At 65.9% G+C, this 57,005-nt stretch carries 41 protein-coding genes (1 of these 41 only partly in view); 21 read left to right on the forward strand and 20 right to left on the reverse strand.

Going from position 1 to position 57,005, the window contains the following annotated elements; all coding sequences use genetic code 11:
• From ABDB81_RS18330 to ABDB81_RS18345, 4 genes are all read left to right on the forward strand, one after another.
• Window positions 1-325 carry the 3' portion of an efflux RND transporter periplasmic adaptor subunit gene (locus ABDB81_RS18330; protein ID WP_160474026.1) on the forward strand. 833 nt of this gene lie to the left of the window's left edge, so 325 of the gene's 1,158 nt are visible here — the last part of the coding sequence; the start codon falls outside the window, past its left edge; the stop codon is at window positions 323-325.
• Between the two features lie 6 nt (window positions 326-331).
• Complete coding sequence (locus ABDB81_RS18335) at window positions 332-3,448, forward strand: efflux RND transporter permease subunit (protein WP_137926754.1); 3,117 nt, start codon at window positions 332-334, stop codon at window positions 3,446-3,448.
• Between the two features lie 99 nt (window positions 3,449-3,547).
• A complete protein-coding gene (locus ABDB81_RS18340) occupies window positions 3,548-3,937 on the forward strand; it encodes a DUF2880 domain-containing protein (RefSeq protein ID WP_346812724.1) in 390 nt (129 codons plus the stop codon).
• Between the two features lie 117 nt (window positions 3,938-4,054).
• A complete protein-coding gene (locus tag ABDB81_RS18345) occupies window positions 4,055-4,552 on the forward strand; it encodes a DUF1579 domain-containing protein (RefSeq protein WP_137926752.1) in 498 nt (165 codons plus the stop codon).
• A gap of 38 nt (window positions 4,553-4,590) precedes the next feature.
• Here the strand turns inward: ABDB81_RS18345 and ABDB81_RS18350 are convergent, their stop codons facing one another.
• Window positions 4,591-4,914, reverse strand: coding sequence for a hypothetical protein (locus tag ABDB81_RS18350; protein WP_160474024.1), 324 nt, complete (start codon window positions 4,912-4,914; stop codon window positions 4,591-4,593).
• A gap of 193 nt (window positions 4,915-5,107) precedes the next feature.
• Between ABDB81_RS18350 and imuA the strand changes: the two genes are divergently transcribed.
• The 3 genes from imuA to ABDB81_RS18365 are packed head-to-tail and all read left to right on the forward strand — an operon-like array spanning window position 5,108 to window position 10,964.
• Window positions 5,108-5,989, forward strand: coding sequence for a translesion DNA synthesis-associated protein ImuA (gene imuA, locus ABDB81_RS18355; protein WP_160474023.1), 882 nt, complete (start codon window positions 5,108-5,110; stop codon window positions 5,987-5,989).
• Window positions 5,922-7,517 carry a DNA polymerase Y family protein gene (locus ABDB81_RS18360; RefSeq protein ID WP_346812728.1) on the forward strand — a complete coding sequence of 532 codons (1,596 nt, stop codon included), beginning with the start codon at window positions 5,922-5,924 and terminating at the stop codon, window positions 7,515-7,517. The genes imuA and ABDB81_RS18360 overlap by 68 nt, the downstream gene beginning before the upstream one ends.
• Window positions 7,518-7,535: 18 nt before the next feature.
• Window positions 7,536-10,964, forward strand: a complete 3,429-nt coding sequence (locus tag ABDB81_RS18365; protein WP_346812730.1) for an error-prone DNA polymerase — start codon at window positions 7,536-7,538, stop codon at window positions 10,962-10,964.
• Here ABDB81_RS18365 and ABDB81_RS18370 read toward each other — a convergent pair.
• The 7 genes from ABDB81_RS18370 to ABDB81_RS18400 all read right to left on the reverse strand — a co-directional run bounded on the left by ABDB81_RS18370 (window position 10,961) and on the right by ABDB81_RS18400 (window position 18,800).
• Window positions 10,961-11,827 (reverse strand): citryl-CoA lyase, encoded by an 867-nt coding sequence (locus ABDB81_RS18370; protein ID WP_346812733.1) that lies wholly within the window; start codon window positions 11,825-11,827, stop codon window positions 10,961-10,963. The genes ABDB81_RS18365 and ABDB81_RS18370 overlap by 4 nt on opposite strands.
• Window positions 11,824-13,023: a CaiB/BaiF CoA-transferase family protein gene (locus tag ABDB81_RS18375; RefSeq protein WP_346812735.1), complete on the reverse strand. Its 1,200-nt coding sequence runs from the start codon at window positions 13,021-13,023 to the stop codon at window positions 11,824-11,826. Before ABDB81_RS18375 ends, ABDB81_RS18370 begins: the two co-directional genes overlap by 4 nt.
• Window positions 13,024-13,043: 20 nt before the next feature.
• Window positions 13,044-14,036: a tripartite tricarboxylate transporter substrate binding protein gene (locus ABDB81_RS18380; protein ID WP_346812738.1), complete on the reverse strand. Its 993-nt coding sequence runs from the start codon at window positions 14,034-14,036 to the stop codon at window positions 13,044-13,046.
• 561 nt (window positions 14,037-14,597) lie between these two features.
• On the reverse strand, window positions 14,598-15,284 hold the full coding sequence (locus ABDB81_RS18385; RefSeq protein ID WP_346812741.1) for a phosphorylase: 687 nt from the start codon (window positions 15,282-15,284) through the stop codon (window positions 14,598-14,600).
• A 5-nt stretch (window positions 15,285-15,289) separates the two neighbouring features.
• Window positions 15,290-17,299: a squalene--hopene cyclase gene (gene shc, locus ABDB81_RS18390; RefSeq protein WP_137927854.1), complete on the reverse strand. Its 2,010-nt coding sequence runs from the start codon at window positions 17,297-17,299 to the stop codon at window positions 15,290-15,292.
• A gap of 70 nt (window positions 17,300-17,369) precedes the next feature.
• The gene (gene hpnD, locus ABDB81_RS18395) at window positions 17,370-18,203 is read right to left on the reverse strand and encodes a presqualene diphosphate synthase HpnD (RefSeq protein ID WP_137927853.1); all 834 of its coding nucleotides are present in this window, start codon (window positions 18,201-18,203) and stop codon (window positions 17,370-17,372) included.
• Window positions 18,204-18,596: 393 nt separating this feature from the next.
• On the reverse strand, window positions 18,597-18,800 hold the full coding sequence (locus ABDB81_RS18400) for a cold-shock protein (RefSeq protein WP_039009350.1): 204 nt from the start codon (window positions 18,798-18,800) through the stop codon (window positions 18,597-18,599).
• Window positions 18,801-19,738: 938 nt separating this feature from the next.
• Here ABDB81_RS18400 and ABDB81_RS18405 point away from each other — a divergent pair.
• From ABDB81_RS18405 to ABDB81_RS18445, 9 genes are all read left to right on the forward strand, one after another.
• Entirely contained in the window at window positions 19,739-22,606 is a 2,868-nt protein-coding gene (locus ABDB81_RS18405; RefSeq protein WP_346812784.1) for a bifunctional glycoside hydrolase 114/ polysaccharide deacetylase family protein, read from the forward strand.
• Window positions 22,569-26,741: a tetratricopeptide repeat protein gene (locus ABDB81_RS18410; RefSeq protein WP_346812746.1), complete on the forward strand. Its 4,173-nt coding sequence runs from the start codon at window positions 22,569-22,571 to the stop codon at window positions 26,739-26,741. The genes ABDB81_RS18405 and ABDB81_RS18410 overlap by 38 nt, the downstream gene beginning before the upstream one ends.
• A gap of 69 nt (window positions 26,742-26,810) precedes the next feature.
• The gene (locus tag ABDB81_RS18415) at window positions 26,811-27,359 is read left to right on the forward strand and encodes a penicillin-binding protein activator LpoB (protein WP_137927851.1); all 549 of its coding nucleotides are present in this window, start codon (window positions 26,811-26,813) and stop codon (window positions 27,357-27,359) included.
• Window positions 27,360-27,379: 20 nt separating this feature from the next.
• Window positions 27,380-28,861: a PelD GGDEF domain-containing protein gene (locus ABDB81_RS18420; RefSeq protein ID WP_346812747.1), complete on the forward strand. Its 1,482-nt coding sequence runs from the start codon at window positions 27,380-27,382 to the stop codon at window positions 28,859-28,861.
• Between the two features lie 14 nt (window positions 28,862-28,875).
• Entirely contained in the window at window positions 28,876-29,862 is a 987-nt protein-coding gene (locus ABDB81_RS18425) for a lipopolysaccharide N-acetylglucosaminyl transferase (RefSeq protein WP_160474015.1), read from the forward strand.
• Window positions 29,859-31,475, forward strand: a complete 1,617-nt coding sequence (pelF, locus tag ABDB81_RS18430) for a GT4 family glycosyltransferase PelF (protein WP_137927848.1) — start codon at window positions 29,859-29,861, stop codon at window positions 31,473-31,475. Before ABDB81_RS18425 ends, pelF begins: the two co-directional genes overlap by 4 nt.
• A 1-nt stretch (window position 31,476) precedes the next feature.
• Entirely contained in the window at window positions 31,477-32,847 is a 1,371-nt protein-coding gene (gene pelG, locus ABDB81_RS18435; RefSeq protein WP_137927847.1) for an exopolysaccharide Pel transporter PelG, read from the forward strand.
• A 248-nt stretch (window positions 32,848-33,095) separates the two neighbouring features.
• Window positions 33,096-33,797, forward strand: coding sequence for a response regulator transcription factor (locus ABDB81_RS18440; protein ID WP_160474013.1), 702 nt, complete (start codon window positions 33,096-33,098; stop codon window positions 33,795-33,797).
• A gap of 56 nt (window positions 33,798-33,853) precedes the next feature.
• The gene (locus tag ABDB81_RS18445; protein ID WP_249359693.1) at window positions 33,854-35,608 is read left to right on the forward strand and encodes a HAMP domain-containing sensor histidine kinase; all 1,755 of its coding nucleotides are present in this window, start codon (window positions 33,854-33,856) and stop codon (window positions 35,606-35,608) included.
• A gap of 286 nt (window positions 35,609-35,894) precedes the next feature.
• Here ABDB81_RS18445 and ABDB81_RS18450 read toward each other — a convergent pair whose 3' ends face one another.
• Both ABDB81_RS18450 and ABDB81_RS18455 read right to left on the reverse strand, forming a co-directional pair.
• Entirely contained in the window at window positions 35,895-36,689 is a 795-nt protein-coding gene (locus tag ABDB81_RS18450; protein WP_137927845.1) for a VacJ family lipoprotein, read from the reverse strand.
• 85 nt (window positions 36,690-36,774) lie between these two features.
• Window positions 36,775-39,498, reverse strand: a complete 2,724-nt coding sequence (locus tag ABDB81_RS18455; protein WP_346812753.1) for an MMPL family transporter — start codon at window positions 39,496-39,498, stop codon at window positions 36,775-36,777.
• A 208-nt stretch (window positions 39,499-39,706) separates the two neighbouring features.
• On the opposite strand from ABDB81_RS18455, the gene ABDB81_RS18460 reads away from it, so the two are divergent.
• Window positions 39,707-40,336 (forward strand): ABC transporter substrate-binding protein, encoded by a 630-nt coding sequence (locus tag ABDB81_RS18460; RefSeq protein ID WP_137927843.1) that lies wholly within the window; start codon window positions 39,707-39,709, stop codon window positions 40,334-40,336.
• 137 nt (window positions 40,337-40,473) lie between these two features.
• On the opposite strand, the gene hpnH is transcribed toward ABDB81_RS18460, so the two are convergent.
• Window positions 40,474-41,640, reverse strand: coding sequence for an adenosyl-hopene transferase HpnH (gene hpnH, locus ABDB81_RS18465; protein WP_137928598.1), 1,167 nt, complete (start codon window positions 41,638-41,640; stop codon window positions 40,474-40,476).
• A 34-nt stretch (window positions 41,641-41,674) separates the two neighbouring features.
• Complete coding sequence (ispH, locus tag ABDB81_RS18470) at window positions 41,675-42,673, reverse strand: 4-hydroxy-3-methylbut-2-enyl diphosphate reductase (RefSeq protein WP_137928599.1); 999 nt, start codon at window positions 42,671-42,673, stop codon at window positions 41,675-41,677.
• A gap of 228 nt (window positions 42,674-42,901) precedes the next feature.
• Here ispH and hpnA point away from each other — a divergent pair, with 228 nt between their 5' ends.
• Window positions 42,902-43,894, forward strand: a complete 993-nt coding sequence (gene hpnA, locus ABDB81_RS18475) for a hopanoid-associated sugar epimerase (protein ID WP_346812786.1) — start codon at window positions 42,902-42,904, stop codon at window positions 43,892-43,894.
• Here the strand turns inward: hpnA and ABDB81_RS18480 are convergent, their stop codons facing one another.
• From ABDB81_RS18480 to ABDB81_RS18495, 4 genes are all read right to left on the reverse strand, one after another.
• On the reverse strand, window positions 43,895-45,040 hold the full coding sequence (locus tag ABDB81_RS18480; protein ID WP_202126851.1) for a glycosyltransferase: 1,146 nt from the start codon (window positions 45,038-45,040) through the stop codon (window positions 43,895-43,897). It lies immediately after the preceding gene.
• Between the two features lie 7 nt (window positions 45,041-45,047).
• Window positions 45,048-45,956: a ferritin-like domain-containing protein gene (locus ABDB81_RS18485; protein ID WP_160474705.1), complete on the reverse strand. Its 909-nt coding sequence runs from the start codon at window positions 45,954-45,956 to the stop codon at window positions 45,048-45,050.
• A gap of 253 nt (window positions 45,957-46,209) precedes the next feature.
• Window positions 46,210-46,491 (reverse strand): hypothetical protein, encoded by a 282-nt coding sequence (locus ABDB81_RS18490; protein WP_137928629.1) that lies wholly within the window; start codon window positions 46,489-46,491, stop codon window positions 46,210-46,212.
• Between the two features lie 151 nt (window positions 46,492-46,642).
• Window positions 46,643-46,885 carry a hypothetical protein gene (locus ABDB81_RS18495; RefSeq protein ID WP_137928628.1) on the reverse strand — a complete coding sequence of 81 codons (243 nt, stop codon included), beginning with the start codon at window positions 46,883-46,885 and terminating at the stop codon, window positions 46,643-46,645.
• Between the two features lie 184 nt (window positions 46,886-47,069).
• On the opposite strand from ABDB81_RS18495, the gene ABDB81_RS18500 reads away from it, so the two are divergent.
• Entirely contained in the window at window positions 47,070-48,215 is a 1,146-nt protein-coding gene (locus tag ABDB81_RS18500; RefSeq protein WP_346812765.1) for an AGE family epimerase/isomerase, read from the forward strand.
• Between the two features lie 139 nt (window positions 48,216-48,354).
• On the opposite strand, the gene ABDB81_RS18505 is transcribed toward ABDB81_RS18500, so the two are convergent.
• Window positions 48,355-49,212, reverse strand: a complete 858-nt coding sequence (locus tag ABDB81_RS18505) for a LysR family transcriptional regulator (RefSeq protein WP_346812767.1) — start codon at window positions 49,210-49,212, stop codon at window positions 48,355-48,357.
• Window positions 49,213-49,341: 129 nt separating this feature from the next.
• Between ABDB81_RS18505 and mdtD the strand changes: the two genes are divergently transcribed.
• On the forward strand, window positions 49,342-50,760 hold the full coding sequence (gene mdtD, locus ABDB81_RS18510) for a multidrug transporter subunit MdtD (RefSeq protein ID WP_137925437.1): 1,419 nt from the start codon (window positions 49,342-49,344) through the stop codon (window positions 50,758-50,760).
• A 138-nt stretch (window positions 50,761-50,898) separates the two neighbouring features.
• On the opposite strand, the gene ABDB81_RS18515 is transcribed toward mdtD, so the two are convergent.
• From ABDB81_RS18515 to ABDB81_RS18525, 3 genes are all read right to left on the reverse strand, one after another.
• Window positions 50,899-51,276 carry a hypothetical protein gene (locus ABDB81_RS18515; RefSeq protein WP_160474009.1) on the reverse strand — a complete coding sequence of 126 codons (378 nt, stop codon included), beginning with the start codon at window positions 51,274-51,276 and terminating at the stop codon, window positions 50,899-50,901.
• On the reverse strand, window positions 51,273-51,944 hold the full coding sequence (locus tag ABDB81_RS18520; RefSeq protein ID WP_137925435.1) for an alpha/beta hydrolase: 672 nt from the start codon (window positions 51,942-51,944) through the stop codon (window positions 51,273-51,275). Before ABDB81_RS18520 ends, ABDB81_RS18515 begins: the two co-directional genes overlap by 4 nt.
• 95 nt (window positions 51,945-52,039) lie before the next feature.
• A complete protein-coding gene (locus tag ABDB81_RS18525) occupies window positions 52,040-52,354 on the reverse strand; it encodes a hypothetical protein (protein ID WP_137925434.1) in 315 nt (104 codons plus the stop codon).
• Between the two features lie 451 nt (window positions 52,355-52,805).
• Between ABDB81_RS18525 and ABDB81_RS18530 the strand changes: the two genes are divergently transcribed.
• Window positions 52,806-56,795 (forward strand): cobaltochelatase subunit CobN, encoded by a 3,990-nt coding sequence (locus ABDB81_RS18530; protein WP_346812776.1) that lies wholly within the window; start codon window positions 52,806-52,808, stop codon window positions 56,793-56,795.
• The last annotated feature ends 210 nt before the right edge of the window (window positions 56,796-57,005 follow it).

The following is a 57,005-nucleotide window of genomic DNA, read 5'->3' on the forward strand; positions in this document are numbered from 1 at the left end:
CCCGCAGTCGCGCACGGTGCTGGTCCGTACCGAAGTGGAAAACAAGAACGGCGCGCTGAAGCCCGCCATGCTGGCCAGCATGCTGATCGCGGGCAAGCCCACCGATACGCTGGTGGTGCCCGGCTCCGCCGTGGTGCGCGATGGCAACGACGAGCAGGTGTACGTGGAAACGGCGCCGGGCCAGTATCGACTGACCAAGGTGAAGCTCGGTTCCGAAAGCGACGGCATGCGCGTGGTGCAGAGCGGCGTCAAGGCCGGCGACCGCATCGTGGTGGAGGGGGCTTTCCACCTCGACAACGAGCGCAAGCGTCTGGAACAGGGGTAATCCGCCATGATGACATCGCTTGTTGAAGCCGCAATCAAGCAGCGGCTGGTGGTGTGCGTGCTGGCGGTGGTGCTGTTCTTCTTCGGCCTGCGGGCCGCTGGCAAGCTGTCGGTGGATGCTTTCCCGGACGTGACCAACGTCCAGGTGCAGATCGCCACGGAAGCCACCGGCCGTTCGCCCGAGGAAGTGGAGCGCTTCGTCACCGTGCCCATCGAAATGTCCATGACCGGCCTGCCGGGCCTGGAAGAGATGCGCTCGCTGAACAAGGCGGGCCTGTCGCTGATCACGCTCGTGTTCACGGACAAGACCGACGTCTACTTTGCGCGGCAGCTCGTCATGGAGCGGCTGATCGAGGTGGGCGGGCGTATGCCCGAGGGCGTGGCGCCGGTGCTCGGCCCCGTCTCCACGGGTCTGGGCGAGGTCTACCAGTACACGCTTGATCTGCCCAGTGACGGCAACCGCGAACTGACGCAGGAAGAACTCTCGGAGCGCCGCATCGCCCAGGATTGGGTGGTGCGTCCGCTGCTGCGCTCGATTCCCGGCGTGGCCGAAATCAACTCGCAGGGCGGCTTCGTGCGGCAGTACCAGGCACTGGTCAACCCGGAGCGCATGCGCCACTACGGCGTGAGCATCCAGCAGGTCTACCAGGCACTGGCGCGCAACAACGCCAACTCGGGCGGCGGCGTGCTGCCGCACTACGCGGAGCAGTACCTGATCCGCGGCGTGGGCCTGGCCAAGGGCGTGCCTGACATCGAGAGCATCGTGCTCAAGGAGGTCAACGGCACGCCGGTCTACCTGCGCGATGTGGCGCGCGTGGAGATCGGGCACGAGGTGCGTCAGGGTGCGCTGGTCAAGAATGGCCAGACCGAATCCGTGGGCGGCATCGTGATGATGATGCGCGGCGGCAATGCCAAGGAAGTGGTCAGCCGCGTGAAGAAGCGCGTGGCGGAGATCAACGAGCGCGGCATGATCCCGGGCGGCCTGCAGATCGTGCCGTACTACGACCGTAGCGAACTGGTGGATTCGGCGCTGTGGACCGTGACCAAGGTGCTGCTCGAAGGCGTGGTGCTGGTGGTGATCATCCTGTTCCTGTTCCTCGGGGACGTGCGCTCGTCGATCATCGTGCTGGCTACGCTGGTGCTCACGCCATTACTGACGTTCATCGTCATGAACCGGATGGGGCTCTCCGCCAACCTGATGTCGCTCGGGGGGCTGGCGATTGCCATCGGCCTCATGGTCGATGGATCGGTGGTGGTGGTAGAGAACGCGTTCGAGCGGCTGGGGCATGCCGAGAAGAGCGGCCTGACCAAGACCGAGATTCTGGTCAAGGCCGTGCAGGAAGTGGCCACGCCGGTGGTGGTGGGCGTGGGCATCATCATCCTGGTGTTCCTGCCGCTGATGACGCTGCAGGGCATGGAAGGCAAGATGTTCGCGCCGCTGGCCTTCACGATCTCGATCGCGCTGGCCATCTCGCTGTTCCTGTCGCTGACGCTGTCGCCGGTGCTGTCCTCGTATCTGCTCAAGGGCGGCGCCGAGCATGACACGTGGCTGATTGCGTTCATGAAGCGCCACTACCTGCGCATGCTGCACTGGGCGCTGGCCAACAGCAAGAAGACGGTGCTGTCGGCGGTGGGCCTGTTCGTGGCCACCGTGATGATCGTGCCGATGCTCGGTACGTCGTTCATTCCGGAAATGAAGGAAGGATCGATCGTGCCCGCCATCGACCGCGTGCCCAACATCTCGCTCGAGGAATCGATCAAGATGGAGAAGCTCGCCAACAAGATGGTGCTGGAAGTGCCGGGCGTGAAGTCGGTGGTGTCCGGCGTGGGCCGCGGCGAAAGCCCGGCTGACCCGCAGGGCCAGAACGAATCGACGCCGATTGCCAGCCTCAAGGACCGCGACGAGTGGCCCGATGGCTGGACGCAGGACGATATCGCCAATGCCATCCGCGAGAAGCTCGCCACCATTCCGGGCGTGCAGATCGTGATGGCGCAGCCGATCTCGGACCGCGTGGACGAAATGGTCAGCGGCGTGCGCTCGGATATCGCCGTGAAGATCTTCGGCGACGACCTCGACAAACTGCGCGAGCTGGCAGGCGAGATTGCCCGCGTGGCGGGTGGCATCAAGGGCTCGCAGGATATCCGGCTGGAGCGGATCTCGGGGCAGCAGTACCTGTCCATCGAGATCGACCGTGCGGCGATTGCGCGTTACGGGCTGAACGTGTCGGACATCCACGACATCATCGAGATCGCCATCGGCGGCAAGCGCGCCACGGATATCTTCGAAGGCGAGCGCCGCTTTGCGGCGGCGGTGCGCCTGCCCGAAGAGTTCCGCAACAACGTGCAGGCCATCCGCCAACTGCTGGTGCAGGCGCCGGACGGCGTGCAGGTGCCGCTGCAGAGCGTGGCCAAGATCGAGGTCAGCGATGGCCCGGCGCAGATCAGCCGCGAAATGGCCAAGCGCCGAGTGGTGGTGATGATCAACGTGAAGGATCGTGACCTGGGCGGCTTTGTGGCCGAACTGCAGGCCGCGACCGAAGCCAAGGTCAAGCTGCCGGAAGGCTACTACTACGAGTGGGGCGGCCAGTTCCAGAACATGGAACGCGCCATGGGCCACCTGAAGATCATCGTGCCGATCACCATCGCCGCGATCTTCTTCCTGCTGTTCCTGCTGTTCAACTCGCTGCGGTACGCCACGCTGATCATCACGGTGCTGCCGTTTGCATCGATCGGCGGCATCATCGGGCTGTTTGTCACGGGCGAGTATCTGTCCGTGCCGGCATCGGTGGGCTTTATCGCGCTATGGGGCATGGCGGTGCTCAACGGGGTGGTGCTGGTGTCGTATATCCGCACGTTGCGGGAGTCCGGCATGTCGCTGCGCAATGCCGTGGTGCGCGGTGCCACGCAGCGCTTCCGGCCGGTGATGATGACCGCCACCATTGCGATGCTGGGCCTGGTGCCGTTCCTGTTCTCGACGGGACCGGGCTCCGAGGTGCAGCGTCCGCTGGCCGTGGTGGTGATCGGCGGGCTGATCACGTCGACGCTGCTGACGCTGGTGATGGTGCCGGTGCTGTATCGCTGGTTCGACGACCGCAAGCCGGAGTCGCGCGACATGTCGGTGTGATGCCGATGATGTGATGTCGATCAGGTAGCCGCATTACAATGGCGGACGGCCGGCATGCATCGCGCGTGCCGGCCGTTTTTTTGTTCTGGAGTGTTCACCATGACAACGCAAACGCGTCGCGGGTTGGCGGCGTCTGTCGCTTTCGTGATGTCTCTGGCGATGCCGGCACTGGCATCGGCCGCATCCGCCTCGGCCCCCGGTCCCGACGGTTCCACCAACACCGAACTCGGCCAGCGCGGCGGCCGCCCCGAAGCACCCGAGGCGCCGTTCGCCTGCATGCAGGCGGTCAAGGCCAAGATGCCCCATCCCGACCAGTTTCGCTGGACGGCCAGCACCACGCGCCGCGTGGCGGAGGACGTCTACAGCGTGGTGGGCGCGGTGGAGTTCGTGAACCAGGCCGGCGAGGCCCGCAAGGGCGACGTCCAGTGCGATGTCATGCGCGCGCCCGGCAACCAGTTCATCGTCCCGAAAATCCGCCTCCCTCAGTAGTTGGAAGACGCCCCGGTCCACATGACATTTCTGTCATGTGGACCGATTCATGTGGACACCGGCGGGATCGTTTCCTAGTCTTGTGTACGTTGTACACATTAACCGAGGAGACGTTGCATGAACACCGAAGTCACCAACGAACATCGCTGGCTGCACAAGCTGGTAGGCAAGTGGATTGCGGAGGGCGAGGCCCAGATGGGCCCTGATGCGCCAGCCGAGAAATGGAAGATTCCCGAGCAGGTCACCCAGATCGGCGACGTCTGGGTGCAGACGCGCTCCGAAGGCGATTTCCCGGGCTGCGGCCCGGCCACGACGCTGATGACGCTGGGCTACGATCCGGCCCGCAAGCACTTCGTGGGTACCTTCATCGGCTCGATGATGACCCACCTGTGGGTCTACGAAGGCGACCTCGAAGCCGATGGCCGCACGCTGACACTACGCGCCGACGGCCCGGCCTTCACGCCGGAAGGCACCGTGGTGGCAGGCAAGATGGCCAAGTACCGCGACGTGATCGCGTTCCAGGACGACGACAACCGCACGCTCACCTCGTTCATGCAGGGCGACGACGGTCAGTGGACGCAGATCATGCAGGCGCGGTATCGAAGGGAAAAGTAAAGGTAGGGAAGGGCGGACCGAGGACCGAGGACCGAGAATCAGGCCCGGTCCAGTTCGCTGCTGTTCCACCACGCTTCCAGCAGCGGCTGGAAGCGGTCATCGGGGGCGGGCGGGACGCGCGTGCTCTTGCGGGCGGCCGGCAGTTGGCGGCCGGTCAGCTGGTAGAAGACGGCGGCCGGCGGGGTGCCGGGGCCGTAGGGTACGTGGTCGATCACGCTCATCTGCCGTGCGGCTTTCAGGGCGCGCGTGGTTTCCTCGGCGCTCAAGCCGCAGGCGTCAGCCAGCGCATCGCGGCGCAATGGCCCCTGGCGCTGCATTCCTTCGATCAGCAGATGCACGCATTCGCGCGTATTCCGTTTCATAGCAACGCATTGTTCCGTACTGCCTGACACTTCACAATGACACTTCACAGTTGTTTGCATTCGCCGGGGCCGGACTGTGGCAGACGCGCAAACATCGTTTTGAAAATGCCATTTGCAGCACATCGGGAGCCTGCCTCTTGCATCGGTGGCGATACTGTATAAACATACAGTATTCGACAAAATCCTATGCATCATGGCTGCGCCCCTGCAGGAGCAGCCGTCGCTTCTGGCGGCGGACCCTGTGCCCCCATCTTCTTCCGTGCATCGCCAGTCGGTGCGCGAACTCGAACATCGCTATCCCGGCCTGTGGCGCGCGGGCCAGCTGGGCCATGCCGGCCGCTTGCCGGTCTGCCCGACCGGCTATGACGCCCTGACCGCCGAGTTGCCGGGCGGCGGGTGGCCGGCGGGCGCCGTGACCGAGTTGCTGCTGGCGCAGGAGGGCGCGGGCGAGCTGCGGCTGCTGATGCCGGCGCTGCGCACGCTGGCCGAAAGCGGGCGGCGCATCGGCTTCGTCAATCCGCCTTACCTGCCGAATGCCGCGGGTCTGGCATCGGGGCTGGCCGAGGGCCTGCCGGCACGTCATCTCTACTGGGTGCGCCCTACCACGGGCGCGACGATGGCTGCGCAGCGCACGGACATGCTCTGGGCCGCCGAGCAGATGCTGCGCAGCCAGGCGTTCGGTGCGCTGCTGGTCTGGCTGGCCGGTGCACGGCCCGAGGCGCTGCGGCGCCTGCAGGTGCTGGCGCAGGCTGGCGATACCGTGGTGTGGGTGCTGCGCCCGATGCGCGTGCTGCACGAATCGTCGCCAGCGGTGCTGCGGTTGGCGCTGTCGCCGCAGCCGGGCAACCTGATGTCGATCGTGTTCCACAAGCGGCGCGGTCCGGTTCGCGATACGCCGCTGCTGCTGCCGCTGGAAGGCATGGCGCATGTGCCGCAGCGCACGGGCCTGCCGGCGGTGGTTCCTGCTCCTGCTGTTCCTTCTGTCGTTCCTTCTCATGTTGTTGCCGATGACGTTCTGGATCGCGGTGCATCTGCCGCGCCTGCCGCTGGACGCGCTGCAGCCGAACTGGCCTGAGCCAGCCGGCGCGGTCTCCCAGCCGCCGAGTCCTTCCAGCCCCGTCACCGGCACGCTGCATCAGCTTCCGGTGGCGGTGCTGGAGCGCGAGCGCGTGGTGCTGGCCAACGGCCCGGCCGTGGCGCTGGGCGTGGGCTATGGCATGCGGCGCGGCGGCGTGCAGGCGTTGTCTGCGGATGTGGTGCAGCTCGAACGCGATCTCGTGGCCGAGGCAGCGCTGATGACCTCGGTGGCGCTGACGCTGCTCCATTTCACGCCGGGCGTGACGATCGATCCCGAACCGGAGTCGGCCACGGTGATGCTCGACGTCACGGCCAGCCTGCGCCTGTTCGGCGGCCATCGTGCGCTGTGCCGCGCGGTGCGCGCCCGTGTGCGGCAGCTCGGCACGTTCGCGCAGATTGGCAGCGGCACCACGGCCCAGGGCGCGGCCTGGCTCGCGCGCCAGCCGGTGCGCAAGACTGCGCGCGGCATCGTGCGGCCCGCGCGGCGTGCGGTGCAGCCTGCGCGCATGCTGCGGCTGCTCGATCGCCTGCCCGTGGATTGCCTGCATGCGCTGGCCGATCCCGAGTGGCTCGAAGGTATCGGCTGCCGCACGCTGGGGCAGGTGCGGGCGCTGCCGCGCGCGGGGGTGTCGCGCCGGCTCGGCACGGGGCTGCTGGCGCGGCTCGACGAGGCGTATGACCAGACGCCCACCGGCTTTGTCTGGTTCGAGGCGCCGCCCACGTTCGCACAACGGATGGACCTGCCGGGGCGCATCGAATCCGTCGACGGCGTGCTGGCCGGCGCGCAGCGGCTGCTGCTGGCGCTGTCGGGCTGGCTGGCCGCGCAGCAGGCCGGGGTCACCCGCTGCGTGCTGGTGCTCGAACACGAACGCTACCGGCTGGGCGAGCAGATGGACACCACGCCGGTAACACTCGCGCTGGCGCAGCCGAGCCGTGACGCCGCGCATCTCTCCAAGCTGTTCCGCGAGAAGCTCGACAAGGTGCATTTCCATGCGCCGGTAGGTGGTCTGGGGCTGCGCGTGGAGACGATGGAAACCTGCGTGCCGCAGAGCGATGCGCTGTTTCCCGATCCGGGCGCTGAGCCGGCCGAATTGGGCCGCCTGATCGATACGCTCGTGGCGCGACTCGGGCGCGACAACGTGCTGCAGCCGCATCCGCTGGCCGACCATCGCCCCGAAAGCGCCAACCGCTGGTGTCCCGTGGACGAGCCACCGGCCCGGCCTTCCGCGCGCGCGTCGGGGCCGTTGCCGCCCGAGCGTCCGCTCTGGCTGCTGGAGTCGCCCCGTGCGCTGCGCGTGGAGAAGCATCGACCCGTGTACCAGGGGCCGCTGGTGATGCTGACGCGTCCCGAACGTATCGAAGCAGGATGGTGGGACGGTGGGCTGGCCACGCGGGACTACTTCATCGCCGAGCGTGAGGATGGGCTGCGCTGCTGGGTCTATCGCGAACGGCCGGGTCGCCCCACGCGCGACGGGCAGGAAGACGGCGGCGAATACCGCTGGTTCCTGCACGGCCTGTTCGCCTGAGCGCCGGGAAGGATCGCCATGCTGCCCGGATTGTCTTCGCTGCTGCCGTCTCTGCCCGACTACGTGGAGCTGCACTGCATTTCCAACTTCACGTTTCTCGATGGCGCCTCGCATCCGCAGGAGCTGATCGAGCGCGCGTTCCAGCTTGGCTATAGCGGGCTGGCGCTGACCGACGAGTGTTCCGTGGCGGGCACGGCGCGCGCGCATCACGCCATCAAGACGTTGCGCGAGGAAATGTGGGAAGCCGTCGCGCGCAGCGCGCGGCGTCTGGCGGCGGGGCAGACGGCGGGGGAGAGCGACGAGGTGGATGAACTCGCAGCCTTCTTGGCCAATGAGGATGACGACGAAGCCGAGGAGGATGACGATGGTGATCCGGCCGGTTTCGGCCACGATCCCGATGCCGCCGTGCGCCGCCACGCCATGCTGGAGACGCTGGCCGCCGCCGCCGATGACTTCAACCTGATCATCGGCAGCCGCTTCACGCTGGCGGCAGCGCCCGGCGATACCGTGCCGCCGCCACGCCTCGTGCTGCTGGCCTGCAACCGCGAAGGGTTCGGCAATCTCTGCGAGTTCATCACGCTGGGCCGCACGCGCGCGGAGAAGGGCAGCTATCGGCTGCATCCGTCCGATCTCTCTGATCCGCAACCCGACCAGTCCCACTTGCGCGGCATGCCCGATTGTCTGGCGATCCTGTTGCCCGACTACTGCGCCGATACCGACGTGCTGCGCGCACAGGCGCGCTGGTGCCGCAACGTCTTCGGCGATCGCGTCTGGATGGGGCTCGAACTATTGCAAGGCCATGCCGAAGCGCTCCATCGCACGCGCTTGCAGGAGGTGTCGCAGGAGACCGGCCTACCGCTCGTGGCGGCCGGCGCCGTGAACATGCATGTGCGTTCGCGCAAGCCGCTGGCCGATGTGCTGACCGCGATCCGGATCGGCCAGCCGCTGCCCCAGTGCGGCATGGCGCTCGCACCCAATGCCGAAGCACACCTGCGCATGCGGCAGGTGCTGTCGCGGCTCTATCCGCGCGAGGCGCTGGCGCAGACACTCCGCATCGCCGCACAGTGCCGCTTCTCGCTCGACACGCTGCGCTACGAGTATCCCGAGGAAATCGTGCCGGCCGGCTATACGCCAATCGGCTATCTGCGCGCGGAAGTCGAGAAGGGGATTCGCGAACGGTTCCCGCACGGCATGGAGCCCGAGTGGGAAACACAGATCGAAGGCGAGTTGCAGCTGATCGAGGAGAAACACTACGAGCCGTTCTTCCTGACCGTGCATGACATCGTGCGCTTTGCGCGGCGCGAGGGCATCCTGTGCCAGGGGCGCGGCTCGGCCGCCAACTCGCTGGTCTGCTACTGCCTGCATATCACCGAGGTCAGTCCGGAGCAGGCCAACCTGCTGTTCGGCCGCTTTCTTTCGCGCGAGCGCGACGAGCCGCCCGATATCGACGTGGATTTCGAGCATCAGCGGCGCGAGGAAGTCATCCAGTACATCTACAGGAAGTACGGGCGCCATCGCGCTGCGCTGGCCGCGTCGCTGATCTCGTACCGCTCGCGCAGCGCGTTGCGCGACGTGGGGCGCGCGCTCGGCATCGATGCGAGCGTGGTGGAACAGGTGGTCAAGGGGCAGGCATGGTGGGATGGCGGCACGGCATTTATCGAACGGATTTCGCGCTATGGGCTCGATCCGGATTCGGTGGCGGTGCAGCAATGGGCCAGTCTGACGGAACAGTTGCGCGGCTTTCCGCGTCATCTGTCGCAGCACGTGGGTGGGTTCGTGATCGCACAGCACAAGCTGTCGCGGCTGGTGCCCATCGAGAACGCGGCGATGAAGGATCGCAGCGTGATCCAGTGGGACAAGGACGATCTGGAGTCGCTGGGTCTGCTCAAGGTGGATGTGCTGGCGCTGGGCATGCTGACCGCCATCCGTCGCGCGCTGGCGATGATCCCGAACCCGGAACCCGAACGCGCCGGCCTGCCCACGCGCATGGAAGACCTGCCCGAGACCGACGACAAGACCTACGACATGATCTGCAAGGCGGATACCGTCGGCGTGTTCCAGATCGAATCGCGCGCGCAGCAGTCGATGCTGCCGCGTTTGCAGCCGCGCCAGTACTACGACCTGGTGGTGGAAGTGGCCATCGTGCGGCCCGGCCCGATCCAGGGGGGCATGGTGCATCCGTACCTGAAGCGGCGCGAGGATCTGCGCCGCACGGGCAAGCTGCCGACCTACTTCGACGATGTGATCCGGCGTGTGCTGGGCCGTACGCTGGGCATCCCGATTTTTCAGGAACAGGTGATGCAACTGGCCATCGATGCAGCCGGTTTCACGCCAGGGCAGGCCGATCAGTTGCGTCGCTCGATGGCCGCATGGCGACGCAAGGGCGGATTGGAAAAGCATCAGGATGCATTGATGCGCGGACTGACGTCGCACGGCTATCCCGAGGCATTCGCCATCGGCATCTGCCGGCAGGTGGAGGGATTTGGCGAATACGGTTTTCCGGAAAGCCATGCCGCCAGCTTCGCCAAGCTCGTCTATGTGAGTGCGTGGATCAAGTGCCATTACCCCGACGCGTTCCTATGCGCGCTGCTCGACAGCCAGCCGATGGGCTTCTACTCGGCCTCGCAACTGGTGCAGGACGCGCGGCGCCATGGCGTGGTGACACAGCCCGTAGATGTGACGATCAGCAACTGGGAAAGCGCACTGGAGCCGCGCCGGCCGAGGCAGCCGCATCGCGATGTGCGGCTGGGCATGAATCGCGTGAAGGGGATGCGCGAAACCGCCGCGCTGCGCATCGAGGCCGCACGGGCCGCGCAACCGTTCGACAGTGTGGAAGACCTCGCCCGTCGCGCTGAACTTGATGCCCACGATATCGACGTGTTGGCCGCTGCCGATGCGTTGCGTGCACTGGCCGGTCATCGTCGGCAAGCCCGCTGGCAGGCGCGCGCAGCCGTGGTGCAGACCTCGCATCGCGATTTGCTCCACGAAGCGCCGCCACCCGAACGCGAACTGGAACTGGCCGCGCCAAAGATCGGCGAGGACGTGGCCGGCGACTACGCCAGTACGGGCCTCTCACTGAAATGCCATCCGCTGACACTGCTACGGCGCCGGCTGGCCGCGCTGAAGTACATCACGGCGGAGCAGTTGACGCGCATCGGCAATGGCCGCCGCGTGCGCGCCTGCGGCATCGTCACGGTGCGGCAACGCCCCGGCACGGCCAAGGGCACCATCTTCACTTCGATCGAGGATGAAACCGGCGCGATCAACGTGATCATCTGGCCGGGACTCGTGGAAAGCCAGCGCAAGGAGGTGCTCGGCGCCACGCTGCTCGGCGTCATCGGCACCTGGCAGCGGCAGGGCGACGTGCGACACCTGGTGGCCGAGGAGCTGGTCGACATGAGTCCGCTGCTCGGCCGATTACTGGTGTCGAGCCGGGATTTTCATTAACGACCGGTTTCTCGACCCGGTACATCCCTTTGCGCCACCCCGTCGTACGTCCAGATGAACTGACGCGGAATCGGGCCCTTGTTGCGGCCGCCTTGCTGGGTCTGTTCCCATGCGTGCGACAGGATGCCCACCGAGCGCGACAGGCAGAACAGTCCGCGCGCCAGCGGGGCAGGGAAGCCGAGTTCCGCGTAGATGACCGCCGTGGCGCCGTCGATGTTCATCGGGATCGGCTTTGCGCGGCCTTCGCCGAGCTTCTGTTCCACGGCGCGGGCGATGGCTGCATATCGACCCGACACCACGCCATCGCAGGCAGCCTGATCCACCAGTTCCAGCAAGCGCGGCGCGCGGGGATCGATGGGGTGGAAGCGATGGCCGAAGCCCGACACGAACTTGCCGTGCAGGTCGCGATAGTCCGCCAGGCCGGCAGTCACGGCATCGGCGAGCGTCATGCCTTCGTCTTCACGGCGCGCAATGTCGTGATAGAGCGCCACGGCTTGCTCGCCCGCCCCGCCATGCACATCGCCGAGCACGTTGACGGCTGAGGCCATCGCGTTGTTGAGACCCACGCCACAGGTGGCGGCCATGCGCGCAATGGCGATGCTGGGCGCCTGTGGGCCATGGTCGACGGCGGCCATCAGCGCGGCGTCGAGCAATTCGCCCTCGCGCGGGGCCGGCAACTCGCCCCGCAGCATCAGCCAGATCATCTGCGCGAAGGAGACGTTGCCGATCAGTTGCTCGATCGGATAGCCGCGATAGCGGATCTCGCCCGGCTTCATGTCGATGATCTGCGTGTGCCACCAGTCCTGCGATGCCTGCTGACCGGCGTCCATTGCCACAGTCGAAGAGGTTGGGGTGTCGCTCATAGCGCGCGCTCCTGTTTCAAGGTGGCAATGTCATCGGCGCCGTAGCCGAGTTCGTGGAGGATGGCGTCAGTGTGCTGGCCCAGTTGCGGCGGCGGGGTATCCACCGACGGCGCCGTGCCGTTGACCTTGAAGCCCGTGCGCACCAGTCGGATATCGCGCCCCACGCCGGGCACATTGGCGAACGCGCCGATCATGCCGCGATCACGTACCTGCGGATGGGCCAGCACGTCGGGCACATCGAGCACCGGGCCGGCGGGCACACCGGCATCGTTGAGCAACTGCCACCATTCCGTGGCGGATTTCTTCGCGAGTTCGGTTTCGAGTTCGGCGGTCAGCGCGGCGCGGTTGGCCAGGCGGGACTGCCGTTCCGCGAAGCGCGGATCGGTGGCGAGTTCGGGGCGGCCGATCACGCGGCACACCGCTTCGAACTGCTCCTGCTTGTTGGCGGCGATATTGAGCGGGCCCTGGCCGGTGCGGAACGTGCCCGACGGGCTTGCCGTCATGTTCTCGTTGCCCATCGGCACGGGGTTCTTGTTCGCGATCAGGTGGTTGGACACCTGCCAGCCCATCGTCGCCATGGTGGCTTCGAGCATCGATACGTCGAGGAAGTAGCCTTCGGTGCGATCCTTGTCGGCCAGCGACGCGGCGATGGCAAAGGCAGCGGTCATGCCGCCGATGGTGTCGGAGACGGGGTAGCCCACGCGCAGCGGCGCGCTCTGTGGATCGCCGGTGATGCTCATCACGCCGGACATGCCCTGGATGATCTGGTCGTACGCCGGCAGGTCGGACAGCGGCCCATCCTGTCCGAAGCCCGAGATTGCGCAATAGATCAGACGGGGGTTGACGGTCTTCAGCGTGTCGAAGCCCAGCCCAAGACGGGTCATCACGCCGGGACGGAAGTTCTCCACCACCACGTCGGCGCCTTCCACGAGCTTGCGAAAGACTTCCTTGCCGCGCGCGTGCTTGAGGTTGATCGTGATCGATCGCTTGCCCGGGTTCTGCGCCAGGAACGATACGCCCATCAGGTTCCGGTTCAGTTCCGGATCGGCGCCGAGCTGGCGCGCGAGGTCGCCCGTGCCCGGCGTTTCCACCTTGATCACCTCGGCGCCCATGTGGGCCAGCTGGTGGCAGCAGAAGGGGCCGGCCAGCACATTGGTGAGGTCGAGCACGCGGATATTGCGAAGCGGCTTTTGCATGGTGTCTTGCCTGTCGGGGTTCAATCGACGCGGGCGCCCGATTCCTTGACGATGGCGCCCCAGTGCGCGTTCTCGCTCTTGATGAAGGCGGCCAGTTCCGCCGGCGTGCCGCCGCGCGGTTCGCTGCCTTCGTCGTGCAGCTTGGCGATGGTGGCCCGCTGCTTGAGCGCCTTGTTGATTTCCGCGTTGACGCGCGCGATGACTTCGGGCGAGGTGCCGGCCGGTGCCACCACGGCTTTCCAGTCTTCGGCCTGGAAGCCGGCGTAGCCCTGTTCGGCCACGGTGGGCACGTTCGGCAGCAGCGCCACGCGCTTGGCGGAAGTCACCGCCAGCGCGCGCAGCTTGCCCGCCTTGATCATCGGCATGGCAATGGGCGGCGTGGCGAAATAGAAATCGGTCTGGCCGCCCATGAGGTCGGTCAGTGCGGGCGAGGCGCCCTTGTACGGCACGTGCAGCGCCTTGATGCCCGCGCGGCGCTGGAACATCTCGCCGGTCAGGTGACCCACCGTGCCGGTGCCGGCCGAGGCCATCGACAACTGCTTCGCCTTGGCAGCCGCCACGAGGTCGGCCAGCGACTTGTACGGGGCGTCCTGCCGCACGATCAGCACCACGGGCTGCGCGGCCACCAGCGCCACTGGCGCGAAATCCTTGACCGCGTCGTACGGCATCTTCGGATACAGCGTCGGGTTGATCGCGAGGTTGGCGGTCTGGCCCATGCCAAGCGTGTAGCCGTCAGCCTTGGCCTTGGAAACGAGATCGAGGCCGATGTTGCCGCCTGCGCCTGCACGGTTTTCCACCACGACCGTCCACTTGGACGAAGCGCCAACCGTGTTGAACACCACGCGCGACAGCACGTCGGTGCCGCCTGCGGGCGGGAAGGGCACCACGAGGCGGATTGGCTGGGCAGGGTAGGTGTCGGCGGCAAGCGCCACGGGCGTGGCAAGCAGGGCTGGCGCGGCTGCAACCACGGCGCAAAACAGGGCGCGACGCAGCGGGAACGTGAAGCGGGTCATGCGGTCTCCATATCTTTGAGTTCTATACAATAGAACAATGGTCTTAAAGAAAGAACCATGGGCGCAAGATTAGGAGGGGTTTGGGGGTGGTGTCAAGCGGGATTTCGGGGGAGATGGAGGCAAGTGCGGGCGCAAGCGCTCCCTGTCGGTTTGCTCCCCTCTCCCGCAAGGCGGGAGAGGGGCTGGGGGAGAGGGTCAGCGGTGCAATCGCTGACAGGTCGCAAATTGAACCGCATGCCCTCACCCCCACCCCTCTCCCACTTCCATGGGAGAGGGGAGCGCCTCGCGACGGTTATCGTTCTAGCTGCGGGGTGTGCTCCCCTCTCCCGCAAGGCGGGAGAGGGGCTGGGGGAGAGGGTCAGCGGTGCAATCGCTGACAGGTCGCAAATTGAACCGCATGCCCTCACCCCCACCCCTCTCCCACTTCCATGGGAGAGGGGAGCGCATAGCGACGGTTATCGTTCTAGCTGATGGGTTTGCTCCCCTCTCCCGCAAGGCGGGAGAGGGGCTGGGGGTGAGGGAAAGACAGGAAGGCGGCCTCAGACGGCCGTCAGGATCGAATCAGACAGCCGCAAGCGCAGGCAGCGCGAACCGGGCACCCGCAGCGCGGCGGGCGTCGGCCAGGGCGGCCTTGGCGGTGGCGGCATCGCGGCCCAGGCGGATCAGCCCGGGCAACTGGTTGGGTGCCTTGAGCAGGCCCAGCACGATGGCGCGCACATCGGTGCTGCCATCGTCGCCCATGCCGGCCACGGCCAGCGGCGGCACGGCGCGGTCGGCGGGGTCGATCACCACGCGCAGCGCGGCGAACGGAATGCCATGCGTGTGTGCCACGCGAGCCGCGATATGCGATTCCATATCGACAGCCAGCGCACCGTGGGCGTCGTGCAGCGCGCGCTTGTCATCGACGGTGGTGACCGCCGCATCGGCACCGGCCAGCAGGCCGCAGACGGCGTTGGGCAGCGCGCGCCGCAGCGCGGCGGTCCAGTAGGGAGCCGTGCTGAAGGAGTGCGCGCCGCTGCGTACGGCGGTGCCGACGATCACGGTGCCGGGCGGCAGCGTGGGATCGAGCCCGCCCGCCACGCCGAAGCTGATCAGCCCGGCGCAGCCCTGCATCAACCGGATGTCCAGCGCGCGGGCCAGCATCACGTCGCGGTGGCCGAACATCGTCTCGACGCCGGTCCCCGCTGCAATGCGGGCCTCGAAATCCATGCCGCTGAGCGCCACGACGAGCGATTGCGGCGTGCCCATGGCGGTCACAGTCCCCACGCCACGGCGTGGTTGCCGTCGCGCAGCAGGTTGCGGAAGCGCGCCAGCGCCCACAGCGGGAAGAAGCGCGCGTAGCCGTGATAACGCAGGTAGAACACGCGCGGGAATCCCACGGCGGTGAAATACGGCTCGTCCCAGAAACCATGGCTGGCCTGCGTGCGCAGCAGGTATTCCACGCCGCGTGCCACGCAGGGGTGATGTCCCGCACCGGCCGCCATCATGCCGAGCATGGCCCAGGCAGTCTGCGACGCCGTGCTCGGTGCCTTCTCATAGCCGCGATAGTCGAGCTTGTAGCTGTCGCCGGATTCGCCCCAGCCGCCATCTTCGTTCTGGATCGAAGCCAGCCACTGCGCGGCGCGCTGCATCTCGGGCGCATCGGCGCCGATGCCGGCCGCGTTCAGGCCGCACAGCGCGCTCCACGTGCCATAGATATAGTTGGTGCCCCAGCGGCCGAACCAGCTACCGTCCGCCTCCTGCTCGTCGAGCACGTAGCGCAGCGCGCGTGCCGCCGCCTCGCTGTTGGCGGGCATCTGGCCGAGCTGGCACAGCATTGCCAGGCAGCGTGCCGAGACATCGGTCGTGGGCGGGTCCAGCAGCGCGCCGTGATCGGCAAACGGGATGTTGTTCAGGTAGAGATGCGTGTTCTCAGGTTCGAACGCGCCCCAGCCGCCATTGCCGCTCTGCATGCCGATGACCCATTCGCACGCGCGTGCAATGGCGGGCGTGTAGCGGTTCGAGCAATCGCCACGGTCGGCGCGATCCATCGCGGCGGCCACCACGGCGGTGTCATCCACATCGGGGTAGTGCGGGTTGGCGTACTGGAAGGCCCAGCCACCGGGTCGTACGTCGGGCCGGCGCACGGTCCAGTCGCCGCGCAACTCCAGTTCCTGCAGCGGCACCAGCCAGTCCAGCCCACGCGACGCCGCGGCAATGGTGCGCGGCTCGCCCACCTCCAGCAGCGCATGGCTGGCCAGCGAGGTATCCCACACCGGCGAGAGGCACGGCTGGCAGTAGGCTTCGTCATCGCGGATGACCAGCAGCTTGTCGATCGACTTGCGCGCGATGGCACGGTCCGGGTCGTTCGCGGGCACGCCGAGCACGTCGAACATCATCACGGAGTTGACCATCGCCGGGAAAATTGCACCCAGCCCTTCCTCGCCATTGAGCCGTTCGACCGTGAAGGCCCGTGCGCGCTCGATGGCGCGCTGACGCATGCGGCGCGGGAACAGCGGTTCGGCCACGCGCACCACGGCATCGAGCGCGCGGAAAACGGTGACCCAGAGCGGACTCTGGTGCGGCGCGCGCGCCGGCAGCCGCGTGGCCTGAGCTGGTCGCAGGAAGAGTTCGTCGATACCGATCTTGCGCGGGTTGCGGGCTTTCGGACGCAGGCTGTTCAGCACGAGCAGCGGCACGACCACCGTGCGCGCCCAGTACGACACCTTCGACAGATGGAACGGAAACCACTCGGGCAACAGCATGATTTCCACGGGCATCATCGGCACCGCCTGCCACGGCATGACACCGTACAGTGCGAGCAGCGTGCGCGTAAAAACGTTACTGGCCTCGGCGCCGCCCATCGCGTGGATGGCGGCGCGCGCGCGGCGCATGTGCGCGGCCTCGGGATCGTCGCCGGCCATCTTCAGTGCGAAGTACGCCTTGACGCTGGCGCTGACATCCGGCGCTCCGGCGTGGAACAGCGGCCAGCCGCCGTCCGTCCCCTGGATGCGGCGCAGGTAATTGGCGATCTTGCCTTCGAGTACGAGGTCGGGTGTTTCGCCCAGGTAGTGGACCATCAGGATGTACTCGGCCGGAATGGTGGCATCGGCCTCGAGTTCGTACACCCAATGGCCATCGGCCTGCTGCTGGGCCAGCAGCGCATCGACGGCGTGCGCGATGCTGTCATCCAGCGGATCGGGCAGGGTGGATGGGGCGGCACGGCGCTGGCTGGCGCGCTGTGCGTCGTTCCTGGAAATGGTGATCGTTGCAGCCTGGTTCATCAAATCTTGAGGGCGCTTCTTTCTGGGCGATGCGGCGGCCGGCGCCGCACGCATCGACGACAAACGGGGGTCAGGCGATGGCGTGCCGCAGCACGATCCAAGCGAGCCTGGCCTTGGGAACGCGCACACGCACGCGCGGCGTCTGCCATCCACGCGCCAGCAGGCGCGTCAGGATCTCGTGATAGACGTCGTACATGATGCGCGGCGAACGCACCACACGCGAGGGGCAGCGCGCCATGATCGATGTGGAGGCGTCGTAGTGCGCCTGGGCATCGCGGGCAATGCCACGGCAAACCGCGTCGATACCGGCATGGTCGATCACCGCACGCGGCGTGCTGACCGGAATGCCGGCAGCCGCCAGCGCTTCGGCCGGCAGGTAGAGCCGCCCGATCTCGGCATCTTCGTCGAGATCGCGCAGGATATTGGTCAGTTGCAGCGCGCGGCCCAGATGGTGCGCCAGTTCGATGCCCGGGCGCTCTTCGATGCCGAAGACGCGTACTGCCAGGCGGCCCACGGCGCTCGCCACGCGGTCGCAATAGATATCCAGCGTGGCGGCGTCCGGTGCAACGATCGTGGCGACGACATCCATGATCATGCCGTCGATGACGTCATGAAAATCCTGCTGCTGCAGGTTGAATGCCTGAATCTGCTCGTCGAGGCCGCGCAGGTGCGCGGGCGCCTGGCCGGCATAGCAGGCCGCGATGTCGGCGCGCCAGTCTTCCAGCGCTGCCAGGCGGTCGGCATGCTGCGTGTCGCCGTCGGCAATGTCATCCACAGCGCGGCAGAACGCGTAGATCTCGAACATGGCCTGCCGCTGCGAGACGGGCAGGATGCGCATGGCCGTGTGGAACGAACTACCAGCAGACACGGCAGGGCCAGGCGTTGCGATTTCAGTACCGGCCACGGTTTTTCCTCGGCACGCTATAGGTCAGGCTCATGGGTGCGGCTTCCGGCCTGGTTTCGGGTTTTTCAGAGTCGGGCGATTATAGCAACTTGGCCCTGCTGTTGCTGTGTGGCCCCTTGAGCACATGAGAACGCCGGGAAGGAAGGCTCCCCGCCAGCGCAAAACCGAATCATTGCGCCAGTTCGTTGCGCGCACTGGGCGTTGCTGCCCGGCCGTCGCAATGTCTTGCTGCGCGAGCCGGCAAATACGAAAAGAACACCGCTTTTGAATCGTTTGGAATAAATCGACCGGCCGGTAGATCTTCATCCATTGCAACGATTATCTTTTCTACAAAATAGAAAGCCCCGCCGAAGCGGGGCTCCCAGGCCAGAAACTCGGCCCGCCAATCCTGACTTAGACAGCCTGGATCTTCGTGGCTTGCTCGCCCTTCTGGCCCATGGCCTTGACGTAGCGGACCTTCTGGCCTTCCTTCAGCGACTTGAAGCCATTGCCTTCAATCGCCGAGAAGTGGGCGAACAGGTCGTTGCCGCCTGCGTCCGGGGTGATGAAGCCGAAGCCCTTGGCGTCGTTGAACCACTTAACGGTACCGGTTTCCATATTTGCTATATCCAACCTTGAATTTCAGATGAGCTTGATTGCCCGCCAAAGCATGTTGCCCACTACGAACCGGAGCAATAACAGCTACAGGCCGATGCACATGCGAGGAGTCATTCTGCCGTTTTTTTTCTGCGTGTCAATCGGACTTACCCCCTAACGGTGTTTCGGCATGCAAACAGCAGATATTAGAGTTTTCTACATCAATTCCGGGTTTGTCTGACATCAGATTAGATGGTCAGGTGATATGACATGGGGCATTGCATATCCGCGGTATCGGTAGTCGGTACGAATGAGGAGGGTAGCCGGCAGGGGCAGGGGGTGCCTGCCACAAAGGACACCATCCTTGCTTACTCCATATGGACTATGGCTACCAAAGTATGATGCCGGGACAATACAGGTTAAAACATTATCCGGTGGCCAGCAGCAATGCCGAGATGCCGGAACCGGGTGCGCAGGCACCCAACGCCAGAAACGGGGAATCAGATGTCATTCCAGAACTAGCCAGAACCACCGGGCGTCTTGCGCTCGTCCAGCACCAACTTCAGTGTTTGCCAGTTGTTCGATGCCACAAGGTCCGGCAGGGTGGCCTGCGCTTGTGACGCCGGTATGTCAGCGACATTTAGGCACAATTTTTGACATTCTTTTTGAAACGGATGGCCTAGCATCCGCCCTGCCCGGCAACTAGTAAAAACGCTAGTTCGAATCGAGGTGCGGCATTCATAATGCGGGGCCGTTTGCCGAAACGGGGCCAAACGGGGGCCAGCGGACGCGCAAAGAACAACCGCGCGCCGATCCAGAACAGAAGAAGCGGGTAACAGCCAGTGAAGCGATTGCAGCGATCTATCCGGGGGCTTTTCCAGAATGTTGGTTCCGATGTGCCGAGGCGCTCGTTGGCGCGCGGCTGCCGTAACGTGCTGCTCGGCGTTGCGGTAGTGGCGATGCTTGGCGGGGTTGCGCTGGGCACGCTGGCACCTTCGACGGAGGCGCTTGCCCAGGTGCCACAGGGCGCCGTCCAGCCTGGTCCCGCCGCGCCCAGCGTGGCATTCCACTACGGTGCGAAACCGCCCGTGGACCAGCTTCAGGCATTCGACATTGCCGTGGTGGAGCCCGATAGCGGCTTCGATCCGCGCAGGGCAAAGACACCCAGCACGGCCTGGTTCGCCTACATCAGCGTGGGTGAGGTGCTGCCGAACCGCAGCTACTTCAACGATATTCCCAAGGCATGGCTGACAGGCAGCAACGACGCGTGGAATGCGCGCGTGGTGGACCAGTCCGCCGAGGGCTGGCCGGCCTTCTACGTGGACCGCGTCATCAAGCCGCTGTGGGATCGCGGCTACCGTGGCTTCTTCCTCGATACGCTGGACTCCTATCACCTCGTGGCCAAGACCGATGACGCCCGCGCCGCGCAGGAAGCCGGCATGGTGCGCGTGATCCAGGCCATCAAGGCGCGGTATCCGGAGGCCAAGCTGCTGTTCAACCGTGGCTTCGAGATCCTGCCGAAGGTGAACACGCTGGCCTACGGCGTGGTGTTCGAATCGCTGTTCCGGGGCTGGAACCAGTCGCAGGGCGCCTATACCGAGGTGAGCCAGCAGGATCGCGACTGGCTGCTGAACCAGGCGCGCATCGTCCGTGAGCAGTACCGCCTGCCGGTGATTTCCATCGACTATTGCCCGCCGGGCGATCGTGTCTGCCAGCGCGATACGGCGCGCCGCATCCGCGCGCTCGGCATTACGCCGTACGTGACCGATTCGGGTCTGCAGACCATGGGTGTGGGCGCGATCGAGGTCATGCCGCGCCGCGTGCTAGTGGTGCAGGAAAGCCAGCCGGGCGTGAGTATCGACAATAGCGAGGGCGTGCGTTTCGCCTCGATGCCGCTCAACTACCTCGGCTATCGCGTCGATTTCGCCGAGACGCGCGATGAGCTGCCGGACGTCACGGCAGACCGCTATGCGGGCGTGGTCGTCTGGGCGAACGGTTATTTCCAGCGTAACGCTGGCCGCTTTCAGACCTGGCTGGAAAAAGTCAGCGCGCAGGGTGTGCCGGTGGCGTTCATGAACGGTTTCGGCATGCCCGCCAGCAGTCCGTTGTTGCGGAACATGGGCCTGCAGACGGTCAAGGGACGACTGACGAGCCCGGTGCGCATCGTGTCGCAGGACAAGATGATGGGCTTCGAGCAACCCGTGGCGCCCGATGCCACCGATGCCGTCGCCGTGCAGGTACAGGATGGCGCGCCCGGTACACGCTCGCTGCTGCGCCTGCGCGCGGGCACGGTGACCTACGACGCCGCGGCCATTACCAGGTGGGGCGGCTATGTGACCGGCCCGTACGCCGTGCGTCAGAATTACGCGATCCGCCAGAATTCGTCGAGTGACCAGGACCGCTGGATCGTCCAGCCGCTGGATTTCCTGCGCGAGGCATTGCGCCTGCAGCCTATGCCGGTGCCCGACACCACCACCGAGAGCGGGCGCCGCCTGCTGACGATCCATATCGATGGCGACGGCTTTGCCTCGAAGGCGGAGATTCCAGGTGGCGGCTTCTCCGGCGAGGTGCTGTTCCGGGAAATCTTCGACCGCTATCGCCTGCCGATGACCATGTCCGTGATCGAGGGCGAAGTGGGCAAGTCGGGCATGTACCCGAAACTGAGCGCCGAACTGGAACCGATCGCGCGCAAGATCTTCGCGCAGCCGTACGTCGAGGTAGCGAGCCACACGTATTCGCATCCGTTCGAATGGGGCCGCACGGTACCCGGCGGTAACAGCGAGGCGCGCGTCACCGAAGGCGACGAGGAATTCCACCTCGCGATTCCGGGCTACAAGATGGACCTGAACCGCGAGATTGGTGGCTCCATCGACTACATCAACCGCGTGCTGTCGCCGAACAAGCCGGTGAAGATGCTGCTCTGGCCTGGCGACTGCCAGGCACCGCCGGAAGCGATCAAGCTTACCGATGCTGCGGGCGTGCTGAACATGAACGGCGGCGATACGCTGATCACGCGCAGCAATCCCACCTGGACCGCCATCGCGCCGCTAGGTATCCACAAGGCCGACAACACGTTCCAGGTATTTGCGACCAATCAGAACGAGAACGTCTACACGAACCTGTGGCGTGGCCCGTACTACGGCTTCGAGCGCGTGATCGAAACCTGGGAGATGACCGAGAAGCCTTACCGCTTCAAGGCCGTGAACATCTACTACCACAGCTATGCGGGCACCAAGGCGGCTTCGCTCAAGTCGCTGCGCAAGGTGTATGACTACGTGCTGACGCAGAACCTGTTGCCGATGCACTCGACGGACTACGTGCTCAAGGTGCTCGACTGGCAAAGCATGGCCGTGGCGCGCGAACTGGGCGATGGCGCCAATGGCGCACCGGCCAGCGGCGCGTGGGTCGTGCGCGGCGACGGCAACCTGCGCAACCTGCGCTGGACCGGTGCCGGCGTGCCTGACGTTGCCACGGCAACGGGCGTGACGGGTTGGTCTCCGGCGCCGGGCGGCGGCGTCTACGTGCATCTCGATGGCGGCAACGCACGCTTCGGCTTCGTGCCGACCGATACGCGCGCCGTGCCGGAACTGCCCGAAGCCAACGGCCTGGTGCGCAACTGGCGCCGCGACGGCAACACCACCCGCTTTGCATTCTCCGGCTATTACAAGCCGTTCTTCCGGCTTGCCAATGCCGGCCAGTGCAGCGTGACCATCGATGGCAAGCCAGCCCGTGGCGTGCGCGAGAACAACACGCTGCGTTTCGATACTCCTGCGGTGAATGATCCGATCAATGTCCAGCAACAAGTCGAAGTCCGCTGCGGCGCCTGAGCGCGAGCGGCTCTTGCCGCCGGCGCTGGTCCTGACCTTTACCGCGATGGTGGGGGTGGGCCTGGCGCTGATGTTCCCGCGCGAAACGCTGCGCGAGCGCCTGCTCGGCCAGGGCCGCACGGTCGATGGCCTGACCGTGGCCTACCTCGAAGCGTGGTCGCGCGTGGCGCCCAACGACACGAACTTCATGAGCGTGCTGGCCGAACAGTACGCACGCAGCGGCCGCCTGGACGATGCAGAGAAGATGCTCGAACGCATGCTGGCGGTGCAGGGCCAGGACCTGGGCGGCCAGATCCTGCGTACGCGCATCGAGATCACGCAGCAGCGTGCCTATGCTGCACAGCCGGATTCGGCCGAACGCGGCGAGCGCCTGACGCACATGAAGGATCTGCTCCGGGAGGCCATTACGCCAGACTACATGAAGCGCTGGTCCATGGCCGATCTGCAGACGCTGGCGACGCAATCGCGCCAGATCGGGGACGCCAATGCCGCCAACGTGCTGTATCGCACGCTGGCCCAGCGTGACGCAGCCAACGCCGACTTCTACAACCGGCAACTGGCCACCATTGCGCTGGCAGGCGGCAACTATCGCGATGCCGCGCAGGCATTGTTCGAAGCGCAGTCGCGCGCGAAGAATCTCTACGAACAGCGCACGATGTTCCTGCAGGCGCTGCAGACGCTGCAGGCCGGCAACCTCCTGGATGAAGCACTGATACAGGCCGAGCGCCACGGCGGTCGCCTGCTCGACGATCCCGAGACGCTGCGCTTCCTGACAAAGTTGGCGCTGGCGGCCAACAAGCCGGACGTGGCGGCGAAGTATGTCGAACGGTTGCTGAAGCTGTCGGCCATGCCGATGCCGTCCGGCGCGGCGCGGATCGCACTGGCCGAACTGCGCAAGGACAAGGCGCTTGCGGAAAATCGCGCCGAAATTCGCCGCGTTTCCGACACCGAACCGTGGCTCGCACGCCGTTACGAATACCTGGACGGCCCGCGCGGCGCGGCCCGCCGCGAACAGATGGCCGAGTTCGGCATGCGCCGTGTGCAGGCCAGCGTGCCCGCAGCGGCCGTGATTCCGAAGCCGGCGCCCGGCAACCCGACGCAGGCCGAAGCACAGGCCGCCGCCAAGGCCGAAGTGGCCGAAGCCGTGGCTGCAGGCAAGTCGTTCAACGCGGATGACTACGACCTCGCGTATCGCGTGTTCCTGGCCGCCGGCAAGCTCGATCAGGCGCAGAACGTGGCGCAGACCGCCGTGCAGAAGCTGCCCGGCGATGCGATCTGGCGCGAGCGTCTGGCGCAGGTGGCGGAGTGGAACCGCCAGCCCACGATCGCATTGCAAAGCTGGCTCCAGTACGCACAGGCTACCAACGACGAACGCGCGTGGAACAACGTCATGCGCCTGGCGCCGGGCCTCAACGACGACCGTGCCTATCTGGCTGCACTGCGCCATCGCGCTGGCGGCGGCAATCTGAAGGTCATCGACGAGGTGGTGGCGGCCTATGAGCGACTGGGAGAGCCGGAAGCCGGCATGGCCTTCCTCGACGGACTGTCCAATGGCCCCAACGGCCGGCAGGTGATGGAGCGCAACGCCGAGCTGGCCGAGCGCGCGGGCAAGGACGACCGTGCCTTCGAGATCTACGGGCAATTGCAGACGCGCTACGGCGCCCGGCCCCGCTACGCGGTCAAGCGCGCAAACATGCTGTTCGTGCGGGGCCGTCTGCAGGAGGCGATGGATGCGCTGCTGCCGGCGCGCAGCCAGGCGGGTCCGCAGGATCTGCTGTACTGGCGTTCGTTCACCGAGCTCGCCCGCCTGACGCAACGCGAAGACCTGCTCAAGGACGGCTATCGCCAGATGATGATCGCCATGGCCGCAAAGCATGACGATCACTGCCAGCAGCTGCCACCCGGTGCCGCGCGCAACGACTGTATTGCGGAAGTGCGCGATACCGAGGAAGCGGACTTCGCGAACATGGTCCAGTACTACGACCGCTCGCCGATCGACGCCGGGCGTATCGCGGAAGCCGGCTGGCGCAAGGGCGGCAAGCTCGACGACCTCCAGCTCGCGATGTATTACTACACGCGCGCCCATGCCTATCGCCGCATCGACCGGCTGCTGGCCGACCTCACGCCTCAACAGAGAGCCGAAGCCGAATCGTCGGCCCTGTTCCTGATGCGTCGGTCGGAATACTGGCGCCTGACCGGTAATCGCGACCGCGCCATGGACGACCTGCGCCGGGCTGCCGGACAGCCCGATGCGGATAGCGAAACGTTCGGCGCACTGCTGTGGGCGCTGGTCGACACCGGCGCCGACAGTGAAGTGCGCGCGGTGATGCAGCGTCTGAAGCCGAGCGCGGAGAAGGACCCGAACCTGTGGGGCGCGTATGCCGCAGGCGCCATGCGATTCCAGGATGGCCGTACCGCGCTGCACTATCTGAACAAGATGCAGCAGGGCAAGAACGCCGACCCGCTCTGGCTGGGTCTGACTGCCGACGCTTACGATGCCATCGGCCAGACGTCCACGGCCTGGCGCATCCGCCGGCAGGCGTGGGTCAGCCTGCACCACGCATGGGGTGAGGGCGGTGCAAACTGGGCCAGTGCTGCCGAACGCGAGGACGAGGACGACACGGCGGACGGTCCCGTGCGCGCCGACCTGCGCCGCCAGCAGGTGGCGCTGGGGCAGATCTTTGCCTCGGGCGATGTATCGCGCAGCCTGGTGATCGAAATGCTGCGCCGCGACCGCGCCGACGTGGCCGCGCGCCGCGCCGCGCCCGGCGATGCGAAATCGCCATCGCAACTGGGCGACGTGCCGGGCCTGCCTCCGGTGCAAGTGGCGCCTCCTGCCGCAGTCGCCGAGGCGCAGGACCGCCGCCAGAGCCAGATTTCCGCTGCCAGCCGCGAGGTCGCGCTGGCCTGGGCGATGTCATCGGAATCGAACGAACTCGCGCGCGCATGGCTGGCGCGGCAGTACGCCAACCGGCTGCAGCGTCCCGCCTATGCCGAGATCACGATCGCCCTCGATCGCAACGACATGGACCAGCTGGACCGCATCATGGAGCGCCAGGCTGGCCGTGTGCCCGTGACGAGCCAGATCGAGGCCAACCGCCAGCTGGACCGCTTGTCCGCCGCGCAGACCCAGGCGTTCGAGACGCAGGAACTGGCCCGCACCGACAACACGCTGCAGGAAACGCTGCAGGACGCGTTGCTGTTCAATGCACAGGCCATCGAGCCGCGCGTGTCGTTCCAGCGCCAGAAGCCGCTGGAGTTCTACGAGTACAGTCTGGCCGGCAGCGCACGCCTGTGGGACGGCTATGCGGTGGGCCTGCGCGGCGTGTTCCGCGACCAGCGCTCGCTCGATCCCACGCAGATGGTGGGCGTGCCAGGCATGGATCGCCGCGCCGAGCTGCTGCTGAACTACCGCGACAGCCAGAAGAACTGGCTGCTCGGCGTGGGTCGTCGCGACGGCCTGGAGAGCTTTACCACGGCGCGACTGACCGGCAACTGGAACCAGGAAGGACGCATCCAGTACACCGGCACGATCGGGTACAACCAGCCGGCCGACGAGTCTTCGCAACTGCGCGTGGGTGGCATGAAGGACGTAGCGGAACTGGGCGCGACGTGGCGGCTGGGCCTGCGGGAGTTTATCGGCGGGCGCGTGCAGTACAACCATTTCTACGGACAGGACCGCACGGCTCTGGGTCATGGCACGGTGTTCGACGTCGAGGCAGGCTATCGCATCCGCACACAATACCCGGACTACACGGTGCGCATCGTCGGTACGCGTGGCATCTACAGCACCAACGGCGGCACGTTGTCGCCGACGCTGCAGCGGTTGCTGCCGCCCGATGATGACGAGGCGAACCCGACGTTCTACATGCCGCAGAGCTTTACCCAGGCCGGCGTGCTGTTTGGCTTCGGTACTGACCTGATCGACGACTACACGCGCAAGTGGCGGCCGTTCATGGAAGTGGGCGCCCTGTACGACACGCGCGCCGGTCACAACTTCCGTGGCCAGTTGGGTGTGGCGGGATCGGTGCTCGGCAACGATCATCTTTCGCTGTTTGTCTCGCACGACACCGCGGCCCGCACCACGGGTACGCCGCTGACCCAGGTTGGCCTGCGTTATCGCTGGCTCTACTGATGACCGATGATTGTTGGCTGATCGATTGTTGAACGTTTAACGAAATTCAAGGTAACGAGGGGAATCGACATGAAAAAAACCACTAACCGCATGGGCCGCCTGATGGCCTGGTGCGCCGCCACCGGCGCTGCGCTCTGGCTGGCCGGTTGCGCTGTCACGGACGTGGGCCGTGCGCCGCAGATGGCCGCTGGCGACACCGTGGCCGTGCTGCCGATCGTGAACTACACCGAGACGCCGCAGGCTGGCCTGCGCGCCGAGGCCATCGCCGAATCGCTGCTGAAGACCGGCGGCGTGACCAACCTGAAGCGCTACCCGGCGTCGCTGAACCCGGAAACGCTGTTCGAACCGGCCGAGCGCGAATCGGTGGGCAAGGCACTGGACTGGGCACGCACCGAGCGCGCACGCTATGCCCTGACGGGCGCCGTGCAGGAATGGCGCTACAAGGTGGGCGTGGATGGCGAGCCGGCCGTGGGCATCTCGCTGCAACTGATCGATGTGGCAACGGGCCAGGTGGTGTGGTCGGCCACGGGCAGCAATGCCGGCTGGAGCCGTGAATCGCTGTCGGGCGTGGCCCAGAAGCTGCTGCGTCGCCTGCTGGCGCCGCTGATGCAAGGTTGAGATCGCAAGACAAAGGACGGGTGACAAGCGTGGCAGACACCGCCGATAACACGCGCCAGACGGCTCGCAAGGGGCAGGGCATCAGCCTCGGCGGACGCTATGCGCGCTGGCTGGCGCCCGCGGGGAGCGGGGCGGCAGCCGTGCTGGAGATGATCGTCGTGATGGTGGTGGCCATGGCCATCGCCTGGGCGATCCTCCCGCAGAATCCGCTGCTGCTGGACATAGGCTTTCCGTGGGCCTGGCTGCTGCCGGTGATCCTGGCGCTGCGCTACGGCACGCTGGTGGGCGTGGGCGCGGTGCTGATGCTGCTGGGAGGCTGGTTCTTCTTCGGCAACCTCGGGGCATACGCCACGCTGGCGTTCCCGCGCCTGTTCTACCTGGGCGGCCTGCTGATGGTGCTCGTGGCCGGGCAGTTTGGCGACGTGTGGAACACGCGCCTGGCGCGTGCGCGCGCCGTGAACCGCTACCTCGACGAGCGCTTGTCCGCACTGACCAAGAACCACTACCTGCTGCGCATCTCGCATGCCCGGCTGGAGAACGACCTGCTGGCCCGCCCGACCACGCTGCGCGACACGCTGTCGCAACTGCGCGCCGTGGCGATGCAGGACGTGGCCCGCCTCGGACATACGGATCGACTGGCCGGTGCCCAGCCGATGCTGCAAGTGGTGGCGCAGGCGTGTCAGGTGGAAGCCGCCGCGCTGTACGCATGCGATGGCGAATCCATCCTGCCCGACGCCGTGGCCTCCATCGGCCCCGCGTTCGGACTCGATATCGATGATCCGTTGGTCCGCCACTGCCTCGACACGCATGAACTGGCCCACCTGAAATCCAACGGCCTGCAGCAGGATGCGCAGACGCGCTACGTGGCCGTGGCGCCGGTGCTGGCGGGCTCCGACCGCCTGATCGGCGTGCTGGTGGTGGAGCGCATGCCGTTCCTGTCGCTGACGTACGAGAACCTGCAGCTGCTGATGGTGCTGATGGGCTACTACGCCGATGGCGTGGACCATGCCCGTGCCACGCACGGCATTCAGGAACTGGCCCCGGCCATTCCGTATGCGTTCGCACTGGACTATGCGCGCCTGTCGCGCCTGCGCCGCGAGACCGGTATCGAAAGCTCGGTGGTGGCGCTGGTGTTCGACCTGGACGAGGCGCGCGACGCGCTGTTCGAACAGGTGGTGCGCAGCCGCCGGGCGCTGGACGTGGCCTGGCCCGCGCACGGTGCGCAACAGCGCGCCATGCTGACGCTGATGCCGCTGTCTGACAGCCAGGCCGTATCGGCCTACCTGGTGCGGATCGAGGACATGCTCCGCGCGCAGTTCGGTACGGATTTCGCCAGCGCGCACATCGGCGTCTACACGCTGCCGGTGCCCGCCGCTGGAGCGGAAGACGCACTGGTGCGCCTGCTGCATCGCTGCCATCTGGACGGCATCGCGCCGGCCGCAACGGGTGCGCAAGCCGCAGCCGGTGCCGCGCCGGCTGCCGGCCAGGCACAGCCGGGCTGAGGGAGCACTGAGACATGGGCAAGCTGACCATCGGCGGCACGACCGTCCAGATCGCCGCGCTGTACCTGCTGTTCAAGGGGGGCTCGGGCCTGCCGCTGCTGCTGTCCTTCCTGGGATTGCAGTTGCTGGCCTCGGCGCTGCTGGGGCTGGCACTGTGGCGCCTGCTGCCGCGCCGCTTCCGCGCGCCGTTCGTGTGGAGCTACGCGTACCTGGCGGCGTTCTGCTTTTTCGTGCCGCTGGGCGGCACGCTGGTGTGCCTGGGCAGCCTGCTGTTCTCGAAGCTGTTCCGTGCGCAGGGTGACAGCGCCGGCATCGCATCGGTGGCGCTGCCGCAGTTCGTGACCCACCTGATCCAGCGCGTGACGCACGGCGGCGGGGCGCGACTGCGCGCGCAGCTTGGCAACACGCGTGCGCCGCTGCCGGAGCGCATGACCGCGCTGGTGGCGATGCAGTCGATGCCCACGCGTACGGCAAGCCCCGTGCTGCGCGAACTGCTGGCCGACAGCACCGACGACATCCGCCTGCTGGCCTACGGCATGCTCGATGGCGCCGAGAAGCAGTTGACGCAGCAGATCCTGGCCGAGCTGCCGCGCCTGGAGGCGGCCGATACGCCGCAGGCACGCGGCGAGATCAACAAGCGGCTGGCCGACCTGTACTGGGAACTGATCTACCAGAACCTGGTGCAGGGCGACGTGTACCGCTACACGGCCAGCCAGGTAGAACGCTACGCGAGCGCGGCGCTCGAGATCGACGATTCCAATGCGGCGCTGTGGTACATGCGCGGCCGGCTGGCGCTGAGCCGCAATGCACCGGGCGAGGCGCGCCAGTTCCTGGCCCGCGCCGAAGCGCTGGGCTTTGCCAACGAGCGCGTGCTGCCGCTGCTGGCCGAGGCTGCCTACCTGGAACGCGACTACGCCGCGGTGCGCCGCCTGATGGCGGCTTTCGACAGTCCTTCGCCGCTCCCGCTGGTGCGGCCCCTGCTGCGGTATTGGCAATCATGAGCGAGATTCTGGTCAAGGGGACGTCCGCCGACGTCATGTTGTTGCTGGAAGGCACCTTCCCATACGTCAGCGGCGGCGTGTCGAGCTGGGTCAACCAGATGATCCGCGCATTCCCGGACATCCGCTTCGGCATCGTCTTCATCGGCAGCCGCCGGCAGGACTATGGCGACATGGCCTACACGCTGCCCGACAACGTCGTGCATCTGGAAACCCATTTCCTGTACGACTTCCCGCCGCCGCCGATGGTGCATGGCACCTCGGGCGATGCCGGTGCATTCGACCGCTCGGACCGCCTGCACGAATTGCTGCGCGAGCCGGGCAAGGAAGCCGAGGCTGGTGAACTGATCCGCGAACTGATGCCCGCGCTGCGCGAGGGCGGGGCGCTGTCCGAGGACGCGTTCCTCTACAGCAAGCGCGCCTGGGACACCATCACGGGCCAGTACCGCCAGTTCTGCACGGACCCGTCGTTCACCGACTACTTCTGGACCATCCGCATCATGCACAAGCCGCTGTGGCAACTGGTGCGGATTGCCGATGGCCTGATTCCGGCCAAGGTCTATCACACGGTGTCCACTGGCTACGCGGGCTTCCTTGGCGCGATGCTGCGCCATCGCAATGGCCGGCCGCTGCTGGTGTCGGAGCACGGCATCTACACGAAGGAACGCAAGATCGACCTGTTCCAGAGCCAGTGGATTCGCGACAACCGCAACATCTTCGAACGCGACATTTCCCAGATCAGCTATTTCCGTGAACTCTGGGTGCGCTTCTTCGAAACGCTGGGCCGCGTCTGCTACGAAGCCGGTGACGAGATTACGGCGCTGTACGAGGGCAACCGCCGCCGCCAGATCGTGGACGGCGCGCTGGCCGAGCGCACGCGCAATATCCCGAACGGCATCAACCTGCCGCGTCTGGCCGCCCTGCGCGAGAAGCGCGCGCCCGGCGTGCCGCCGGTGCTCTGCCTGATTGGCCGCGTGGTGCCGATCAAGGACATCAAGACCTTTGTGCGCGCCATGCTGACCGTGGTGCGCGAGTATCCCGAAGCCGAAGGCTGGATTGCCGGCCCGGAGGACGAGGATCCTGAATACGCCCGCGAGTGCCGCAGCCTGGTGGAGAGCCTGGGGCTGGCCAGCAAGGTCAAGTTCCTGGGCTTCCAGAAGATCGACGACCTGCTGCCCAAGGTGGGCGTGCTCGTGCTGAGTTCGATTTCCGAGGCACTGCCGCTGGTGGTGCTCGAAGGCTTTGCGGCCGGTGTGCCGTGCGTGACCACCGACGTGGGATCGTGCAGCGAACTGATCTTCGGCCTGCCCGGCGAGGATGCCGAACTGGGCGCGGCCGGTGGCGTGGTTCGCATTGCCGATCCGGCAGCGCTTGCGGCTGCGGCGCTCAACCTGCTGCAGCATCCGGACCGCTGGCAGGCGGCGCAGGCTGCGGGCATCAAGCGCGTGGAGAAGTACTACACGCAGGAACAGATGGTGGGCAGCTACCGCACGCTTTATACGGACCTGATGGCGCAGCCGGATAACACGCGTCGCGAGCGCGGCGCGGGCCCGGCGCGATGCCCGGTGCATCACGGCGGCGGCGCCCCGGATGCCGCCAAGGCGGGAGGACGCTGACATGGCCGGTATTGGTTTCGAACTTCGCAAGATGCTCCGGCGGGACAGCCTGTCGGGCATGCTCTCCGCCTATGCGTACGCAGGCGTGATCAGCTCGGGCCCCTGGGTGCTGTCGATCCTGGGCATCCTGCTGATCGGCCTGCTGTCGATTGGATGGGTGATTCCCGGCGCGCTGATCACGCAGTTCCAGGTGTCGGTGACCTACCTCATTGCGTGCAGCCTGATATTGACCGGGCCGATGCAACTGTCGTTCACGCGCTTCACGTCGGACCGCCTCTTCGAGCGCCGTGGGGATCTGGTGCTGTCGAACTACCACGCCGTGGCACTGCTGGTTACGGGGTTGGCGGGTGCCATCGGGCTGGCCTGCGCGGTCTGGGCGTTTCCGGAGCAGTCCGTGCTGTACCGGCTGCTGATGATCGCGGGCTTCGTGATCATGAGCAATATCTGGATCGCGGCGATTTTCCTGTCGGGCATGAAGCAGTACAAGGCCATCGTCTGGACTTTCTTCATCGGCTACACGATCACGGTGCTGGCGGCGCTGGCGCTGCGCTCGCGCGGGCTGGAAGGGCTGCTCGGCGGCTTTGTGGCGGGCCAGTTGTGCCTGCTGGTAGGCATGATCACGCTGATCTACCGGAACTACACGAGCCATCGGTTCATGTCGTTCGAGGTGTTCCAGAAGCGTTACTCGTACCCGAGCCTGATCTTCATCGGCCTGTTCTACAACCTGGGTATCTGGGTCGACAAGTTCATGTTCTGGTACGCGCCGTCCACGGGCCAGGCCGTGATCGGGCCGCTGCATGCGTCGATCATCTATGACATCCCGGTGTTCCTGGCCTATCTGGCGATTATTCCGGGCATGGCCGTGTTCCTGGTGCGCATCGAGACCGATTTCGTGGAGTACTACGACGCGTTCTACAACGCGGTGCGCGGCGGCAGCTCGCTGGAGCACATCGAGGACATGCGCAACACGATGGTGCAGACCATCCGCCTGGGCCTGTACGAGATCGTCAAGGTGCAGGCCATTGCGTCGCTGCTGCTGTTCGTGATCGGCGGGTGGTTGCTGAACCTGCTCGGTATCTCGGAGCTGTACCTGCCGCTGCTCTACGTGGACGTGATCGGCGCCAGCCTGCAGGTGGTGCTGCTGGGCGTGCTCAACATCTACTTCTACCTGGACCGCCGCCGCGAGGTGCTGATGCTGACCGGGACCTTCGTGGTGCTGAACTTCGTGCTGACGCGCCTGACGCTGGAACTGGGTCCGGCGTGGTATGGCTATGGCTTCGCGGTGTCGCTGCTGGTGGTGGTGGCGCTGTCTCTGTACCTGCTGGATCGCAAGCTGGACCGGCTGGAGTACGAAACGTACATGCTCCAGTAGCCGCGGATAGCCGCCAATAGCCATCCTCGTCATGTGGATAAAGCGCCGCCCCGTACTGTCCAGTGCCGGGCGGCGATTCTTTCTGGCACGGTTTCATTGCGCCCGCAAGCCATAATGCCCACTCGCATCACGCGCACAACAACGGCGCCGGCGGTGCCCCCCCAATGTAGCCTCGACGCATCAAGGTCCATGCCGGTAACATGACGCCGCCGAGCCCGACACCAGGCCGCAGTCATCAGAGGGAAGTAATGAGAATTGCCTCAGTGGAGGACGATGCCGCCCAGGCCGCGCAGATCCGCCAGTTGCTCGAGGAAGCCGGGTTTTCCTGCTCCAGCTTTAACACGGGGTTTGCGTTCCAGCGCGCGCTCCGGGACCAGTCGTTCGACCTGGTACTCATGGACTGGCAATTGCCGGATATCAGCGGCTACGAGCTGGTCAACTGGGTGCGCCAGCATTCCGGGCGCCTGCCGCCCATCCTGTTCCTGACCAGCCGCATCGACGAGGGCGATATCGTGGCGGGGCTGTCCGTGGGCGCCGATGACTACCTCGGCAAGCCGCTACGCCCGGCGGAGTTCCTGGCCCGCGTGCGCGCACTGCTGCGCCGTGCCTACCCGGATGCGGTGCAGGACGACGAACTGATGCGCCAGGGCAGCTACGTGGTGGATGCACGCCGTCGCACCATCGCGCTGGCCGGGCAGGGTGTGGAACTCTCGCCACGCGAGTTCGACCTGGCGCTGTTCCTGTTCCGCAATATCGGCCGGCTGCTCTCGCGCGACGTGGTGGAGCAGGCCGTGTGGGGCCGTGCCATGGACGCCGGCTCGCGCACGCTGGACACGCATATCTCGCGGCTTCGCATCAAGCTGGCGCTGCGGCCCGAGCATGGCGTGCGCCTGAGTTCGGTCTACTCGCATGGCTATCGCTTCGAGGCAGTGAGCACGGCCGATGCATAGGGTGAAGTGCGTGTTCGGGATGCGTGACGACATTGCATCGGCGGAGGGTGTGGATCATGACGTCCAGACCTGCGGCCGGTAGGTTCGCCGCCGCCTTCTTTCATCGCCGCACCCGTGTGGAATGGGTGCTGCTGCTCGTGGCCGCGCTATGCGTCACAGCCGTGGTGGCCCGCTTCAACTGGTTCGAGCGCGCCGACCTGGCCCTGCTCGATTTCGCCGTCGCCAGCCAGCCGCACCTGGCCATGGAGATCCCGGCCAACGCGTGGCAGACCCTGCGCGTGCCCGAACTGGCGGGCTGGTTCGCCACGCTGCTGCCAGTGTTGCTGGCTGCGCTGGCCGCCTGGGTGCTCACGCCGCGCGACGCGCTGATTGCGGTGGTCGTGCTCGTGGCCGCGCTGATCGGCGGCAGCATTACGCTGGTGGGCAGCGTGCACCTGTGGTTCGCGCCGTCTGCCGCCGTCTTCGGCTGCCTGCTGGTCTATCCGCTATGGAGCTGGCGGCGCCAGGAGGCGGCGCTGCGCTTTCTCTCGGAAGAACTCGTGCGGCTGGGACGCGAGCCGGGCCTGCTGGCCGCGCCGACGCGGGTCGATCATTCGCTCGATGGCCGCATGCAGGCTGTGTACGACATGACGGCGCGCCTGCGCGACATGCGGCGCTTCCTCTCGGATGGACTGGAGAGCCTGCCCGAGGCCACGGTCATCTGCAATCTCGACGGCGGCATCCTGGTGGCCAACCGCCGCGCCGTGGCGCTGGTGCCTGCGGTATTGCAGGGCATCAACGACCTGCCGCAGCCTGCAGGATTGGGCGCATTGAGCGGGAAGGGCGGATTCGGGGGCGATGACGGGTTCTATGACGACGCCTACGGCGGACTCGACCGCCCGGGGCTGCCCGATGTGGTGGAGACGTTGTTCCCGGTGCCCGGCCCCGGGCTGGCGTACTGGGACGCGCTGTGCGGCGCGCTGGATGCCGATGCGCCCGTGATGTCGTCCTCCGACTCGCATGGCGTGGAACTGGCCACCGAGGACGACCGGCGCTACCTGCTCCACGGCGCGCCGTTGCACGGCGAGGAAGGGCGCCCGGCTGGCGTCATCGTCAGCCTGGTGGATATCACCACCGTGCGGCGCGCCGAGCGCCAGCGCGAGCAGACGCTGCACTTTTTGTCGCACGACATGCGCTCGCCGCAGGCATCGATCCTCGCGCTCATCGACATGCAGTCGCGCGCGGAGCGCGCCTTGCCGCAACCGGAACTGCTGGGCCGCATCAGCGAGCATGCGCACCGCACATTGGCGCTGGCCGATGATTTCATCCGGCTCGCACAGGCCGAATCGCAGAACCTGGTCTTTGCCGACGTAGAGGTGACCACGCTCGTGCTCGATGCCACCGACGAGATGTGGGCCCTGGCCAAGACGCGTGGCATCGAACTCGAACTGGATCTCGATGCCGAGGGCGTCGCGCTGCGTGTCTCGCCAATGCTGCTGGTGCGCGCGGTGGCCAACCTCGTCAGCAATGCCATCAAGTTCAGCCCACCCGGTGCACCGGTCAAGGTGAGCCTGTACAGGCTGGGACCGTATATCGCGATCGATGTCATCGACCAGGGCCCGGGCATCGCGCTTGAGGCGCAGGCGCGCCTGTTCCGCCCATTCAGCCGCGTGCATGCCCAGGGCAACGATGCGCCATCGGGCAGCGGTCTGGGACTGGTCTTTGTGAAAACCGTGGCCGAACGGCACGGCGGGCGCGTCATGCTGAAAAGCGATGCGGGAGAGGGCGCCACGTTCTCGATCTGGCTGCCGCTACGCAGCCGCGCGGGCTGACACAATTGTTGGCAATCCAACACTCAAAAATTGCCTACGATCTGTCGAGCCACGGATACCGCATCCGCTGGTCTTCGCGTCCGCGCCGGGCCCCGGCGCGGGCGCTTTTTTGTTTTCCAGACGCTTGAATTCTCTTTTGGTTTTCTCCCCTCTCCCGCAAGCGGGAGAGGGGCGGGGGAGAGGGCCGGCCGTTCAGATTACGACAACATCGGCAAGCAGACCCTCCAGCCCTCTCCCCAACCCCTCTCCCAGAGGGAGAGGGGAGCAAACCAACAGGGGAGAAGTCCTACTTCGCCATCCCCGGCGCCGGAGCCGGCGTGGCTGGCGTAGCAGGCGCCTTATCCCCCGCCGGCGCCGAATCCTCGTCATCGTCGTACGTCGGCAATTCATCCCCGCCGCCGCTCAGCAGGTACTGCCGGCGCTGGCGGTAGGCGTCGCGCACGAAGGCGTACTTGTCGAGCGCGGCCTGCGAGAGCAGGTCGGTGGCGCCCAGCATGTTGGCGCGGACATTGATCACGTTGATGCCGAACATCGTGTTGCGCCACGCCGGGTCGAAGTAGTGCGCAGGGTCCAGGTAGAAGCTCCCCGCCAGCCCGATGCCGTCGCGAATCGAGCTCGGCCCGAACAGCGGCAGCACCAGGTACGGGCCAGCCGGCACGCCCCAGTAGCCGAGCGTCAATCCCAGATCCTGCGAATGGCGCGGAATGCCCGCTGCCGTGGCGATGTCGATCAGGCCGCCGATGCCCAGCACCGTGTTGATCGCCACGCGCATCATCGTCTCGGCCGCTTCCACGCCCTTGAGCTGCAGCACGTTGTTGGCGAAGTTGCCCACGTCCGAGAAGTTGTTGAAGAAGTTTGTCACGGCCGCACGCGCCGGGGAGGGCGTGACGTACTGGTAGCCCTTGGCCAGCGGCTGGGCCACGTAGGTGTCCACCTTGTCATTGACCGTGAAGATCGCCCGGTTCATCGGTTCGAGCGGGTCCTGCGGATTCGCATTGGGGCCGGTTGCGCAACCGGTGGTCAGGGCGCAGAGCGCGGCGGCAGCCAGCGCGCTGCGGGGAAGAACGTTGCGGGAGAGCATGGTGAGACGGTCGGTCTTTTGGTTCTTGTCGTGGAGACGGTCGCCGGAAACGCTGGCCAACCATCCTGATTGCCGAGGTCGCGTGCTAGCGCGACGATTTTCCTGAATCGGCTCCTGAATTATCGGCAGATTGTGCCATGGTCGTAGCCACCGTGAGTGGGGGAAGAGACGGACCGAGCGGCTCCGGCCGGCCCGGCTGCTCGCGCCGGGGGCGTCCCATCAGGATGGGCTGGAAGAACACGGCGCCTGCCAGCGTGCAGACCAGCGCCAGTGCCAGCAGCTTGCCCATGCTGGCCGTGCCGGGATGGTGCGACAACCAGAGGCTGCCGAACGCCGTGGCCGTGGTGGCCGCGCTGTAGAGCACCGCATGGGTCAGGCTCGACTGCAGCAGCTTGGTCTTGCCGTGCCGCCACGCAATCACGTAGTAGATCTTGAATGCCACGCCGATGCCCAGCAGCAGCGGCAGCGCGATGATGTTGGCGAAGTTCAGCGAGATGCCGAAGATCACGCACAGTTCCAGCGTGACCAGTCCCGACACCAGCAGCGGGATCAGCGTGCGCACCACATCGCCCACGCGGCGCAGCGTGATCCACAGCAGCACGGTGATCGAAATCACGGCCCAGATCCCCGCGTGGATGAACGCGGTCATGATCGTATCGGCCGAGCCCTTGATCGCAATCGGGCCGCCCGTGGCATCGGGTTGCACACGGGCCATGGTGGCGATGAACTGGTCGAGCGCAGCCTCGCGCGCGGCGTCGTTCTTCGCGCCCGGGGGCGGCAGCTTCGGGCTGATGTTGACGAGCGCCTGACCGTTCGGCGCCAGCCAGTCGCGCGCCAGTTCGGGCGGCAGCGTCTGGCGGGTCACCGGCTCGGGCTGGAGCGTGCGCTGCAGCGAGGCCAGTGCCAGTCGCAGCGGCAAAGCGATGGCTTGCTCGGCACGGTCCCGCACGGCCGGGGTGGCATCGGCCAGTTGCTTGAGCGCGCGCGACAGATGTTCCGCCGATGCCGCACCGGGCCCCGGATGATCGAGCGCGGCCAGCGACAACTGGCGCGACGCGTTGCGCAGCGAGGCCACGCGCAGCGCATCGGAGGCGGGCGTTGCCGTCGATTGCGTGAGCACTGGCATCAGCGTCTTGTTCAGCGCGGCGATCGTGGCGAGCTTGGGCGCCTGATCGTCGGGAATGAAGGTCTTCAGCGTGACCACGCGCTCGACCTCGGGCAGCTTGGAGAGCTTCGCCGCGATCTGCTCGGCATCCTTGAGCGTAGGGGCCAGGACCTTGACATCGTCGGTGCCGGCCTGCGGAGCATCCTTGAGCGCCAGCAGCGTCGCCATCGATTCCGAATGCGGGTCCTTGAGGTGCAGCGGATCGAAATCGAAACGCAGGTGCGGCAGCAGCGGGGCACCCGCCACGAGCACGGCCAGCACACCCACCAGCGTGCCCTTGCGATGGCGCTCGAAGAACGCATCGGCGGGTGCCAGCCAGCCGAAGCCCGGCATTTCCTTCTCGCCCGGCGGGGCCAGCACGCGAATCAGGGCGGGCAGCGTGGTGAACGTAGTGGCGAAGGCGATGAACATGCCCACCCCAGCGATCTTGCCGAGTTCGGCCACGCCGCGATAGTCGGTGGGCAGGAAGCAGAAGAACGCGGCGGCCGTGGCAGCGGCGGCCAGCGTCAGCGGACCGGCCACATCGCGCGCGGCCAGCGTCAGCGACTCGTTGAGGTCGCCATGCTCGCAACGCTCGGCGCGGTAGCGCACGCCGAACTGGATGCCGAAGTCGACGCCGAGGCCCACGAACAGCACCGCGAACGCCACCGAGATCATGTTCAGCGCGCCTACCATCAGCAGGCCCAGCGCTGCCGTGATGATCAGGCCGGCGATCAGGCTCACCAGCACCGCCGTGATCAGCCGCGCCGAACGCAGGGCCATCCACAGAATGCCGACCACCACCAGCAGCGTCAGGATGCCGTTGAGCGCGGCCCCCTCGCTGACCGAGGCAAATTCGTCATCGGCCAGCGGCTGCGGGCCTGTCAGGCGCACCTGGGCGTTGTAGCGCTCGGCCAGTTTGAGCTTTGCGGCGGCGGCGCGGATGGCATCGCTGGCGCCGGCACCTGCCTTGAGATCGCTGTAGTCCAGCACGGGGGAGACCGTGACGAAGCTGAACGCGCGGCCATCGGCATTCGGCTTGAGGCTGTCGTCGACGAGTCCCGCCCACGACAGCGCCACGGGCTTGTTGGCCAATACGCCGTCCACGGTCTTTGCGCTTTCGCCCAGCAGCTTGTCCATGTCGGACAGCTTGACCTGACCGAGCTGCAGCGGCAGGGCCAGCGTGGTGGTCAGCAGGTCCGACAGCCCGCGCAGCGTGGGATCGTGCGCGAGGTTGTTCAGCAGCGGCCGGGCCTGCGTGAGCTTGTCGGCCATCTCGCTGACGCTGGCCGGGTCTGCGAACAGCAGCCCGTTGCGCTCGAAGAATGCCCCTGCACCGGGCTGGCCCACGGCGTTGAAACGGCTCGGCTCGTCGCGCAGCGCAGCGGCCAGTTCGTTGGCGGCGGCATCGGCCAGTTCCTTGGCCGGTGCCTGCACCACGGCCAGGATCATCTTGTCGCGCTGGGGGAATGCGGCGCTGATCGCCGCATCGTTCGTTGCCCAGGGCGCGTCGGACTCCAGCAGCTTGCTGATGTCGGTGTTGATGGCGAAATTGCGCGCGACGTAGAAGCCGCTGGCGGCGGTGAGCAGCAGCGAAATGCCGATCACGAGCCAGGCGTGAACGGTGGCGAATTTGACGGTGCGAACCAGCAGGGGTCTGATCATGAGTCCTGTATCTATTGCGTCCACCTTCGGCAGGGCGCCTGGGGCGCGGCGGGCGGCAACCGGAGTATAGCGGCTGGATACCTTCCCTATGATGTTTGGCGCCTTGTGCAGCGCACTGGTTCGGCAACCCGCCCACGTGCCGAGCGGCTCGCCGTTCCGCTATATACTGGCCCGACCGGCCACCCCGGCCGCAGTGCATCGAAGACTCATGAACCGTTACGCAATGTTCCCCGCCGCAATCATCGCGCCCATCGCCGCCGTGGCCATGGTCGCCGTGGTTTCCCCCGCGCACGCGCAGTCCAATGCCGCACCGGACAAGCTGGTCCAGTCCGCGGTGGAGGGTGTGATCACCAAGATCAAGACCGATCCGGAGACCCGCTCGGGCGATCTTGCAAAAATTACCGCTGTCGTCCAGCGCGACTTCCTGCCTTACACGGACTTTGGCCGCACGACGCGACTGGCAGTAGGAAATGCCTGGAAACAGGCCACGCCCGAACAACAGAAACAGTTGCAAGAGCAGTTCACCGCGCTGCTGGTGCGCAGCTATGCCATCTCGCTGTCGCAATTGCGCGAGCAAAGTCCCAAGTTCACGTACAAGCCGGCCAAGTCAGGCAATAACGCCAACGACGCCGTAGTGGCGACACGGGTGCTGAACAACGGGGACGAGATGCTGATCGACTACCGCCTGCAGAAGGGCGGTGACGGCTGGAAGATCTACGACATCAACATGATGGGTGCGTGGCTGATCGAGGTGTACCGCAAGCAGTTCGCGGACATCGTCGCACGCGATGGCGTGGATGGGCTGATCAAGTATCTGACCAGTCACAACAGCCGGTGAGGTAGGGGGGGTGTTCTCCCCTCTCCCGCATGGCGGGAGAGGGGCGGGGGAGAGGGCCAGAAGTTCAAATTGTCACAATCGGCAAGCAGAACTCCCCCAACCCCTCTCCCGCGTTGCGGGAGAGGGGAGTATTCAGCTCAGTGAACCTGAGCCGCCTGTGCCTTCTCGGCCCGGCTGCCCTGCACCTTCTTCAGGTTGCCGATCTCGGCCAGCTTGATTTCCACGTGGCGCGAGAACACGTAATCCGCCGGGCGCTGGTTATCGAGCGAGATGTCCGGCGCCATCGGGCCATCGGTCTTCACGCCGCGCAGCGTCACGGCCAGGGCCTTGAGCGGGTGCGAGAACGTGTCGGCCACGGCGGTGGCTTCAAAGCCGCTGTGGACCATGCAGTCGGCGCACTTCTCGTAGTTGCCAACCCCGTAGGCGTCCCAGTCGGTGCCTTCCATCAGTTCCTTGAACGTCTTCACGTAGCCTTCGCCAACCAGGTAGCACGGACGCTGCCAGCCGAACACGGTGCGTGCCGGGTTGCCCCACGGCGTGCACTTGTAGGTCTGGTTGCCGGCCAGGAAGTCGAGGAACATCGTCGACTGGCTGAATGCCCAGTTCTTGCCCGCACGGCCGCGCGACAGGATGTCGCGGAACAGTTGCTTGGTCTTGTTGCGGTTCAGGAAGTGCTGCTGGTCCGGCGCGCGCTCGTAGGCATAACCCGGCGACACCGTGATGCCATCGACGCCCATTGCCTTGACCGAGTCGAAGAACTTGGCGACCAGTTCGGGCTTGGCATCGTTGAACAGCGTGCAGTTGATGTTCACGCGGAAGCCACGTTCCTTGGCCATCTTGATGGCGGCCACGCACTTGTCGTAGACGCCTTCCTGGTTGACCGAGTGATCGTGCATCTCGCGGTCGCCGTCGAGGTGGATCGACCACACGAAGTACGGGCTGGGCTCGTACTGGTCGATCTTCTTCTCCAGCAGCAGTGCGTTGGTGCACAGGTACACAAAGCGCTTGCGGGCCATGATGCCGCGCACGATCTCAGGCATGTCCTTGTGCAGCAGCGGCTCGCCGCCGGCGATGGACACCACCGGTGCGCCGCATTCGTCCACCGCTTCCAGGCACTCGGCCACGGACAGGCGCTGGTTCAGGATGGGGTCCGGATAATCGATCTTGCCGCAGCCGGAGCAGGCCAGGTTGCAGCGGAAAAGGGGTTCGAGCATCAGGGCGAGCGGGTAGCGCTTTTGCCCGGTGAGATGCTTGCGTGCGATGTAGGCGCCTACGCGGGCGACCTGCAGAAACGGAATGGCCAAGGGGGTGCTTCCTGTTAGGTTCAGCTTGTTCGCTTCAGCCAGCCACCGTTTGGGCGGCGAGCCGGGCGTCACTGATATCAGTGGTCTTCCTGGCCCCTGGGGCCAGCGTTGCATCGGCAAGTTCAGCCGGCAGGCGGAATTCGGCATGCTCCTCGATCCCTTCCATGGTCGAGATATCGACCGGACCCAGGCGGCGCAAGGCCGCGATGACGTCTTCCACCATGCTTTCGGGCGCCGAGGCGCCCGCGGTAATGCCTACGACGTCTGCGCCTCGCACCCATTCGGGGTCGAGTTCGCTGCCGTCGGCAATCAGGTAACTCGGCACGCCACTTTCCGTGCCGATCTCGCGGAGCCTGTTCGAGTTGGAACTGTTCGACGCTCCGATCACGAGAATGACATCCACTCGCTGCGACAATTCCCGCACTGCGCTCTGGCGGTTTTGCGTGGCATAGCAGATATCGCGTGTACTTGGCCCGACCAGGTTGGTGAATCGCCGGCCGAGCGCCGCAATGATATTACGGGTGTCGTCCACGGACAACGTGGTCTGGGTAATATAGGCCGCCGGCACATCGTCCGGCAGCGCCAGCCGGGCCACGTCGGCTTCACACTGCACCAGATGGACCTTGCCCGGGATCTGGCCCATCGTGCCTTCCACCTCGGGGTGCCCGGCATGGCCAATCAGGATCACCTGACGGCCCGCCGCCGCATACTGGCGGCCCTGGTTGTGCACTTTGACCACAAGAGGGCAAGTTGCGTCAATGGCATGCAGCTCGCGTCGCTGTGCTTCTTTCACCACCTCGCGCGACACGCCATGGGCGCTGAAGATGGTAACGGCGTCATCCGGCACCTCGTCGAGTTCCTCGACAAAGCGTGCGCCTTTTTGCCGCAACCCTTCGACCACATGCTTGTTGTGGACAATCTCATGTCGGACATAAACCGGTGCCCCGTGCTTGAGCAGGGCGCGGTCGACAATGTCAATCGCCCTGACAACTCCGGCACAGAAGCCCCGTGGCTGGGCAAGGATCACCTGCATGGAGATGGCCCCCCGACCCGCTTGTAAAGATTGGAAAACATTCTTTTTGTGGTATTTCCGGCGTCACTTTCCCGGTTAATGGTGGTTACTATATACCGGGCCGGATTTTCATGTTTGCGCGTTGGGTCTTGCCAACATTTGACTTGTCTGGCGTAAATGCAACGGGACTGGCCCGCGAAAGCCGCGATTGTCGCCAAACCTGCACGCAACGTCTCCAGGGGATTTGAAATTCAGAATTGCATTCTCGTAACGGGAGCCTCGGGCTTCCTCGGTTCGTCGGTCATGCGCCAGGCGCTGGAACGCGGATTCCAGGTACGGGTGCTGGTGCGGCCCACCAGCCCGCGCGCCAACCTCGCCGGACTGCCCGTGGAGGTGGTGGAAGGGGATATGCGCGATGCCGCGTCGATGGCGCGGGCCATGGCCGGCGTGCGCTACCTGTTCCACGTGGCAGCAGACTACCGGCTCTGGGCGCCAGACCCCGAGGACATCGTCCGCGCCAACGTGGACGGCACGGTCACGACGATGGAAGCCGCGCGCAACGCCGGCGTGGAGCGCATCGTCTACACCAGCAGCGTGGCCACCCTGCGCGTGGCCGGTGCCACCGGGCCGGTCGATGAAACGGCAGCCATGGCTGGCCACGAGGCCATCGGCGCGTACAAGCGCAGCAAGGTGCTGGCCGAGCGTGAGGTGGAGCGTCTGGTGGCCGAGGGCCTGCCGGCGGTGATCGTGAATCCGTCCACGCCGATCGGGCCGCGCGATGTGCGCCCGACGCCTACGGGCCGGATCATCGTCGAGGCGGCCACGGGCAAGATCCCGGCATTCGTCGATACGGGCCTGAACCTGGCCCATGTGGACGATGTGGCGAACGGACATTTCCTGGCGCTGGACAAAGGCCGGGTCGGCGAGCGCTACATCCTGGGTGGCCAGGATGTGCTGCTGCGGCAGATGCTGGCCGATATCGCCGGTATGGCAGGGCGCCGCGCCCCGACCATCGAACTGCCGCGCTGGCCGCTCTATCCGATTGCCCACGTCGCGGAAACCGTGGCGCGTTTCACGAAGAAAGAGCCTTTTGTGACCGTGGACGGCCTCAAGATGTCGCGTTACCGGATGTTCTTTACATCGGCCAAGGCCCAGCGCGAGCTGGGCTATGCGCCCCGGCCGTACCAGGAGGGGCTGCGCGACGCCCTCGACTGGTTCCGCGACAACGGCTATCTCAAGTAATCAGGACCGCACGGGCGCCTGCGAGCGTCCCTTCCACTGGCCGCCGCGACGCAGGTAGTAGCGGCGCGCCGAATCCAGCGTGGCGCCAAGGTAGAACAGGGCAGTCAGCGGTAGCAGCGGGGCGAGGCCAGCCGGCTGGCCGTACTCGCGCAGCATCGGCCGATAGCTGACGGCCATCATGATCCAGGCGAGCCACGCGGGCCACAGCGATGCCCCGCCGATCAGCGCCAGCACGGGCGGGGCCAGATAGGTCAGGATCATGCCCAGCGTGGCGCCGATCAGCATCCACGGCGAATAGTGGAGTTGCGTGTAGGCGCTGCGGGCGATCATGTTCCACAGGCTTTCCCAATCGTCGTATGGGCGCAGTGAAATACTGTCGTCCGCCAGATCCAGCCGGATGGAGCCGCCTGCCTTGATGCGCGCCGCCAGGCTGCAATCGTCGATCAACTCGCCCCGAATGGCTTCGAACCCGCCGATCCGCGCCAGCGCCGAGCGGCGCGCCAGCATGCAGCCGCCCGCCGCGCCCGCCACCTTGCTGCGCGGATTGGCCACGCTCGCAAACGGATAGAGTTTGGCGAAGAAGAAGACAAAAGCGGGCACGATCATGCGCTCCCACCACGATTCGCAGCGCAGGCGAACCATGAGCGAGGTCAGGTCGCGTTGTTCGTGTTCGGCGCGCGCCACGAGTTCGCGGATGGTGTTCGGACCGTGCCAGATATCGGCATCGGTCAGGAAGACAAAGCCCGCGTCAGGCATTTGACGGTCCGCTTCTGCCAGGCCTTCCGACTGGGCCCAGACCTTGCCGCTCCACCCCGGAGGCAGGTCGCGGGCGCCGATCACGGTCAGCGCATCGGCGCGGCCAATAGAGAGTGCCGCAGCGCGAGCGATATCGGCGGTGCCATCGGTACTGTGGTCATCCACCACCACCAGATGCAGGCGGCCGGGATATTGCTGGCTCAGCACGCCGGTCACGGCGCGGGCGATCACGTCGGCCTCGTTGCGGGCAGGGATCACGCCGATCACAGGGGGCCACGCGGCGGGTTGCGGGGAGGGGGCGGGTTTGCGCACCCGCCAGAATCCGGCGCGCGCAAAGACCAGCACGCACCAGACCAGCAGGGTCAGCAGGGAACATCCGAAAAGCAGCATCGTTGACTTACCTGATGAAGCGCCGTGCCAGACGGGCCAGTTTCGGTACCGTGGCGGGACGCACAAGGCGCGCATCATACCCCGCCATGCGCCGTTCGTTCTCGGCCAGGCACAGGTCGATCATGGCGCCGGCTGACAGCGTCTGGCCCAGCGACTCCGCCGCGTTCATCGGAAAGTTCGCGTCCTGCGCGGCGCCATCGGCCTTCACGTCGATGCCTTTGGCGATGCCGATCCGCTCGCGGATCAGGAACAGCCAGACGCGCGCCACCTTCAGCGCGAACGCCGGGCGGCGCCACCACGGCAGGCTGGCGCGATACCACGCCACCCAGTTGGCGAAGAACAGGATATGGCGGCCTTCCTCCTGGATCACCGGCTCGAAGGTCTCCACCAGTTCGGCGGGAAAGAAGCCTGAATCCTTGGCGGCGGCGAACAGGCCGAACGCGGCAAAGCTGTCGATGCACTCGCTGTAGCCGGTCACGAGCCAGCCCCACTCGGCATCCGCCGGCGGCAGGTATTCGGGTTCCGGGGCCAGCTCGATGCCATAGGCTTCCACAAGTTTCGACAGCACCACCTTGTGGCGCGCTTCCTCGTCGCCATCCATCTCCAGCGCGCTGCGCAGCAGGGCGTCGCGCTGCCGTGCGGCAAAGCTGTGCACGCGCACCGAGGCCCGGCCTTCGGTCTGCACGGCGATGTCCCAGATCGGCAGCGAGGTGACGCGACGCAGCGCGTCGGGCGGCAGCACGGGCCAGTCGATGACCGAGGGCTTGTAGGGGTTGTGGGTCTGCAGCAGCATGTTGCAGAACATGCGCAGATGGGCTGGAGAGCCGATCCGGAGCGGACCCGGCTCGGGGTCCGTCCAGTTGCGCATGGCATGGTCTGCCTGCTCGATGGCCTGGCGGGCCACGGTGGGTGCCACCTGTGTGGCGCGCTCGATGAACGACTCGGCGGCACCTTTGTTGGCAGCTTCGTTGGCAACTACGGCGCGGGACAGATCGTCCACCACGCCATCGATTTCGAAGGTTCTTTTCATTGGCGCTCCGGGCAGGGGGTGCGGCAGTCATTGTAGCCAGCGGCTGGCAATGCTGCTCCCGGGCGTCCCTGGCACGCCACAAACGAATCCGGCGGACCTTTTCAGGGTCCGCCGGCTGGTTGGTCATGCGTGGATGCCGCTAGCGAGCACGATGTTCGTGCATGGGCGGCCTGGGTTGACGTTGAGGCGGCCAGTCCTGGCCGATGTCCGGAAAGACATCGCATTCACCGCGGACGATGTTCTCGATCGTCGCGCAGATCCCTTCGGTACCGCGCGGCCCGACGCAGACCAGGCTGCGGGGGCGCTCCGAATGGGCCGGGATGGCGTACACCCGCATCCCCTCCCGATAAAGGGGGTGGCAGGTGAGCCGCTCGTTCATGATTTCGACAAAGCGGCTGGGGCTTACGGTCGGCTTGTCCATCGCTTCTCTCCCTCGGAGCTTCCAGACTAAGACGCTCCGGTGCGCGGTTCAAGGCGCGGTGCAGCGCTTCAAGCGCTCATTGGTGCCCATTGGCATCCAATGTCACGCAATGTCACGTATTTTCGTCTGCTGTCACCGTGGTTGTGGCGTATCAGTGGAGACCCGTCGTGGCACGCTGGCCGTCCAGCATGCTGTTGCCCGTGGCCCAGCAGGCCGCTTCGGCCTCGGCGTGCGAGGCATAGTCGGCATGGGATTCGATGGTGCTGTCGCAATCGGCCCCGCCGCATTTTTCCTCCACCACGATGCGCCACGTGTAGCGCCCCGGAGGGTCTTCCAGCACATGCATGACGAGCGTGCGGCGATGATCGGTCAGGGACATCGGATGGGTGGACATGGTATTTCTCCCGGGCGCAGGCACCGGACCGGGGGACCGGTGGACTTTCACCATAGCAAAGCCGCAGGGCAATGCCAGCCCGATTTGATGCGGTGCGGCGTTGTCGGCCTTTGCATGATGCGCTGGGCCTGCTATCGTTTCTCGCCCCGAACCCGGGGTCGCCTTCCGGTCTCCCGAAACCATCATGTCTGTTTCTTCCGCCGTGCCGTCTTCCGTGCCTGCCCGACTCGTCGAACGTATTACCGCGCTGCTGGCGCATTTCGATACGGCCATCCTTCCGGCCTGGACGCACGCGGGCTGGAATCCGGGTTGGCAACTGGCGCATGAGGCGCTCGACGGCACCACGGGCCAGCCGCTGCCCGACAAGCGCTATCGCGCCATGGCTTGCGCGCGCCAGCTCTATGTATTCGCCACGGCTGGCGATCTGGCCCATGCGCAGACCTTGTTCGCATCGTTGAATCGTCATTTCAAGGATGGCCAGGGCGGCTGGATCTACAGCATCGATGCTGCGGGGGTGCCACTCGACAGTACGCGCGACCTCTACACCCACGCTTTCGTGGTTTTCGCGTGTGCGCATTACTACCGCGCCAGCCAGGACACGGCTGCGTTGGAGACCTTGCGCCAGACCGTTGCGGTGATCGAATCCCGGTTTGCCGATGGCAACGGTCTCTATCACGCGGCGTTGTCGCAGGATTTCGCGCCGAACGGCAGTGGCGTGGTGCAAAACCCGATCATGCATCTGACGGAGGGTTACCTGGCTGCGCTGGAAGCTACTCGCGATGACTGGTTCGCCGATCGGCTGCGCACGCTGGCGCAGTCCGTTCACGCAGGCTTTGTCGATCCGGCCACCGGTTGCGTGGCCGAGTTGCTGCAGGGCACGGATGGGAATCGCATCGAGGCAGGGCATCAGTTCGAGTGGTATTCGCTGGTGATGACCGCTCCGGCGCTGTTTGCGGATGGCCCGCTTACCCCCGCGCTGCACCGCGCCTACGATTTTGCGCGTCGCCATGGCGTGGCTGCCGGCACGCTCGGGGTTTGTGCGGCGCTGGATGCGCAGGGCAATGTGCAGGACGACATCGAGCGGATCTGGGCCCAGACGGAGTTCGCGCGGGCGTTGGTGATCAAGGCTGCCGTTGACCAAGATCCGGCGCCGCTGGCGGAACTCGAGGCATGGATCGACCAGTTCCGCGTCCGCTTCCTGCATGCGGGGGGCTGGCACGAGTGCCTGGCGCCGGATGGTGCTGTGGTGCGCAGCGAGATGCCGTCGACTACGCCTTATCACCTGCTGACGGCGTGGCAGGCGCTGCGTCAGCTGCTGCCTGCCGCCTGATAGTTCCCCTCTCCCGCGAAGTGGGAGAGGGGTTAGGGGTGAGGGTCGGTGGCTCTGCTTGCCGACGGCGTGGCAACTTTCACCGCTGGCCCTCTCCCCCAGCCCCTCTCCCGCGTTGCGGGAGAGGGGAGCTAAATAATCACTCCACCCGCAGCGAGCGTAGGTCGCTCTTGCGGATCAACTGAAGCAGGGTTTCGGCCGGACGTGTCAGGCGCCGTGCGGCCAGTGTGATGAATTCCACTTCGGGCAAGGCGGGCAGGGCATCGACATTGACGGGCGGCACCAGTCCGCCGCCGGTCAGGTTCTGCGCACGCACCGTGATGCCGAGTCCGCCCCGTGCAGCCGCGATACAGCCCGAATGGCTGCTGCTTGTGCAGACGTTGCGCCACCGCCAGCCGGCCGCCGCCAGCGTATCGAGTACCACCGAGCGCGTGACGCTCGGCTCGTTGACGAGGATGATCGGCAACGGTTGCCCCACATCCACCACGGTGCCGGGCCGCGCCAGCCACTCCAGTTGGCCACGGAACAGCGGCACGCCGCGCCGCTCTCCCTCGCGTCGCTTGCCGACGATCAGGTCCAGCGTGCCGGCTTCGATCCATTCATAGAGCTTGCTGGTCATGCCGATGGTGATTTCCAGTTCCACGTCGGGATGGGAGGCGCGGAAGGCCGCCAGCACGTTGGGCAGCGGGCCTTGCGCCAGATCCTCGGAACAGCCCAGACGCACCCGGCCCTGCAGCCGGGGCCCGCTGAACTGCTGCTCGGCACGGGCCAGGCTTTCGAGGATGAGGCGGGCGTGCACGAGCAGCGCTTCGCCATCGGGCGTCAGCGAGAGCGAGTGCGTATCGCGCACAAACAGCCGGCGATTGACGCTCTGTTCCAGGCGGCGGATATGGTCGCTGACTGACGACTGCGAGAGTCCGAGCTGGCGCCCGGCCTCGGTGAAACTGTGCGCAGTGGCCGCCGTGGCGAACGTCTGGATCCAAACGGGATTGAGCATCGGCGCATTGTCATCGGATTTCCCGATGACAGTCAATCATCGCAGAGGGGTTCCCGATGGGGTGCGGGGTGCGTACCATGCTTCCATCGATCCGGGATAACCCGGACCCGCAGTTCAGATACCTGCCCCATGCCGCACGCTCCCGCTTCCCCAGCCACATCCAACAACGCCGCCTTCTCCCAGAAGGCCATGCTGTGGATCGTCTTTGCCGGCTTCTTCATGCAGACGCTGGACACCACCATCCTGAACACCGCGCTGCCCTCGATGGCACATAGCCTGGGCGAGAAACCGCTCGACATGAAGCCGGTGGTGGTGGCGTACACGCTGACCATGGCGCTACTGACGCCAGCCTCGGGCTGGCTGGCCGATCGATTCGGCACACGGCGCGTCTACTTCAGTGCCATCCTGATTTTCGTGCTCGGTTCCGTGTTCTGTGCGGGCGCGCAATCGCTGACGCAACTGGTGATCGCACGCGTGCTGCAGGGCATCGGCGGATCGATGCTGCTACCCATCGGCCGGCTGGCTGTGCTGCGCAATATCCCGGGCGAGCAATACATCGCCGCGCTCGCCTTTGTCTCCGTGGCCGGGCAGGTGGGGCCGATCTTCGGGCCGGTGCTGGGCGGCTGGCTTGTGCAGAGCGCCTCGTGGCACTGGATCTTCCTGATCAATGTGCCGGTGGGTTTGGTCGGGCTGTTCGCAGTACGTCGCTACCTGCCCCAGGGTGAGGCCGGCGCGGCGCCCCCGTTCGACTGGATCGGGTGCGGCCTGCTATCGCTATGCATGGTCACGTTCTCGCTGGCGCTGGAACGCGGCACGTTCAATGCGTGGACGGTGTTGCTGATGGTGGTGAGCGTGGCGAGCGCGCTGCTCTATATCCCCCATGCACGCCGGTACACGACGCCGCTGTTCCGGCTCGCGCTATTCCGCGAACCCAATTTCAGCGTGGGCCTGATCGGCAACCTGATCTGCCGCATCGGCTCGGGCGCGGTGCCGTTTCTGCTGCCGCTGCTGTTCCAGCTGCAACTGGGCTACTCGCCGTTCCACTCGGGGCTGATGCTGCTGCCGGTGGCCATTGCCGGGGCCATCTCCAAACGCTGGATCGTGCCGCTCGTGAACCGCTTCGGCTACGACACCTTCCTCATGGTCAACACCGTGATCGTGGGTGTGTCGATGGCATCGTTCGCAGCGATGTCGCCCGGCTGGCCGCTGGCTGCGTCTATTTTCCAACTGGCCGTGTTCGGCGGCGCCAACTCGATGCAGTTTGCCGCGATGAACAGCGTGACGCTCAAGGGCCTGACCCGCGAGGATGCGGGCAGCGGCAACAGCCTGTTCTCGATGGTGCAGATGCTGGCCATCGGCCTGGGCGTAACGATTGGTGGCGGGCTGGTGAGTGTGTTCTCTGCCGAGTTCGGCGTGGCCGCACCGGCTTATCGGCTGGCCTTCCTGACCGTGGGCATCATCACGCTGCTCTCGGCGCTGGTGTTCCGCAGGCTCGACGCGGAACGTCTCAATCCAAAGAGCGTGAAGCGGGTGGTGGAGGCGGGGTAAGTGCTTGGTTCCTGTAAGGAAAAGCAGCCGTTTTATCCGGAATTATTCCGATTTGGATAATTTATGGAAATCGGAATAAAAGCGAATAAAACGAGTGTGGCCCTGATGGAACGTGCATCTACTTCGCGCAACTTCCCCTCAACTCTCCGGATCCACCCCATTCTCCCGCAGCATCCGCTCGCATTCGTCGAGCATGTCGTGGGCAAAGGCGGATTGGTAGTTGGGGTCCAGCGCTTCCATCATTTCGTGGGACGCATAGAGGCCGGCTTCGCGCGAGAGCGTCTCGGCAAGCTGGCGCGCCAGTTGGTCGCTGAGATCGGAAAGCAGGCGGCGTTCGGCCAGCGCCAGTTGCAGTTTCGAACGCGACAGCCAGTTGCCGGCCAGCGTGGCGCCCTGGGCTTCGGTCATCCATTGGCCGTGTTCGTAGTAGGCCGACAGCCGTTCGGCCATCAGCGCGAACATCAGCGCCTTGCGGGTGTTGAAATCGATGCGGGGCGGGGGCGAAGCCGGAATCATTGCAGCCGTTCCTTGAGCCAGCCGCCGATATCGGCAATTTCTTCCATGCAGACCGAGTGGGCCATGCGGTAGGTGTGCCAGGCCACGGGCTGGCCCTGCGCTGTCAGGTGGTCGCGTGCGCGGGTGCCCAGTGCGAGCGGCACGACACCGTCCTCGGTGCCGTGGGCGGCGAAGATCGGTGTGGCGGCGTTTGCCGGTGCAACATGCTTGGCAATCAGCGCGGTGGACGGGATATACGTAGACAGCGCGATCACGCCGGCCAGCGTCTCCGGGTGGGTAAGCGCCGTGGTGTAGGCAATGGCGCCGCCTTGCGAGAATCCGGCCAGTACGATGCGATCCGACGGGATGCCACGCGCATTTTCGCGTGCGATGAGCGCGCGGACGGCTTCGCACGATTTCCAGATGCCGGCCTCGTCAGCCTGCCGCCCCGCGTCATCGAGCGAAAGGATGTCGTACCAGGCTGGCATCACGTAACCGCCGTTGCAGGTCACGGGAATGGCGGGGGCGTTGGGAAAGACGAAGCGGATGGCCGGCGTCGTGGGTAATCCGAGTTCCGGCACCACCGGCACGAAATCGTTGCCGTCGGCGCCCAGGCCATGCATCCAGATAACAGCATGCGTCGGGTTGGGCGCGGTTTCGATTTCAATCGCGGGTAGCAGGTTGCTCATGGCCGGTTCTCGGATTCGGAAAGGCGGCCAGTATCGCACAGGCCCCCCGCGCGGGCGGGGGGCCGTGCATCCATACACGCGTCACGCAGCGCGCATCACGCTGCGGAAGGCACGATCGGAATCGTGGCGAGGCCCGCAGTGGCACGGGCCGGTTGCGGCGCCTGCAGCGTCGGCGCCTGAGGCGCGGAGGACGCGGCGGGCAGGGTGGTGCGGCGGTCGGCTACGCCTTCCACGCCCACGGTTCCCACTTCTTCGAGGAAGGCGATCATGTTGCGGTAATAATCGACTTGCATCTGCGCTTCAAGCAGGCGGCGTTCTGCCTGGAAAAGCGTCAGCCTCATGTCTTGCAGTTCCTTTTCAGCGATCTTCTCTGGCGTCGGCGGACTGAACAAGTTTGCAAGCGAACGCATGGCATATACCTCCCGGGGCTGTCTACGGCGGTGATTCATTCGGTTTGTGCGCCATGCGGTCAAATATAGACGATCCGGCGCACGGTACACGATGGGTCACCATGACCGATGTGGGGTCCCCCACAGGGCTGATTGCGGGTCACGCGAAGCTGAGGTAGATTGATCGCCCATCTGGCCAGGCCCGGCGATCCGCTGCGCCTGGCCTTGTCTTTTTTACACTGCGGGCCCGGATGGATTTGCCGATTGTGGCGAAACGTGCTGCCAACGCTGCAAAAGCGCCAGCACGGACGGTGATTTGTAGCATCGGCAAAAAAACCACATGGGGCAGATACCGATCCCTCGCCACGCGATGTGCCACACGAGCGTTTGATTTTCGGGAGCGCCGGGGTGACCGGACGATAACATCCGAATCCATTGCCATTCCCCGCGACAGGTAGAATCGGGCGCCCCCATGCCTGGCTCCTGTCACTTCGTCCGTCTCGTGCTCCCGTTCCGCGCTTTCCTCCGTCGTCCGTTGCTGCGCCTGATTTGTCTGGCGTGGTGGCTGCTGGTCTGCTCATCGGTCGTACAGTCGGCACCCATCCGCGTAATGGTGATGACATCGCAAGGGCATCTGTTGCCCGCGGCCGAAGCATCGTTTCGCTCGACGCATGGCGACGATGTCGCCGAATTCACGTTCGTGACCGGTACGCCCGACGCGGCGGCACTGGCGCGCGCCGATGTCATCGAAGCGTGGTTCGTGCCCGCTGCCACATTGCGAAAGGTGGCGCCAGCGGTCCGGCAGGCGCAGGCCCGTGGCGCGACGGTGTTGGCTTCCCCTGCGCAGAATGCGGAAGAGGCATGGGGACTCCGCATCAACGCTGCAGCGAACTCGGCGACACAGGAATACTGGGATGCCGGGGGCGTCGACAATCTTGCCGCATGGATGGCCTATGTCGTGGCCGCGCGTCAGCGTGAGGTGGGGGCGACGCCGATTGCGGTGCCCCCGGTGCGTCCCGCCCCGACCGCTGGCATCTACCATCCGCGTGCCCCGCAGCCGTTTGCTTCGCTGGCCGATTATCTGCAGTGGTGTCGCACGCAAGGGCATTTGCGCGCCGAAGCGCCGCTCGTCGGCATCACGTTCTACGCCACCAGCTATCGCCAGCGCGATCTCGCGCATATCGATGCATTGGTGGAGGCATTGGAGCGGCAGGGCATGGGCGCCGTGCCGGTCTTCGGCTGGCCGGTCTCGTCACTCGATACGCTGCTGACTGTCGATGGCAAGACGCCGCTGCGTGCGCTGCTGGCGCTGAATCTGACCATCCCGCGTGCGCAGGACAAGGATTGGCTGACACGGCACGGGCTGCACACGATCAATCTCGTTGCCACGCGTGACAGTGCATCGGCATGGCAGGCCGATGTGCGCGGCATCGCGGGCGAGCGCCTGCCGTTGCTGCTGACTGCTCCCGAACGCAGCGGCGCCACCGAGCCGATGCTGTTCGCGACGCAGGAATCGCACGAGGGTGTGCGTGCCAGTGCTGCTGTGCCCGTGCGCGTCGACGCCATCGTGGCGAGAGTGAAACGCTGGATCGCGCTGCAGGACACACCCGTCGCGCGCAAGCACGTGGCGGTGCTCTACTACAACAACCCGCCGGGACGCGGCAACATCGGCGCGAGCTATCTCGCCACGCTGCCCACGCTTGAACAGATCCTCAAGCGGCTGCGTGCGGCGGGCTACACCACAGGCGATGACTTGCCCGATGCCGCCTCGCTCGCGGCGCTGCTCGATGCCAACGGACGCAACATCGAGACATGGTCCCCTGGCGAGCTCGATCGCATGGTCCGGGCCGGGCACGTCAAGCTGGTGCCGATGGCGCAATACCGCCGCTGGTTCGACACGCTACCCGCCGCATTCCGGCAGTCGGTGCTGCGCGCATGGGGGCCGCCCGAACGCAATCCACTGATGCTCGCTCGCGACGCCAGCGGTGCACCGGCATTCGTCGTGCCGGGTCTGTTCTTCGGCAATGTGTTCGTCGGGCCGCAGCCGCTGCGGTCCACGTTCGCCCGCGCCATGGACGACTCGCACGACACCATCACGCCGCCTCCGCATTCCTATCTCGCCGCCTATCTCTGGTATCGCCATGGGTTTGGCGCCGATGCCGTGATGCACGTGGGCCGTCACGGCACGCTGGAATGGCTGCCCGGCAAGCAGGTGGCGCAGTCTGGCGATGATGCGTCGGAGGTGATTCTTGGCGATCTGCCGAACGCCTACCTCTACATCCAGGACGGTGGCGGTGAAGCGATCCAGGCCAAGCGCCGCAGCGCGGCCGTGCTGGTCAGCCACCTCTCGCCGCTGCTGGCCAGCGCAGGGCAGCCGCCTGTGCTGGCAGCGCTGGATGAAGCCGTGGAACAGGCCGACGCCACGCGCGACAGTGCGCCCGAACTTTCGGCGCAGTACCGCAAGCAGGCCATCGAACAAATGCGTGCGCAGAAGCTCGATCAGCAACTCGGTCTCGACGCCAGTGCGCCGTGGGAACAGATCGAGCCGGTGCTGCATGCCTTCCTGCACAAGGTCGAGGCGGAGCCGATGCCGCTTGGCATCCATGCGCTCGGCCAGGTGCCGGACACCGCCGACCAGACCGATGCGCTGGCCTTGCTCCTCGGCGCACAGGTGCGTGCCGATCGCTCGACCCTGCACGATTGGGCAGAAGCGGTCGTGGCGGGCCGTGATCCCGTGGCGCCAGACGATGCCACGCGCCGTGCGTTGGCGATGGGGCGGCAGTGGCTGGCCGATTTGCGTGCGTCGCCTCAGGCCGAAGTGGATGCGCTGATTACCGTGCTGTCCGGCCGCTACCTGCCCACCGGCCCGCTGGGCGACCCCGTGCGCGTGCCTGACAGCCTGCCGACAGGGCGCAACCTTCACGCCTTCGACGGCGCCAAGATCCCCACGCGCGCCGCCTGGGCACTGGGCAAGACGATGGCCGGCCAGACGCTGGCGCGCTATCGGCAGGAGCACGGGGGGCAGTGGCCTGAATCGGTATCGATGGTGCTTTGGTATGGCGAAACAGAGCGGCACCAGGGCGCCATGGAAGCCGAGGCGATGTACCTGATGGGCGTGGAGCCGGTATGGAACGCGCGCGGCGATGTGGAGGACGTGCGGCTGATTCCCGATACCGAGCTGGGCCGCCCGCGCGTCAACGTGCTGCTGACCACCTCGGGCATCTACCGCGATGGCTTCGGCGACAAGATCGCGCTGCTCGACAAGGCTGCCCGGCTGGCTGCTGGCGCCGGAGAAAATGCAATTAGCCGCCAAGACAGGGCCGTGACAGCAGAGTTGGTCCGGCAGGGGGTGGATGCGGAAACGGCTGGCAAGGTGGCACGGGCGCGCGTGTTTGCGGCGAAGCCGGGCAACTATTCGATTGGTGTGCAGCAGATGGTGGAGCAGAGCCGCGACGCGCAGGGGGGGCCTGACGCGCTGGCGCGCCAGTACCTGCGCTACATGAACTTCGCGTATTCGGCCGAAGGATGGGGCGAATCGGCGCCTGCCGCGCTGGCCAGCCACCTGAAATCGAATCAGGCCGTGGTGTTTTCGCGCACCAGCACGCTGTACGGTGCGCTCGATAACGATGACACGTACCAATATGCTGGCGGCCTCACCGCCGCCACGCGTGCCGTGACGGGCAGCGCGCCGCCGCTCTGGCTGCACAACCTGCGGCGCGCAGGCGAAACGCAGACCGTCGATGCGCGCACATGGCTGGCAACGGAACTCAACGCTCGCCAATGGAACCCGAAGTGGATCACGGCGATGCAGCGCTCTGGCTATGCGGGCGCACGCGAGATGTATCGGGAAGTGGAGCACCTGTATGGATTTCAGGCGACGGTGCCCGAGCAAACGCCGGGCGCGTTCTGGCAGCGTACCTACGATGTGTATGTGGCCGACAAGCTCGGCCTTGGGATGCGCGCATTCTTCCAGCAGGCCAATCCGCACGCGCAGCAGGGCATTCTGGCGCGGTTGCTCGAAGTGGATCGGCAGGGCAGCTATCGATTTACCGATGCCGAGCGTCGCGAGCTGTTGCGCCAGTACGCGGAGAGCGTGCGGCGCGATGGATTGTCGTGTACGGCCAATACCTGCGGCAATCCGGCGCTGATGGCGCATATTGCGCGCAGGGGCAAGGCGGCAGGGGTGGATCTGCGGGACGTGGGGAAAGCGCTGGCGGATGCGGTGGTGGCGCCGGGGCGGGTGGTGTCGAAGGCGAAGGAGGCTGCGCGTACGGCGCCGGTTGATGCGCTGGCGGCGCCTGCGGTGTCAGCCGAACAGCGTGTTACGGGGCAGCAATTGACACCACGTGAAGTGCGTGTGGCAAGGGCGCCCGCGCATACGAACTACGCGTGGCTGGCGGCGATGTTGGGGCTGCTGTTGATTGGATCAGGCGCGTTCGTGGCTTGGCGACGACGCGTTTAACTCTGCCGCTGGTTTGCTCCCCTCTCCCGCAAGGCGGGAGAGGGGCAGGGGGAGAGGGCTAGCGGTGCAATCACCAGCAAGTCGAGATTTGAACCGCATGGGGCCTGTCAGTTTTTTTGTGTGCAGGACAGCTAGAGGCTTGCCGGTCGAATGGATTGGCAAGCCTGCATTCTCTCAGAGGTGCGGGTGGGTAAATCGGTCTTCGTACAA

Source organism: Cupriavidus sp. DL-D2 (genome assembly GCF_039710735.1).
GTDB lineage: Bacteria > Pseudomonadota > Gammaproteobacteria > Burkholderiales > Burkholderiaceae > Cupriavidus.

Excerpts from the sequence above, each read along its gene's own strand:
- ABDB81_RS18530 (WP_346812776.1), top strand. The coding sequence starts at position 52,806 with ATGCCTGGCTCCTGTCACTTCGTCCGTCTCGTGCTCCCGTTCCGCGCT.
- mdtD (WP_137925437.1), top strand. The coding sequence starts at position 49,342 with ATGCCGCACGCTCCCGCTTCCCCAGCCACATCCAACAACGCCGCCTTC.
- ABDB81_RS18425 (WP_160474015.1), top strand. The coding sequence starts at position 28,876 with ATGGGCAAGCTGACCATCGGCGGCACGACCGTCCAGATCGCCGCGCTG.
- ABDB81_RS18440 (WP_160474013.1), top strand. The coding sequence starts at position 33,096 with ATGAGAATTGCCTCAGTGGAGGACGATGCCGCCCAGGCCGCGCAGATC.
- ABDB81_RS18445 (WP_249359693.1), top strand. The coding sequence starts at position 33,854 with ATGACGTCCAGACCTGCGGCCGGTAGGTTCGCCGCCGCCTTCTTTCAT.
- ispH (WP_137928599.1), bottom strand. The coding sequence starts at position 42,673 with ATGCAGGTGATCCTTGCCCAGCCACGGGGCTTCTGTGCCGGAGTTGTC.
- ABDB81_RS18495 (WP_137928628.1), bottom strand. The coding sequence starts at position 46,885 with ATGTCCACCCATCCGATGTCCCTGACCGATCATCGCCGCACGCTCGTC.
- ABDB81_RS18505 (WP_346812767.1), bottom strand. The coding sequence starts at position 49,212 with ATGCTCAATCCCGTTTGGATCCAGACGTTCGCCACGGCGGCCACTGCG.
- ABDB81_RS18360 (WP_346812728.1), top strand. The coding sequence starts at position 5,922 with ATGACGTTCTGGATCGCGGTGCATCTGCCGCGCCTGCCGCTGGACGCG.
- ABDB81_RS18410 (WP_346812746.1), top strand. The coding sequence starts at position 22,569 with ATGTCCAGCAACAAGTCGAAGTCCGCTGCGGCGCCTGAGCGCGAGCGG.
- ABDB81_RS18450 (WP_137927845.1), bottom strand. The coding sequence starts at position 36,689 with ATGCTCTCCCGCAACGTTCTTCCCCGCAGCGCGCTGGCTGCCGCCGCG.
- ABDB81_RS18455 (WP_346812753.1), bottom strand. The coding sequence starts at position 39,498 with ATGATCAGACCCCTGCTGGTTCGCACCGTCAAATTCGCCACCGTTCAC.
- ABDB81_RS18375 (WP_346812735.1), bottom strand. The coding sequence starts at position 13,023 with ATGCAAAAGCCGCTTCGCAATATCCGCGTGCTCGACCTCACCAATGTG.
- ABDB81_RS18380 (WP_346812738.1), bottom strand. The coding sequence starts at position 14,036 with ATGACCCGCTTCACGTTCCCGCTGCGTCGCGCCCTGTTTTGCGCCGTG.
- ABDB81_RS18500 (WP_346812765.1), top strand. The coding sequence starts at position 47,070 with ATGTCTGTTTCTTCCGCCGTGCCGTCTTCCGTGCCTGCCCGACTCGTC.
- ABDB81_RS18365 (WP_346812730.1), top strand. The coding sequence starts at position 7,536 with ATGCTGCCCGGATTGTCTTCGCTGCTGCCGTCTCTGCCCGACTACGTG.
- ABDB81_RS18340 (WP_346812724.1), top strand. The coding sequence starts at position 3,548 with ATGACAACGCAAACGCGTCGCGGGTTGGCGGCGTCTGTCGCTTTCGTG.
- ABDB81_RS18460 (WP_137927843.1), top strand. The coding sequence starts at position 39,707 with ATGAACCGTTACGCAATGTTCCCCGCCGCAATCATCGCGCCCATCGCC.
- imuA (WP_160474023.1), top strand. The coding sequence starts at position 5,108 with ATGGCTGCGCCCCTGCAGGAGCAGCCGTCGCTTCTGGCGGCGGACCCT.
- ABDB81_RS18345 (WP_137926752.1), top strand. The coding sequence starts at position 4,055 with ATGAACACCGAAGTCACCAACGAACATCGCTGGCTGCACAAGCTGGTA.
- ABDB81_RS18405 (WP_346812784.1), top strand. The coding sequence starts at position 19,739 with ATGCTTGGCGGGGTTGCGCTGGGCACGCTGGCACCTTCGACGGAGGCG.
- ABDB81_RS18335 (WP_137926754.1), top strand. The coding sequence starts at position 332 with ATGATGACATCGCTTGTTGAAGCCGCAATCAAGCAGCGGCTGGTGGTG.
- ABDB81_RS18400 (WP_039009350.1), bottom strand. The coding sequence starts at position 18,800 with ATGGAAACCGGTACCGTTAAGTGGTTCAACGACGCCAAGGGCTTCGGC.
- ABDB81_RS18515 (WP_160474009.1), bottom strand. The coding sequence starts at position 51,276 with ATGATTCCGGCTTCGCCCCCGCCCCGCATCGATTTCAACACCCGCAAG.
- pelF (WP_137927848.1), top strand. The coding sequence starts at position 29,859 with ATGAGCGAGATTCTGGTCAAGGGGACGTCCGCCGACGTCATGTTGTTG.
- ABDB81_RS18490 (WP_137928629.1), bottom strand. The coding sequence starts at position 46,491 with ATGGACAAGCCGACCGTAAGCCCCAGCCGCTTTGTCGAAATCATGAAC.
- ABDB81_RS18370 (WP_346812733.1), bottom strand. The coding sequence starts at position 11,827 with ATGAGCGACACCCCAACCTCTTCGACTGTGGCAATGGACGCCGGTCAG.
- ABDB81_RS18385 (WP_346812741.1), bottom strand. The coding sequence starts at position 15,284 with ATGGGCACGCCGCAATCGCTCGTCGTGGCGCTCAGCGGCATGGATTTC.
- pelG (WP_137927847.1), top strand. The coding sequence starts at position 31,477 with ATGGCCGGTATTGGTTTCGAACTTCGCAAGATGCTCCGGCGGGACAGC.
- shc (WP_137927854.1), bottom strand. The coding sequence starts at position 17,299 with ATGAACCAGGCTGCAACGATCACCATTTCCAGGAACGACGCACAGCGC.
- ABDB81_RS18415 (WP_137927851.1), top strand. The coding sequence starts at position 26,811 with ATGAAAAAAACCACTAACCGCATGGGCCGCCTGATGGCCTGGTGCGCC.
- ABDB81_RS18480 (WP_202126851.1), bottom strand. The coding sequence starts at position 45,040 with ATGCTGCTTTTCGGATGTTCCCTGCTGACCCTGCTGGTCTGGTGCGTG.
- ABDB81_RS18520 (WP_137925435.1), bottom strand. The coding sequence starts at position 51,944 with ATGAGCAACCTGCTACCCGCGATTGAAATCGAAACCGCGCCCAACCCG.
- ABDB81_RS18350 (WP_160474024.1), bottom strand. The coding sequence starts at position 4,914 with ATGAAACGGAATACGCGCGAATGCGTGCATCTGCTGATCGAAGGAATG.
- ABDB81_RS18525 (WP_137925434.1), bottom strand. The coding sequence starts at position 52,354 with ATGCGTTCGCTTGCAAACTTGTTCAGTCCGCCGACGCCAGAGAAGATC.